Below are 55,974 nucleotides of genomic sequence, written 5' to 3' on the forward strand. Positions count from 1 at the left end.
TTGGGCGGGGCGGGATTCAGAACAGCGAGAGCTGCGCCCCGGCGTCTCTCGCGCGCGGCTTCGCGAACTGGCCGCAATCGAGCGGCGGCGGCGTCTCGCTCAGCCCGAACTGGCGCGCCGCCCGCTCGAAGCGCGCGCGCAGCAGCCCGGCATAGGCTCCGGTGCCGCGAAACCGGCTGCCAAAGGCGGCGTCGTTCAGCGCGCCGCCCCGGGTCTGGCGGATCAGGCCGAGCACATGTGCCGCGCGATCCGGCATGGTGCGGTTCAACCAGTCCTCGAACAGCGCGCCCAGCTCGTGCGGCAGGCGCAGCAGGATCGCGTTGGCGGATGACGCGCCCGCTCGCGCTGCTGCTTCGAGAATCCGCTCCAGCTCGGGATCGTTGAGCCCCGGAATCATCGGCGCTGCCAGCACGCCGACCGGGATCCCCGCCTTCTTGAGACCGGCCATCGCATCGAGCCGCCGTGAAGGTGTCGCCGCGCGTGGTTCCATCGCCCGTGCGAGCCTCGCATCCAGCGTTGTCACCGAGAGATGCACGCGGGCGAGGTTGCGCGCCGCCATCCGCGCCAGAATGTCGGCATCCCGCAATACCCCGGCCGATTTGGTGACGATCGCAACCGGGTGGCCGAACCGCTCCAGCACTTCCAGCACCGCGCGCGTCAGCCGCAGCTGCCGCTCGACTGGCTGATACGGGTCGGTATTCGAGCCAAGCACGATCGTCGCCGGCTGATAGCCCTTGCGCGACACCTCGCGCTCGAGCAGCGACGCCGCCTCGGACTTGAACACCAGCTTCGTCTCGAAATCGAGACCCGGCGACAGGCCGATCCACGCATGGGTCGGCCGCGCATAGCAGTAGATGCAGCCATGTTCGCAACCCCGATAGGGATTGAGCCCGCGATCGAAGCCAAGATCCGGGCTCTCGTTGCGGCTGATTATCGATTTCGTCGCATCGCGGATCAGTACCGTCTCGGGAGCTGTCTCCTCCTCGTCCAGCGTGCCCCACCCGTCATCGAACGCGTCATAGCGCGCGGTTTCGAACCGGTTGGGTGGGGCAAGCCTGGTGCCACGGCCGTCAGGCCGGAGGCCACGCGGTATGAAAATGTCCATGTTCGTGCTCCGTTCGTGAGCAGCACACCGGAAATCACCCGCGCCGTCAAGAACAAAACAAGAACACGAACGAAATTCAGCTCCGCCCGTACGTGTCCTCGTAGCGGACGATGTCATCCTCCCCGAGATACGAGCCGGACTGCACCTCGATCAGCGTCAGCGGGATCTTGCCGGGATTCTCCATCCGGTGAATGCAGCCGAGCGGCAGATAGATGCTCTCGTTCTCGCGCACGAGATGCGTTTCCGCATCCCGCGTCACCAGTGCCGATCCGGCCACCACCACCCAGTGCTCGGCACGGTGGAAATGCTTTTGCAGGCTGAGCTTCGCACCCGGCATCACCACGATCCGCTTGACCTGAAAGCGGTCGCCCTGGATCAGGCTCTCATAGAACCCCCAGGGCCGATAGACGCGGTTGTGCTCTTCCGCCTCGGGCCGCTTCAGCCGCTTCAGCGCATCGACCACGCGCTTGACGTTCTGCGCCTTGTCCCGATGGGCGACCAGCACGGCGTCCGGCGTCGTCACCACAACGGTATTCTCGAGCCCGAGAACGGCGGTCATCGCGCCGTCGCTGCGGACATAGCAGCCGACGGAATCCTCGATCACGGCATCGCCCAGCGCCGCGTTGCCGGCTGCGTCCTTCTCGGCGATGTCCCAGATGGCCGACCATGAGCCGACATCCGACCAGCCGAGTGAGGCTGGCACCACGGCGGCGCGGTCGGTCTTTTCGGCAATCGCGTAGTCGATGCTGATCTCCGGCGCGCTCTGGAAGGCGGCGGCGTCGAGCCGGATGAAATCAAGATCGGGGATCCGTGCGTCGAACGCCGCCCGCACGCTGCGCGCGACTTCTGGCGCGAGCCGTTCCATCTCCGCCAGCATGGTCCGCGCGGTCGCGACGAACATGCCGGAATTCCAGTAATGCCGCCCGTCGGCGATCAGCTTCGCCGCCGTCGCCGAATCCGGCTTCTCGACGAAGCGGGCGATGCGGAACGCGCCCTCATGCCCGGCCAGGGCCTCGCCCTGCTCGATATAGCCATAGCCGGTCTCGGCCATGTCCGGCCGCATCCCGAACGTGACGATCTGCCCGTCCCGCGCGGCAGCGGCGGCGACTGTCAGGGCGCGGCCCAGCGAGTCCGCATCGGCGATCGAGGCGTCCGCCGCCATGATCCACATCACCTGATCGGGATTGGTCTCGGCGATGAGCAGTGCCGCGGCGGCGATGGCCGGCGCGCTGTTCCGTCCCATTGGCTCAAGCAGGATCCGCGTTCCCTCGTGGCCCTCGCCGCGCAGCTGTTCGGCGACGATGAAGCGATGCGACTCGTTCGCCACCACGATCGCCGGGGCAAAGCGCTCACCCTGGGCCCGCGCTGCCGTCTCCTGCAGCATGGTCCGCGACGACACCAGCGGCCAGAACTGCTTCGGGTACGATTTGCGTGAAACCGGCCAGAGCCGCGTCCCGGTTCCACCGGCGAGGATCACTGGCGCAATTCCAGCCATTGGCGAGTGCGCAGGCAAAGGGGTCAGTCCTGACATGCAAATTCCCTCAAATTGGATGCATTCCATTGCCAGCGCACAACGTTTGCGTCCAGCATGGTCCCCCGCAGGAGGATGAATAAATGTTTAAAGCAGCTATCGAGGATCTGACCAGTGCCGAACTGCGTGTCCTCCTGCCGCGCCGGCCGCTGGTGCTGTTGCCGCTGGGCAGTCAGGAAGACCAGGGCGCGCATGCCCCGATGGGCGATTTCCGCCTCGCTGCGGCGCTGGCCGGGCGAATTGCGCGCGCCGCGACCGAGTCCGGCACGCTGACCCTCGCGGCCCCGGCGCTGCCCTTCGGTGCGGCGGATCATTTCGGCGCCGTGCCCGGCGGCCTCGCGCTCGCCCCCGCCACGTTCCGCGCCGTGCTCGCCGACCTGATCGCTGATCTCCGCCGCAACGGGCTGGATCGCATCGTCATCCTCAACGGCCATGGCGGCAATGCGCCGCTGGTGCACGAGGTAACCCTCGCCATCCGTCGCGCCGGCGGTCCGGTGATCCCCTCGTTCTATCTCTGGAAGGTCGCAAGCCGCCTGATGCAGGCCCGCATCGGCCCCGCGTCAGGGCGGTTCGGTCATGGTGCCGAGCCGCTCGCCTCGATCGCGCTCTGCCTCCGCCCCGACGCCTGCCGGCCTGATCTCGCCCGCAAGCCTGCCGCGGGGGCCAGCCTGCTCGGCTGCCCCGTCATCGGCTTCGGCACGATCGGCTTCGAGGGAGTCGATATCGATGCCCCGGCCGAATATCCCGAGATCGCGCCGGCCTCCGCCACCGCCGATGCCACCGGCGCCGATGCCGCGCTCGGCGAGGCGGTCGTCGCCGATCTCGTGGCGCTCGCCGCGCGCTTCTGCGCCCATGTCGCGGCCCTGGCATGAGCATCGTTCCCGCCTGGATACCGGTGACCATCGCCGCCGCGCTGTTCCAGGTCTGGCGAACGGCGCTGCAGGCGCGGCTGCGCGGCGCGCTCAGCGCCCCGGCGGCCGGCTTCGTCCGGTTCGTTTACGCGCTGCCAGCGGATCTCCTGCTGCTGGGTGCTGCACTTGTCCTGCTGCACCGCGCGCTGCCGGCGATTCCGCCCGTTTTCCTGCTCGATTGCCTGGCCGGCGGCATTGCCCAGATCTTCGGCACCATGCTGCTGATCATGGCCTTCGCCCATCGCAATTTCGTGGTCGGCACCGCCTATGCCAAGACCGAGGCGGCGCAGCTCGTGATCTTCTCGGTTCTTGTGCTCGGGGTGCGGATTCCGCCGCTCGCCATTATCGGGATCATGCTCGCGGTGATCGGCGTGCTGGCGCTGTCCTTTGCCGGTCAGAAACTCTCCCCGGCCGATCTGCTGCGCGCCTCGGTGCAGCCCGCGGCTCTGTGCGGCCTCGGGTCCGGCTTCGGCTTTGCCGTCACCGCCATATTGCTGCGGCGGGCGACGCTCGCGCTCGGCCCCGCGACGCCGGTCATCCTCAAGGCCGTGCTCACCCTCACCGTCACCAACCTGCTGCAAACCCTGGTCCAGGGCGGCGTCATGGCGCTGCGAAACCGCGACGAACTGGCCCGATGCTTCACCCTGTGGCGGCGGGCGGCACCCGTCGGCCTGCTCTCCGCCTGCGGGTCGGGCTGCTGGTTCGCCGGCTTCGCACTGACCAGCGCGGCCCTGGTGCGCGGTTTCGGGCAGATCGAGATCCTGTTCACCCTCGCGGTCGGCCATTTTTTCCTCGGCGAGCGCACACGGCGCGGCGAGCTGGCTGGTCTCGCCCTGGTCAGCCTCGGCGTGGTGCTGATCGCCGCCGCGGGCATCGGCTGAGCCGGAAGCGCTGCAGGGCAGGGGAGGCGTGGCGGCGGTATTGGGGCATCTTTAACCGATCAGATGACTCCACCCGACCGGATGATGCTCTAACTGGCAACGGCCAGAAAACGACCTCGTTCGCGCAGCATGGCCTCGGCGCGCAGCAGGTCGGCCTCGGTGGTGATCTTGAAATTCTCCTCGCTGCCCGGAACCATCTCAACCGTGAGCCCTGCGAGTTCCGCGACCGCGCAATCGTCGGTGAAGTCCCGGCCCGGATGTGCCGCATGCGCTCGCCGGTGCGCGCCGAGGATCGCCTCGTAGCGGAAACCCTGCGGTGTCTGCGCCCGCCACAGATCCGCCCGGTCCACCGTTCCGGTCACCACGGCACCTCGGCATCGCTTCAGCGTATCGGTCACCGGTACGCCGACCACCGCCCCGGGCACGCGGGCCAGCGCGTCGAGTACCGCGCCGATCGTCGAGGTATCGACGAAGGGCCGCACCCCGTCATGGATCAGCACGGTCTCCGGGGCGAGGGCGGCGATCGATTCAAGCCCGTTGCGCACCGATTCCTGCCGCGAGGCGCCACCCGTCACCGGCTCCGCAAGCCCGAGCCCCCCCATGGCCTCGTCATACAGGCCGCGATCGGCGGGGTTGATCACCACCCGCACCGCCCGCACCGCCGCATGCCGGCGCAATGCCTCCGCCGTGCGGCGAAGGATCGGCACGCCGTCGAGCAGGCGATACTGTTTCGGAATGGGGCCGCCGAGGCGATGGCCACGGCCGGCGGCGACGATCAGTGCGACAGTCATGGGTTCCCCGGTCTCGCGCGGCGGCGCCGCGCTGCGGCCTTCCTGAAAGCAGAACCGGCCGGCAAAGGCAAACCGTGCCGCGCGAGGTTGTGAGCCGATTGTGTCAGCCACGCCATGAAAATAACAAAATCATAGGTTTATATCGAAATAATCAGAAATATTCATTGATTTCCCACCGCAGCCTCCCCGGGCTAGTTTGCACCGCAATAAGGTGCCTGTCGCAGGTGCCCGGGTTCAACACAAGGCTTTCTCCGCATGATGTCCACCGCCATTCCGTTCAGCCGACCCCTCATCGCCGGGCAGGACAGCCTCGTGAAGCGGCGCGGCCTCGGCGCGGCCATCGCCTGCCGTGGCGTCGGCCTGCATGGCGGGCAGGAGACGAATCTGCGCCTTGTCCCTGCCGAACCCGGTACCGGCATCCGCTTCCGCCGCACCGATCTCGACATCATCATCCCCGCCCGTCACGACCTCGTGGCGGATACGAGGCTCTGCACCGTCCTCGCCGATCCGCGCCGGCCCGAGGCGCGGATCGGCACGGTCGAACACATCATGGCGGCGCTCGCCGGCCTCGGCATCGATGATGCGCTGATCGAGGTCGATGGCCCGGAAATCCCGATCCTCGACGGTTCCGCTGCCGAATTCGTGTTCCTCATCCGCTGCGCCGGCATCGTTGAAACCGCGGCCCCGCGCGATATCATCGAGATCCGCCGCCCCGTCCGGGTGAGCGATGGCGCCGCCTCCGCCGAGCTGCGCCCCGCAGCTTCGGGTGAATACGGCTTCACCGCGGCCTTGCAGATCGACTTTCCCGCCGGCGCGATCGGCCGCCAGGCGCTGTCGCTCGAAATCACCCCGGACAGCTTCGCGAGTGAACTGTCCCGTGCGCGTACCTTTACCATGAAACAGGATATCGACCGTCTGCGCGAGGCCGGCCTTGCCTTGGGCGGCACCCTTGGCAATGCCGTGGTGGTCGATGGTGACAGCATCCTCAATCCCGAGGGGCTGCGCAGCCCGGACGAGTTTGTCCGCCACAAGCTGCTCGACGTGGTGGGCGATCTGGCGCTGGCTGGCGCCGCGCTTCGCGGTCGCTTTGTCGGTGCGCGGACCGGCCACCGGCTCAACAACCTGCTGCTGCGCAGCCTGTTCGCCGACGCCGCAAATTACCGCCGTGTTAGCACCGCCGCGCCGGATCTCGCCGCCGTCGCCTGAGCTGCCCAGCAGCTCAGCGGCGAGCCTGTCTTGTCGCCGCAATGCGGCGCTTATCTCGTCGCCGCCGTAAGCTTTCCGTTCTGCAGCCGGTAGATCCTGTCGAGCCTCTCCACACCGGTCAGCCGGTGGGTGATCATCAGCACCGTCCGCCCCTCCAGCGTGTTGTTCAGCGTCGCGAGGAAGGCGCGCTCGGTCTCGAGGTCGAGACCCGAGCACGGTTCGTCGAGAATCAGGATCGGCGCTGTGCTCAGCAGCACCCGCGCCAGTGCAAGGCGTCGCCCCTGGCCGCCGGAAAACTGCGAACCCTGTTCGCCGACCCAGGTGTCCAGCCCGTCCGGCAGCGTACGCACGACATCGGCGATCCGCGCCGCCTCCAGCGCTGCCCAGAGTGCCTCGTCATCGGCATCGTCGCGCCCGATCAGCAGGTTGTTGCGGATCGTGTCGGCAAACAGATGCGTCGCCTGCGACAGCCAGGCAATCCGCGCGCGCACATCGTCGGCCCGCAGCGTGTCGATATCCGTCCCACCGAGCCGGATCCGGCCCCGCTCGGGTGCCGCGAGCTTCAGCGCCAGTGCGGCGAGCGTCGACTTTCCCGCCCCTGACGGCCCGAGCACCGCCACCCGCGCTCCGGCGGGCACGTCGAGCGACAGATCCTCGAACACCGCCTGGCCTTCCGGCGTCCAGCGGAACCCGACATGCTCGAAGGCGAGGGCGTGGCCGGTCGGCATCGGCGCCGGGCGCTCGGGGTCGCGCACCGGCGGCGCGGCCTCGGCCGCCTCGAGAACCCGCGTCGCCGCCGCCGAGGCCCGACCCGCGATCACGCCCGCACGCGGCATCCCGCCAACCGCCTCGAACGCGGCAACGACAACGAACACCGCCACCACCACGGCCAGCGGATGCGCGCCATGGATCAGCAAAACCGCGAGCAGCGCGCCCTGGGTGGCGAGGAAGGCGAGGCCCTGCAATGCCGCCCCTCGCGCGGCGAGGTCGCGCTCGGCGCGGAACAGCCGGGATTCCTGCCACTGCATTCCGGCGAGCATCCGCCCCTCGGCTTCGTAAACCTTGATTTCCCGCAGCCCCGTCAGCGTGTCGAGCACGGCGACGCGCAAGGCGCCGCCGGCCTCGGTCTCGTCCGCCGCGGCCGCGCGCGCCGCGATCATCGCCCGCCACGGCATCACAAACGCGACGATGGCGAACAGCGCCAGCACAAGCACAGCGGCCGCCGTATCGTCCTGGCCGACCACGACCAGCAGTGCCGGCACCAGCATCACGGCGCCGAGCAGCGGGATCAGCAGGCGCAGCAGCACCCCGTCCAGCGCCTCGATATCGTTGACCAGCCGGGCCAGCACATCGCCCGAGCGCCGGAACCCAAGCCCGCCGGCGGCACTTCGCGCGAGCCCGCGATAGAACCACAGACGCAACGCGCCGAGCGCACGGAACGTCGCGTCATGCGTCGTCAGCCGCTCCAAGTAGCGCAGCACCACGCGCGCGACGCCGGTCACCTCCAGCGCCACCGGCACGGCAATCGCAAGGCCGATCGCCGAGGCCGCGATATAGTGTCCGGCGCCGGCCATCAGGGCTATGCCCGAGGCCAGCGAGGCCAGCGCCACCAGCGCACCGAAGGCGATCGCCGGTGCCTGCCGCCGCCAGATCAGGATCACCCGCAGCAGCGGTACGAGGACAGCCTCCCTCATTATGCCACCCCTTCGAGCCGAGCCGCCAGCGCGGCGCCGAGATCGAGCTTGCGGCCGCTGAATTCATGGGCGAAGGCGGAGTGGCTCGCAAGCACCACGGTCCGCCCGATCGCCAGCCGCCTGAGGCTGTCCACCACCTCGCGCTCGGTCGCCGGGTCGAGCTGTGCGGTCGGCTCGTCGAGCAGCAGCAGGCTGGCATTCTTGAGAAAGGCGCGGGCAATCGCGATCCGCTGCGCCTGGCCGCCCGACAGCCCATAGCCGCCATCGCCGATGCGTGTCGCCAGCCCCTCGGGCAGAAGGTCGGCGAACTCGCTCACCCGCGCGAGTCGCGCCGCTTCGAGCAGATCGGCCTCGCTCGCTTCCGGCCGTCCCATGCGGATATTCTCCTCGATCGTCCCGGCGAACAGCACCGGCCGCTGGCTGATTAGCGCCGTCATGCGGGCGAGGGCGGCCGGCACGATCGTTTCGATCGGCGCGCCATTCAGTGTGATCCGCCCCGATTGCGGCCTGATATAGCCGAGCAGCAGCTCGATGATGGTGGATTTTCCGGCCCCCGACGGCCCGACCAGCATCATCATCTCGCCGGCCGGCAACTGGAAGCTGAGATCCTGCAACACCGGGCCGCGCGCCTCGCTCCAGGCGAAGCTGACCTGCTCGAAGCCGATCGTGATGCCCCGCGTCGTTACCGTGCGCACGGCATCCGGCGCTACCGCCACCGTCTCCGGCGTGGGCAGGTCGACCAGGTCTTCCGCCGCGGTCTGCGCGGTCATCCGGTCCTGATACACCGCCGAGAACGCACGCAGCGGCGCAAAGAATTCCGGCACCAGCAACACGCAGAACAGCGCGGTCGGCGCCAGCGCCGCCTGGCCGGCGAGCAGCGGTCCGGCGAAGCGGATGGCGATCCCCACCAGCGCCGCCGCAGCCAGCAGGTCCAGCGCCGTGGCGTTGAGGAAGGCGATGCGCAGGATGCGCATGGTGCGGTGGCGCAACTCGTCGGCGGCGCGGCCGAGCGAGGCCGCCTCGGCTTCCGCGCGCCCGGCCAGCACGATGGTGGCGATCCCGCGCACGCGATCGAGAAAGCGGGTCTGCAACCGTGCCATCGCGGTGAACTGGCGCCGCGCCGCAACACCTGTGCCGATCCCGGTCATCGCCATGAATACCGGCACCAGAATGCCGGTCGCGGCGAGGATGAGCCCGCTGCGCCAGTCCGCGGTCGCGGCGGCGAGCGCCACCAGCGCCGGCCCAATCGCGGCGAGCCGGGCCGCCGGAATCCAGCGCCCGTGCAGCCCGTTCATCGCCTCGACGCGGTCGACCACGATGATTGACAGCTCCGCCGAATGCCGCCCGCGCAGTAGCCCCGGCCCGGCACTCATGAGCCGGCCCAGCGTGTCGCTGCGCAGCCGCCGGCGGGCGGCGATGCCGAGCCGGCTCGCCTCGTGTTCCTGGCCGACGATCAGCCCCGCCCGCAGCAGGGCGGCGGTGATGAAGCCGAGCCCGAGCAGCGCGGTGGGCAGACGCCCCGGGGCGATCGCCGCAGCGAGCAACCCGGCCGCACAGGCGATCTGCCCGATCGCGATGATGGTGGAGGCGATGCCGAGCCCGATGGCGAGCCGGGCGCGCCGTCCTCCAAGCCTGATTTCCTGACCGATCCACTGTTTCGCGGGAGACGATTGGCGTACCATGACCGCTACATATAGTTACTCTACCGATTTCCAAAGTCCGCATCTGCTCTCGCAGCACGCCGCTCGCGCATAGTTTATGGTTTCACGAATGTGTAACCGTCCCCGACGCCGGCGGAGCTGCCTTCCGCCGCCGGGCATGGACGCAGCGGCCGGATTCCCCCAAAACCCTCGCCACAAGCCGGTTTTCACGGAGACACATCATGCAGATCGTCCGTCATCTCCACGACCTGCGCGCCGCCCGCGCGGCGCTGGCAGGAGGCGGCCGCGCCCGGCTCGCGCTGGTGCCGACGATGGGCGCGCTGCACGAGGGCCATCTCTCGCTCGTGCGCGCCGCGCGCGCGGCCGGCCACGTCGTTGCCGCCTCGATCTTCGTCAACCCAACCCAGTTCGGCCCGAACGAGGATTTCACCCGCTACCCGCGCGACCCCGCGCGCGACTGCGCGCTCCTCGCCGAAGCCGGCTGCGCGCTCGCCTGGCTGCCCGAGGTGGCGACAATGTATCCGCCCGGCGATGCCACCATGATCGACGTCGCCGGGCTGTCCACCGTGCTGGAGGGTGCGGTCCGGCCCGGCCATTACCGGGGTGTTGCGACGGTGGTGGCCAAGCTGCTCGGGCAGGTCGGGCCGGACGCCGCCTATTTCGGCGAGAAGGACTGGCAGCAGGTGCAGGTCATCCGCCGCGTCGTGAACGACCTGTTCCTGCCGGTGGAGATCGTCGTCGGACCGACCCTGCGCGAGGCGGACGGTCTCGCAATGTCCTCGCGCAACCGCTATCTCGACGCCGCTGAGCGTGCCCGCGCGCCGCTGCTCCATCGTGTCCTGCTGCGCGCGCGCGACGAACTGCGCGCAGGCGCCCCGGTCGGCGCGACCCTTGCCGCGAGCCGGCAGACGCTTGCCGCCGGCGGCTTCGTCCTCGACTATCTCGAACTCGTCGACGAGGCGAGCCTCGTACCGCTCGCAACACTCGACTCCGGCGCTCGCCTGCTTGCCGCCGCCCGTCTCGGCACGACCCGCCTGCTCGACACGATCGGTGTCTGAAATGCGCGGAAAACTGCGTAAGATCGCATTTATTGTGTCACGTTAAGGTATATTTTACTCATCCTGCCTCATCATCACGCTGAATGGGACGCGTCGATGGAGTAGGGTCTTTTGAGTGTATCGCAGTCACCGGACTTTCGGCCGACACTTGCCACTGCGCCGGTTCGGTCGGGCGTTTCGGAGTCCGGTTCGGCTGAAACGGAGCGCCGCGAGCGCGCTTCGCTCCGCCGTCTCGAAGCTGGCGAGCAGCGCAAGCGGGCGGCCCGCCTCGCCGATGCCCTGAGGCAGGATAGTTTCGTCCGCCGTTACGTGCCGCGACTTTGCCTCGCCCCCGCCGCCGAGCGGTTCGTTGGCGCCGATCTCTGGCTCGGGCTGCCGAACCGCCGCCGCGGCCTGATGCCGGTCGCTCCGCTGCTGCGCGGGATCGACCGATCGATGCTGCGTCACGATATCTTGTCCTATACGCTGCGTGCCGTCGCCACCGAACTCGCCGCTGGGCCGCCGCGCTGGCATGTCGGCGTCCCGCTTCCCGGTGCCACCCTCGGAGATGGATACACCGCCAGCCTCGTGCGCCAGGCCTTCGAGCCGCTCGGCGTCGACCTCCAGCGGCTCGATATCCTGATCGACGAAGCCGATCTCGTGATCGGCGGCGAGCATCTGCAGCAGCAGATCGCCAGCCTGCGCGATGCTGGAATCGGTGTCATCCTCGAAGGCTTCGGCCATGATTTCGGCGGCCTGGCTCTGTTGTCGCGCCTGCCGTTCAGCGGGCTCAAATTCGACCGGCGGCTGGTCCGCGCCCTCGTGGCGGATCCGGCCGGGCCGGACGTCGTGCTGATCCGTGCCGCGATCGACATCGCCCGCCGGTTCGACGTAACCGTCCTGCTCGACGGAGTGGAAACCGAGACCGAATTGCAGAAAGCTCGTGAGCTTGGAGTAGCCGAGGTACAGGGCCCCTGGATCGGGCCCGCCATGGCAGCCGAGATGCTGCGCGCGCGGTTGCCGGCCGACAGCTGATCTGCCCTGCGCGCTTCGGACCGCGCGAAGTCCGCGCCACCCGGACGCTTGCCGGAACGCCCGATCCGCGCCAGACATGGTCGCATGACTCGTGCTCCGCATCCCGCCAGTCCCGACGAAGCCGGCCGTGCGATCCGCGGCGCCCTGGCCGCCTGCCGGCCCGGCGCCACGATCTGCCCGACCGATGCCGCCCGCCAGCTTGCCACCGCCCGTGGCGAAACCGCGCCCGAGGCCTGGCGCCATCACCTCCCCGCCATCCGCCGCACCGCGGTCGATCTTGCCCGCGAGGGCAGCATCGTGATCCTGCGCAAGGGCAAGGCGATCGCCCCCGATGCCGTGCGGGGCGTCATTCGCCTCGGCCTGCCCGCCCTTCCTTCCGGAGAGTCCGCCTGATGGCCGTTGGATTGTTGCCCCTGCTGCTCAGCCTCGTGTTCCCCGCGTGCGGCGCCGCCGGAGCCGCAGGCATCACCCCGCCGGGGCCGATCGATTTCGCGCATTTTGTCCTCCCGGCCTCGCCCAACAAGGCGCTGGCGGCCCCCGCCGGCTTCACCCCGAAACCCACTTTCGACACGCCGCGCTACGCCCTGCCGCCCGCAGCACTCTATGCGCTCGTCGCCCGGGTTGCGGCGGCCGAGCCGCGAACCTATCCGCTCGCGGCCGATCCTGCCCGGATGCAGCAATCCTGGGTCGCGCGCACGCCGGTCGCGAACTTCCCCGATGTGGTGACCGCCGCGATCCGCCCCGATCCGGCCGGCGGCAGCGACCTGATCCTCTATTCTCACTCGGTCTATGGCTATTCGGATTTCGGCGCCAACGCCGCCCGGCTGCGCCGCTGGCTCGACGCGATCTCCCGCGCAGCGGAGCCGCGTTCATGAGGTTCCTGCGCACGGTGATCGCCGCCCTGGCCGATGCCTGGCGCCTCGCCCGGCCTTATTTCGCCTCTAAGGAGCGTTGGCCGGCGCTGGCCCTGCTCGCCACCATCATCGCCCTCAACCTTGTCTCGGTCTATCTCAACGTCCTCTATTCCTACTGGTACAAGATTTTTTACAACGCGCTCCAGGCAAAGGACGCGGCCGGTTTCTGGCAGTCGATCTTCACCTACCGGATGATCAAGGGCTATCCGTGGTTTGTTCCCGGCTTCACCGAGATCGCCACGCTGAACATCCTTGTCGGCGTGTACGCCTTCTATCTCCAGCAGATGCTGGAAATCCGCTGGCGCCGCTGGATCACCGAGAATTTCGTGGCCGACTGGCTGACCAACCGCGCGCATTATCAGCTCAGCCTGAAGGCCGAGGCCGGCAGCCCGCTCGACAACCCGGACCAGCGCATCGCCGACGACCTGCGCAGCTTCGTCTCCAACAATCTCTCCCTCGGCATCAGCTTCATCTCCAACATCGTGAACCTGTTCAGCTTCATCTTCGTGCTGTGGTTCCTGGTGCCGCCGCTGCACCTGCTCGGCCTCGTCATCCCCGGCTACCTGGTCTGGATCGCGATCGTCTATTCGCTGATCGGTACCTACCTGACCCATGTGATCGGTTGGAAACTGATCCCGCTGAGCTTCCAGCAGCAGCAGGTCGATGCCGATTTCCGCTTCAACCTCATCCGTGTGCGCGAGAACACCGAGCAGATCGCGCTCTATGGTGGCGAGGCCGAGGAGGGGGTCGGCCTGAAGCAGCGCTTCCATGCGATCTACCTGAACTGGTGGAAGATCATGAAGCGCACCAAGGCGCTGAACTTCTTCACCATCGGCTTCAGCCAGGTCGCGATCATCTTCCCGATCCTGATCGCCGCTCCCGGCTATTTCTCCGGCCTTTTCACCCTTGGCCTGCTGCTGCAGATCAATAACATCTTCGGTAACGTGCAGGGCTCGTTCTCCTGGTTCGTCTCTGCCTATCCGCAGTTGGTCGGCTGGCGCGCCACCGTGCAGCGTCTCGACGGGTTCGAGCGCGCGGTGAAACAGGCGCACGCGCACCGGCCCGACCATGTCGCCATGGCTGCGGATTCGGCACTGCATGCCGAGGATCTCACCGTCTCGCTGCCCGACGGGCGGCATCTTTTCGACGGCGCCAGCCTCGCCATCGAGCGCGGCGAGCCGGTGGTGATCACCGGCCCCTCCGGCACCGGAAAATCCACGCTCTTTCGCGCCCTCGCCGGGATCTGGCCGTTCGGCCGCGGCCGCGTCGCCCGGCCGTCCGGCACGGCGATGTTCCTGCCCCAGAAACCCTATTTCCCACTCGGCTCGCTCAAGCGCGCGGTTGCCTATCCGCAGCAGGAATACGAGGTGGACGACGAAACCGTGCGCGCCGCACTCGCCGAGGTCGGGCTCGGCGGCCTTGGCCTGCGCCTCGAGCATGTCGACAACTGGGCGCTGCGCCTGTCGGGCGGCGAGCAACAGCGCCTCGCCCTCGCGCGCGTACTGGTCGCGCGGCCGGACTGGCTGTTCCTCGACGAGGCGCTCTCAGCGCTCGACGAGGAATCGGCCGCCAGCCTCTTTGCCCTGCTGCGTGCCCGCCTGCCGGCGATGCAGATCGTCTCGATCGCCCATCACGAAAGCCTGATCCGCCTGCATCCGCGGCGCTTGCGCGTCAGCCGGGGCGAAGGCGGCCATGCCCGCGTCGACGCTGCCGAGACCGCCTAGAGCATCATGCGATCAGATGACGCCATCTGATCGGATGATGCTCTAACCTGAAAGACCCGCCATGATCAGCACCGCCGGATCGCCACGTTCCATCGCCCTGTTCGGCCATCGCGGCGCCCGCGGCCTCCGGCCCGAGAACACGATCGAGGGGTTCGCCGCGATCGCCGCGCTCGGCCTGACCGGAGCCGAATTCGATGTCGGCCTGACCGCCGACGATGTCGCAGTGGTCCACCACGATGCGCGTCTCAACCCCGATATCGCGCGCGATCCGTCCGGCGCCTGGCTCGCACTCGAAGTCGCCCCGCTGCTCCGCGAACGCCGCTTCGCCGAGCTTGCCACCTTCGATGTCGGCCGGCTGCGCCCGGGAACGGCGTATGAAGCGCGTTATCCCGTGCAGGCGCCGGCGGATGGCGCGCGGATCCCCACGCTCGATGCCGTGATCGAGGCGCTGCCGGGACGCGACCTTCTGGTCGAGATCAAGACCTTCCCCGACCATCCCGACCTCACTGCCCCTCCCGCCCGCATGGCCGCCGCGATGATCGACGCGCTTCGCCGCCACGGCGCAATCGACCGCGCGCTGCTTTTCGCCTTCGACTGGCGTGTGCTGCGGGAAGCGGCCGCCATCGAGCCGGGCCTGCGCCGCTGCTGCCTCACCGCTCCGGATACGCTGGAGGCGGCATCCCTCTGGCTTGACGGCACCGACCTAGAAGCATTCGGCGGCCATCTCCCGCGCGCGGTTGCCGCCACGGGTGCTGTGTGCTGGGCGCCGTTTCATGGAACGCTCCAGCAGGACGAGGTCCGCGAGGCCCACGCGCTCGGCCTTCTCGTGTTGCCCTGGACCGTCAACACCGCCGATGCGTTTGACCGGATGATTGGCCTTGGCGTCGATGGCATGATCTCCGATCGCCCCGATCTTGCCCGCAATGCCATTCTGCGCGCCGGGTCGCAGGTCGCCGCACCCGGTTTCGTTGCCGCCGCACGAAGCTGAATCCCAGTAATTTGCCCGCCGCGCGGCGTGGAAGAGAAACCGCCGCAGCCCTGGCGCCTGCCAGCCCGCCTCATCAAGCAATATGTCCACGGGAGCGAACAATTCGTGCGGATGCGCGATGCTGCCGGCGGTGAACTCACGGAAATGCTTGGGTTTCAGCGCGTAAAGAACCCGGATGTCGCGCACTGGCAGGGCAATCGGCGTTTCTGGCGCTGCGTCGAACAGGCCGATCCGTTGCCATCGCTGTGTCGGATCCTGCGCGCAGACCGGCCGGCGCATCCACCCGGCGGGGCAGGAGACCAGCAGCGAATGCAGGCTTGGCGCATAGCGCGACCGCTTGTCGAGCAGGTTCTGCAAGCTGCCGCAAATCTCGATTGCGAACAGATCGACGAACCGGTCGGCGTTGCTGCCGCCAAACCACAGCCAGAGACCGTCCGGAAAGGTTCGCATCCGCGATGCGCCGGGAATTTTCAGGGCAGGGGCCTCGCTTTCCTGCACCGGCCCGGGCCGCGCCCGCAGCCAAACGCCGCGCTCGTCCGTATCTGCAGGTTCGAGCCCCGGCGGGGTCTGTGGCCATGCCCTGATCCGGTCGCGCAGGTAACTGTCCATGCTCTGAAACTGCGTCATTTTTCATCCAAATCATCATGTTAAGATACAAAATACTACCTAAGATAGTAATACTCATCATGTCTTAGGATTCAAGCCGAATCGTCATCGCCGCTGAAACTTTGTTGATGGCAATTTGATCGCCGCCGCGTTGTTGCGGCTTCGTTATGTGTGTAACTGCGGTCTTGATGCTGACTGCGGCGCTGAGTGTGGCGCCGGCTGTGGCGATGATCCTGCCGATAGGTTAATATGATCGTATGAATGACCTGACCGAGACCGACTTGCGCCGCAGCGCGGCCTCGTCGTCAGCGCCTGCTGTCGCCTCGCGCCGCAGCCGGCGTCCTTTCATTATATTGGCGCTTCTGCTCATCGGTCTCGCTGCGGCGGGCTTTGCCTATTGGCGGAGCACCCGCGATTTCGCATCCACCTCGGATGCGGAGATCGATAGCGCGATCCACACGATTTCTGCCCGCATCCAGGGCAAGGTCGTGGCGGTTCCGGTCAGGACCAACCAGCACGTCGTCCGCGGGCAGGTGCTTGTCCGTCTCGACCCGCGGGCGCAGCGCGTGGCGCTCGATCATGCCGAGGCCGGAGAGGCGGAGGCAAAGGCGAATCTTGCCGCACGGCAGGCCGATCTGGCGGTTGCCCGCGCCAATGTCGAGGTTGCCGACGCGACACTGTTTCGCGCTCGCCGGGACGAGGCGCGCTACGCCAGGATCGACCCTCGTGCGATCACGCCGACGACGCGCGATTCCGTTGCCGCCACGCTGCGTGGTGCCGTCGCCCGCGCCGATGCGGCCCGCCAGCAGGTTGGTGCCGCCGCCGCCGCGGTCGCTGCCGCGCAAGCCGCGCTCAAGGCTGCCGCAGTGGATGTCGCCGATGCCCGGCTCAAACTTGGCTATACCGAAATCCGGGCCCCGGTTTCCGGTTGGGTTGCGCAGAAAAGCGTGCGCGCCGGCAACGTGGTGGCGCCCGGCGCCGGGCTGATGGCGATCGTTGGCGACCGTCTGTGGGTGACCGCCAATTTCAAGGAGACTGCGCTCGGGCGGATCCATCCTGGCCAGACGGTGCGGGTCTATGTGGATGCCGTTCCCGGAATCGCGTTTCAGGGCAAGGTCGCCAGTATCCAGCACGGCACTGGCAGCGTTTTCTCGCTGCTCCCGGCGGAGAACGCCACCGGCAACTACGTGAAGGTAGTCCAGCGCGTTCCCGTGCGCATCAATTTCGACGACAAACGTATCCGAAACCACCTGCTCGCGCCTGGCATGTCCGTCGAGCCGTATATCCGCATCCGGGGCCAATGAGCCTGCTTTACGCCACGCGGCCCAACACGCCGCGTTCGGCCGCCGGCATCTACAATCCCTGGCTGATCGTCGCGATGGTGGCGCTCGCGCCGTTCATGGAGGTGCTCGACACCACCATTGCCAATGTCGCACTCACCCATATCGCCGGCTCACTGGCCGTCAGCCCTGACGAAAGCACCTGGGTACTGACCTCATATCTCGTTTCGAACAGCATCATCCTGCCGATCACCGGCTGGCTGCAGGAGGTGGTCGGTCGCAAGCGGCTGTTCCTGATCTGTGTCGCCCTCTTCACCGCAAGCTCGGTGCTGTGCGCGCTCTCCACCTCGCTGTCCATGCTGATCATCTCCCGGGTGTTGCAGGGCATCGGCGGCGGCGGCCTGCAACCCGTCACCCAGTCGATGTATGCCGACAGTTTTCCTGCTTCGCAGCGGGCCCAGGTCTTCGCGGTATTCGGCGTCGTGATCATCGTCGCTCCGGCCACCGGGCCGATCCTCGGCGGCTGGCTGACCGACCATCTGTCCTGGCACTGGGTGTTCCTGATCAACCTGCCGATCGGCCTCATTGCCTTTGCCCTGATCGCGATCTTCGTCGACGAGCCCGAGCTTCTGGTCCGCGAGCGCGCCGCCCGCCTCGCCGGCGGCCTGCGGTTCGACTGGTTCGGCCTCCTGCTCGTCGCCGTCGGGTTCGGCGCGCTGCAGATCTTCCTCGACAAGTTCTCGATCGATGACGGGTTCGGTAGCGTTTTCATCCGCTTCCTCTTCGTTCTCTGGTCGGTCTCGCTCGTCACTCTCGTCGTATGGGAATGGAACCATCCGGCGCCGGTAGTGAATGTCCGCCTCTTTGCCTACCGCAACTTCGCGATCTGCTGCCTCGTGATGTTCGTCATCGGTTTCATCCTGCTCAGCACGACGCAGTTGCTGCCCCAGCTCACCCAGACGCTGATGGGATACTCCTCGGAAACCGCCGGCTTCGCGCTCGCCCTCGGCGGGCTCGCCACGATCGGGCTGATGCCCGTCGCTGGCATCGTCACCGGCCGGATCATCCCCGCGCGCGTGCTGCTGGTCGGCGGCCTGCTCGAAACCGGTATTGCGCTGGTCTTCCAGTCCCACCTCGCGCCCACCGCCTCGTTCTTCACCATCTCGATCGACCGGGTGCTGCAGGTAATCGCGCTGCCCTTCCTGTTCATCCCGATCTCGGCGCTCTCCTATGTCGGCCTGCCGCCCGCCCGCAACGGCGATGCCTCGGCGATCATCAACCAGGTGCGCAATATCGGCGGCAGCATCGGCATCTCCTTTGTCACCTCGATGCTCGCGTGGCGCACCCAGTTCCATCATTCAAGGCTTGCCGAGTCCGTTACTCCGTATGTCAGCCTGCACGGAAGGACCCTTTCGCAGGTCGCCGCGGCGGTGCAACATCAGGCAGCGTTCATGAGCTATCTTGATTTGTTCCATATTCTGGGTCTGATGGCCCTGCTGGTCTGGCCGGTCGTGCTGCTGCTCGGTACCCCGTCAGCCCGTGCCGCCGAAGGAGTGGTTTATGAAATCTGACGTTTTTGCCGCCCGCCTGCGCCGGGGCGCCCTCATGGGCCCGGCGCTGCTTGCTGCCCTCGCACTTGGCGGCTGCGAACTCGGGCCCAATTTCCACCCGCCGCGGACCAGCGCGGCTTCATCCTTCTTCTCTCATCGCCCGGCACTGACCTCTCCCGAGACGGTCAGCCAGGGCAAGGTCGATCTCGCCTGGTGGCAGAGCTTCGACGATCCGGCCCTCACCAGCCTCGAGCAGCAGGCCATCGCCCGCAATCTCGACGTCAAGGCCGCCACCCAGCGCCTCGCCGAAGCCGAGGCCCAGGCGCAGATCGAGGGTGCCGCGCTCTATCCCAACCTCAATTTCGCCGGCTCCTACACGCGCGAGAAGCCGAGCAACAAGGGCGTGTTCACCGCACTCAGCGGCGGCGGATCGACCTCGACCAGCACCAATGCCGGCTCCACCGCCAGCGGCGCCTCGACATCGATCGGCGGCGGCGGCCTTCCCGGCGCGCAGCTCAAACCGTTCGATCTCTTCCAGTACGGGTTTTCCTCGGTCTTCGATTTCGATCTCTGGGGCAAGAACCGCCGTGCGGTCGAGGCCTCGCTCGCCGCTGTGCAGGCCTCGCGCGATGCCCGCCGCGCCGTCCTGCTCAACACCGAGGCGGAGGTGGCGCATGACTATGTCAACCTGCGCGCCGAGCAGGCGGTCCTTGCCATCACCCGGCGCAATCTCGCCAGCGCCGGCAACATCGCCGGGCTGATCCGCCAGCGCCAGCAGGCCGGCCTCGCCAACGCGCTCGATGTCGCCGATGCCGAGGCGCAGACCGCGTCGATCCGCGCTCAGATCCCCGCCCTGCAAACCTCGATCGCGGCGGACATCAACCAGCTCAGCCTCCTGCTTGGCGAGGGGCCGGAAGCCCTCCGCGCCCGGCTGATCACCGCGAAGCCGATCCCGCCGGTCCCCCCGGTGGTGCCGATCGGCCTGCCCTCGCAACTGCTCAAGCGCCGCCCCGACATTCGCGAGGCCACCGCCCGCCTGCATGAAGCCACCGCCGAGATCGGTGTCGCGAAGGCGAGCTTCTTCCCCGACATCTCGCTGGCGGGCTCGGTATCGCTCCAGGCGCTGCAATTTTCCAACCTGAACCAGCTTTCCGCCGTCACCTACGCGATCGGGCCGCAGATCACCATGCCGCTGTTCGAGGGTGGGCGCCTGCGCGGCGAGTTGCACCTGCGCAAGGCGCAGCAGCGCGAGGCCGCGGTGAACTACGCAAAAACCGTCCTCACCGCCTTCCACCAGGTCGACAACGCGCTGACCGCCTATGACGGCGAACAGAAAACCCAGGCAGCGCTGCAGACCGACGTCACCCAGACCCGCCGGGCGTTGTCACTCGCCCAGGAACGCTATCGCGAAGGCCTGGTCGACTATCTCCAGGTTCTCACCGCGCAGCAATCTGTGCTGGCCGCCGAACAGGCGCAGGCGCAAAGCCAGGCCAAGATTTCGGCCGATCTCGTCACGCTCTACCAGGCGCTTGGCGGCGGTTGGGAACATAACGAGCCGCCCGCCGCCGGCTGAGACGACTCAGGCGGCCTTGCTCAGGCCGCCGCGCAGCTCGCGCACGATCTCGTAGCTGCGCCGCCGCAACGCGTGGTCGTGGATCTGGCAGGCGATCATCAGCTCGTCGGGGCGGAATTCCGCCATGAAGCCGGCGAGCCCTGCTGCGACCCGCGCAGGGCCTCCGACCATCGCATAGGCCAGCGCATGCTCCACCCCGGCGCGCTCGCGCTCGCTCCAGACCCCGTCGAGCGGGGCGGGGCGCGGCAGCAGCCCGGGCTGGCTGCGCCGCAGATTGACGAAGGCGCGCTGCTGCGAGGTGAACAGGAACGCTGCCTCCGCGTCATCCGGTGCGGCGCACACGGTTAAGCAGACCATCGCATGCGGCTTGGGCAGTTGTGCCGAAGGCTGGAATCGGCTGCGATAGCGCATCAGCGCCGTCCCCAGCAGGTCGGGCGCGAAATGCGCGGCAAAGGCGAAAGGCAGGCCGAGAGCTGCGGCGAGATCGGCCGAGAACGTGCTCGATCCGAGTAGCCAGACCGGCACGCCGAGCCCCGCGCCGGGCACCGCGCGCACCGCCTGCGCCGGCTCCGCCGGCTGGAAATAGGATTGCAGCTCGATCACATCCTCGATGAAGCGCGCCTCGGTCCCCTCCATGTTCCGCCGCAGCGCGTGGGCGGTGCGCGGATCGGTGCCGGGCGCGCGGCCGAGTCCGAGATCGATCCGCCCCGGATGCAGCGCGGCCAGCGTGCCGAATTGCTCGGCGATGACCAACGGCGCGTGGTTGGGCAGCATCACCCCGCCTGAACCGACGCGAATCCGCGTCGTCGCCTGCGCCACATGCGCGATCACCACCGATGTGGCGGCACTCGCGATTCCGGGCATGTTGTGGTGTTCGGCCAGCCAGTAGCGGTTGAAGCCGAGGGCTTCGGCGTGGCGGGCGAGGTCGATGCTGTTGCGGAGTGCGTCGCCCGGTGTCGCGCCATCCGGCACGGGGGCGAGATCGAGAACCGAGAACGGGATGCTTTCCATCATTCCCATATAGGGAAGGCAGCCCGTCCTTCAGTCAATAATGCTGCCTGGTGTTCGGCCCTGCAATCCGGGGATGGATCGCAGGGCCCCACCATCATGCGGCCTGGCGCTTCGCCATCGCCGCCTGCAGGTTCTCGTCGAGCTTGGCGAGGAAGTCCTGCGTGGTCATCCAGGGCTGCTCCTTCGAGATCAGCAGCGCGAGGTCCTTGGTCATGCACCCGCTTTCCACCGTCTCGACGCAGACGCGCTCCAGCGTCTCGGCGAATTCGGTTACCTCGGGGGTCTCGTCGAACTTGCCGCGATAGGCGAGGCCGCGGGTCCAGGCGAAGATCGAGGCGATCGGGTTGGTCGAGGTCGGGCGGCCCTTCTGGTGCTCGCGATAGTGGCGGGTCACGGTGCCGTGCGCTGCCTCGCTCTCCACCGTCTTGCCATCCGGGCTCATCAGCACCGAGGTCATCAGCCCGAGGCTGCCGAAGCCCTGCGCGACGATGTCGCTCTCCACATCGCCGTCATAATTCTTGCAGGCCCAGATATAGCCGCCGTTCCACTTCAGCGCCGAGGCGACCATGTCGTCGATCAGCCGGTGCTCGTAGGTCAGGCCGCGCTTGTCGAACTCAGCCTTGAACTCGGCATCGAAGATATCCTGGAACACGTCCTTGAACATGCCGTCATAGGCCTTGAGGATGGTGTTCTTGGTCGAGAGATAGACCGGATAGTTCCGCGCCAGCCCGTAATTGAAGCTCGCCCGGGCGAAGCCCTCGATCGAGGCCTTGGTGTTATGGATGCCGAGCGCGACGCCGGGGCCCTTGAAGTCGTGCACGTCAAGGATCAGCGGCTTGCTGCCATCGGCCGGGATATAGGAGAGCTGCACCTTGCCCGGGCCGGGGATCTTGGTTTCGGCGGCGCGGTAGATGTCGCCATAGGCATGGCGGCCGATCACGATCGGCTGCGACCAGTGCGGCACCAGGCGCGGCACGTTGGCGCAGATGATCGGCTCGCGGAAGATCGTGCCGTCGAGGATGTTGCGGATCGTCCCGTTCGGGCTGCGCCACATCTGCTTGAGGTTGAATTCCTTGACCCGCGCCTCGTCCGGCGTGATCGTGGCGCACTTGACCGCGACGCCGTATTCCCGTGTCGCCAGCGCCGAATCGACGGTCACCTTGTCGTCGGTGGCATCGCGGTTCTCGATCCCGAGATCGAAATATTTCAGGTCGATGTCGAGATAGGGCAGGATCAGCTTGTCCTTGATGAACCCCCAGATGATCCGGGTCATCTCGTCGCCGTCCATCTCCACGATCGGGTTCTTAACCTTGATCTTGGCCATTCCGAAGCTCCTTGCGGCAGTTTGCGACGGTCTAGCCATGCGCCCCGCCCGCCGCAAGACGGTGGACGGCAGGGCAGGGGTGTTCTAGGACGGCGGCCAGACTTGGAGGATCGACATGACGTCTGGCCTGGGCCACGCGACCGACTGGGACCGTGACGCCGCGCTCACCGCGGCCCGTATCCTGCTCGAAATCAAGGCGGTGAATTTCCGCCCCGAGGAACCCTATACCTTCACCTCGGGCTGGAAGGCGCCGGTCTATATCGACTGCCGCAAGATCATCTACTTCCCCCGCGCCCGCGCCAAGATCTGCGAGCTCGGCGTCGAGAAGCTCTATCGTCATGTCGGCTTCGAGACGATCGAGGCCGTCGCCGGCGGCGAGACCGCGGGCATCCCCTACGCCGCCTGGATGGCCGACCGCATGGGCCTGCCGATGGCCTATGTCCGCAAGAAACCCAAGGGCTTCGGCCGCAACGCCCAGATCGAGGGCGACGTGCCGGAGGGCAAGAATACCCTCCTCGTCGAAGACCTCACCACCGATGGCGGATCAAAAATCCACTTCGCCAACGCGCTGCGCGAGGCCGGGGCGATCTGCAACCATGTCTTCGTGGTATTCTATTACGGCGTCTTCCCCGGCAGCCTCAACACGCTGGCCGAGATGGGCATGTCGCTGCACCATCTCTGCACCTGGTGGGACGTGCTGGAAGCCTGCCGCGGCGGCGACTATTTCCCCGAGGCGACGCTCGCCGGCGTGCGCCGCTTTCTGGAAGACCCGGTGGCCTGGTCGGCGAAGCATGGCGGTGTCGCCAGCGCCGAGGAGGCCGCCGCCTACAAGGCCGCGAAATAGCCCGGATCAGAACAGCCCGGCCGCGATGTTGATGGCGAGCGCCAGCACCACGGTGTTGAACAGATAGCCGATCACGCCCTGCAACGTCGCGAGCCGGCGCATCTTGCGGCTGAGGATGTTCACGTCCGACACCTGGAACGTCATCCCCAGCACGAACGAGAAATAGACGAAGTCGAGATAGTCGGGCGCCTCGCTGCCCGGAAAGGCGAGTCCGCCCGCAGGACCGCTCGCCGTCGCCGCGTAATATTCATGCGCGTAGCGATAGGTGAAGGTGATCTGCGTCATCAGCCACGAGGCCACCAGCGTCGCCGCCACCAGCGCGACATAGGGCGTGTGCGCCGCCGCGCCCGCTCCCTTGCCGCGCGCGGCGAAGATCACGATCGCGGTGAAGCTCATCAGCGCGCCGGCGATGCTCAGGCCAAAGATCGTCCATTCGCCTTCTTCCTGCCGCACCGCGTCGTCCCCGATCCGGCGGTGATCGGCGCGGCTGAAATGCGCCATCGCCAGCACGACATAGGCGGCAACCGCGATATCCCAGCACAGCACCGCGCGCAGCGTCGGTGCGATCGTGGCCGGCAGCACCACCGCGGCCAGAAGGCCGCAAAGCAGTCCGGTAAAGAGGCGGGGATGGCCGCGTGCGACTCGCACGGCGAGGAGTGAGTTCGGCATGGCAACAACAATACACCAATAAGGCTGATCCGGCAGGTCCCGGCCGGCTCAGCCCCGCATCAGCGCCCGATACGCCATCTGGTCGTCATGCATCCGCCGGAACACGGCATATTTGCGGGCATGGAACGCAGCACTCGCCGCCTCCGGCGCGATCACCGCCCCGGCCCGGCTCATCGCCGCCATCGCCGCCGGCAGGTCGGCATAGGCGCCGCCGGCCACGGCGCCAATCATGGCGCTGCCGAGCAGCACCGCCTCCGGCTCCGCCGGCAGCACGATCCGGCATCCCGTCGCATCCGCGTGCTCGCGCAGGAATAGCGGGTTCTTCGTCCCGCCGCCGGTCGCCATGATCGTGTCGATCGCGTAGCCGTTTTCGTTCATCGTCTCGATGATGTGCCGCGTGCCATAGGCCACGGCCTGGATCGTCGCGAGATAGAGGCGCGCGCAATCCGCCTCGTCCGCCGCGAGCTTCAGGCCCGAGATCATGCCGAGCAGGCTCGCATCGGCCCGCGGCGAGCGGTTGCCGTGAAAATCGGGAAACACGTGCAAATCCCCGGTCAGCGCCGCGGTCGAGCCCGCCGCAGCCGCCATTTGCCCGACCAGCGCGTTCAGCCGCTCGTATATGCTCGCCCCCTCCGCCTTCGCCGCGGCAGCAAGTGCGGGATAGGCGGCATGGGTCGTCACCACATGGTCGATCAGCGCCCCGGTCGCCGACTGCCCGCCCTCGTTCAGCCACAGCCCCGGAAGCATCGCCGCGTGATATGGCCCCCACACGCCGGGCACGAAGCGCGGCTCCGGCGCCACGGCCATGTGGCAGGACGACGTCCCGCCGATCAGCGCCACCCGCCGCCCGAGCGCGGCCGCATCCGGCGCCACCCCGTCGAGCGCCGCGCCGATCACCCCGATCCCGCCCGCATGCGCGTCGATCGCCGAGGTACCCACCGGAATCCCCGGCGTCAGCCCGAACGCCGCTGCCGCTTCGGCCGAGAGCCCGCCGCCCACCGGTGTCGCGATCGGCAGGATCGTGGTGCCGATCCGCGCGAACCCCTCATCGGCCAGTTCGCCAAGCCCGATCGCCCGGAAATACGCCTCGTCCCAGCGCCCCTCATGGCCGAGATAGGTCCATTTGCAGACGGTCGAGCAGAGCGAGCGGCTCGTCGCACCGGTCGCCCTGTAGGTGAGGAAATCCGGCAGGTCGAAAACATGCCGCGCCGCCGCCCAGCTTCGCGGGGCGTGCCGCTTCAGCCACAGCAGCTTGGGCGTCTCCATCTCCAGCGAGATCCGCCCGCCGACATAGCGCAGCACCTCGTGCCCGCCCGCATTGATCTCCTCCGCTTCCGCCCGCGCACGATGATCCGCCCACAGGATCACGTCCTGCGCCGGGTCGCCGTCCGGCTCCACCGGCAGCGGCGCGCCGGCCGCATCCAGCACCACGAGCGAGCAGGTCGCATCGAACCCGATGCCCCGCACCACCAGCCCGCCGCCGGCCTCGGCCATTGCGCGGCGCACGCACTCGCTCACCGCCGCCCAGATATCCGCGCTCGATTGTTGGATGAACTCCGCCCGCGGCCGCCAGGCGCCGATCGCCCGCGTCGCACTCCCATGCATCGCCCCATCGAGGCCGAACACGCCCGCGCGTGCGCTTCCGGTGCCGACATCGACGCCGATGACGACAGGGATTTCAGCATGGCTCATGGCGGTTCTCCTCGTCCCGGTTACGGCTCAGCCGGCATCGGCGATGAAGGCGTCGAGTGTCGCGAGATCGGCGATCCCCTCCATCCCGCCCTTGCGGCTGACGGCCAGCGCGCCCGCCGCGCGGGCATAGTCGAGCGCGCGCCGCGTCCCCATTCCCTGCAACAGGCAGGTGACGAAGGCGGCGCCGAAACAATCGCCCGCCCCGGTCGGGTCGACCTCCTCCACCGGAAAGGCCGGAAGGTCGAACTGCTCCTCGCGCGAGCGGAAGCTGACCCCCTTGCGGCTGCGCTTGATCACCACCATCCGCACGCCGAGATCGAGCAATTCCTCGACCGCCGCGCGCTCCGATTTCGCCTCGGTCGGCAGCAGGATCTCCGGCCCCGAGGGCAGGAATATGTCGGTATAGCCGAGCATGAATTCGAGCCCGGCGCGCATTTCCGGGATCGTCAGCATTTCCTTGCGGATGTTCGGATCGAACGAAATCACCGCGCCGTTGGCCTTGGCCAGCTCGATCGCCTTTTTCATTTCGTCGATGATATGAAACGAGAACAGCGACGAGCCCATGATGTGGAAATGCGCGCATTGGGCGAGCATCGCCCGCGCCGCCGCGTCGATCGTGATCCGCCCGGCGGCGCTGCGCTTGAGGTTGAACAGGAAGTCGCGGTCGCCATCCTCGCGGTAGCGCACGAAGGCGCTCGCCGTCACCTGGTCCGGCTCGATCCGCACGGCACTCACATCCGCCCCCTCGCGCCGCAGCCGATCGACGCAGAGCCAGCCGAAATCGTCATCGCCGATGCAGGAGATGATGCCCGCGCCGGCGCCGAGCCGTGCCGCCTGGGCGATGAAGGTCGCCGGCGCGCCGCCGGGGAAGGGGCCGAGCAGCCGGCCGGGCTCGTGGAAGCCCTGGCCGCGTTCCTCGGCGAGAATATCGACGAGGATTTCACCCATGGTCACGATCATGCCGGTCATGACGCCTCGCCGAAAGCCCGCACGCCGCCGCGCTGGCGCGCCGGGTGGCTGGAGAAATGCGCTTCGCTGCCGCCCTCTGCCTCCACCGGCCTGAACCCGGCGCCGAGCAGGATGTCGCGCAGCCGGTTGCTCGGCAGCCCGGGCAGGATCAGGTCGGAAATCCCGGCAAGCCCAAGCTGGGCGGTCCGCCGTTCGAGCGAGAGCGCAGGGTTGCCGATCAGCACGATGCTGCGCGTGCTGCGCCGGATCGCCGCCTCGGCCAGCCGTTCGGCGGGCTTGGCGGCGAGTAGCAGGGCGGCATCGGCCGAGAGCGCATCCGCCTCGAAGATTGACCAGCCGAGCGCGAAATGGTCGAGCATCCTGAGCGCGCCAGCGCCCTCGATCATGCCGCTGTCGGGGGCGATTTCGCCGCCAAGCAGATGGATCCGCGCATCGAGGCAGATACGCGCGAGCGGGATCGCCTCGGCGCTGGTCAGCACCACCGAAAGTCCCGGAATTTCGGCAAGCCACGGGATCACCTGCGTCGCCAGCGGTCCTGGCCCGACCAGTACCGTCTGGTCCGGCCCGATCAGCGCCTGCGCCCGGCGCAGCATCGGCACCAGTTGCGCCTTGGTCAGCGGCGCGCCGGCCGGCCGGTCGCGCGGCGCTGCCGATTTCGCCGCGATCGCCTTGCCGAAACTGCGGACGATGAGCCCTTGCTCCTCGAGATAGGTCAGGTCGCCGCGAATTGTGACCTCGGAAACCTTCAGCGCCGTGCTGAGTTCATCGACGCGCATCTGCCCGTATTGACGGATCCAGTCGGCGATCTGCAACCGTCGCTGCAACACCGCGCTCTTTGCGCCGACCGTCAAACCGATGCCCCGGAGCGTTCCATACGGCATCGATGCCAGCAACCCGGGCGGAAGTCTATAGGTTTCGAAACGAAAGACGGGTTTTCTCCGGCAAGCCAGATTTTTCGCTATTTTTAGCGAATTTCTATTTCAAATTCCTATTTTTTGATGTTGCGGCGCGACATGATTTTGTCGTTGACTTTCCAATCGAAAGTTAGCTACCTGCGAATCACAAGTTGCGCCGGCCTGTTGGACGCAACGCAAGGGGGGATACCCGACCTCCGGCTGCCCCTGCGAGGGACGGCGGGCGGCAACTCCCCTGGTTGAACCAGCCCGAAACGGGCTCACCTCGCGCAGCCTTGTCTGCGCACGTTCCGGCGCGCGGTTTGGAGGCGCCGTGCTTCAGTCGATGAACCGGATTGTTCGAGAGGGAAACGTTCATGAAACGACAGATCAGGACTGCGATGGGCGGACTCGCCCTCGGCTGCCTCGGCATCGCCGCCGCGCACGCGACGACGCTGACGATCGCGACGGTCAACAACCCCGACATGCTGCAAATGCAGAAACTGTCGCCCCAGTTCACCAAGGAAACCGGCATCAAGCTGAACTGGGTGGTGCTGCCGGAAAACACCCTGCGCCAGCGCGTCACCACCGATATCGCGACCAATTCCGGCAATTTCGACATCGTTACCGTAGGCTCCTACGAAGTGCCGATCTGGGGCAAGGCCGGCTGGCTCGCCCCGGTGAAGAACCTGCCCGCAAACTACGACGCGAAGGACCTGTTCCCCACCGTCCGCAAGGGCCTGTCCTACAAGGGCACGCTCTATGCCCTGCCGTTCTATGCCGAAAGCTCGGCCACCTATTACCGCAAGGATCTCTTCAAGGCCGCCGGCATCGCCATGCCGGCACACCCGACCTATACCGAGATCGCGAAATTCGCCGCCAAGATCAACGACCCCTCGAAAGGCATCTACGGCATGTGCCTGCGCGGCCTTCCGGGCTGGGGCGAGAACATGGCCTTTTTCACCACGCTGGTGAACACGTTCGGCGGCCGCTGGTTCAACATGAAGTGGCAGCCGCGGATCGACAGCCCGGCCTGGAAGAAGGCCGCCAATTTCTATGTGAACCTCGAGAAGAAATACGGTCCGCCGAACGTCACCTCGAACGGCTTCACCGAGAATCTCGCGCTGTTCAGCCAGGGCAAATGCGGTATGTGGATCGACAGCACGGTTGCCGCCGGCACGCTGTGGGATCCGAAGACCTCGAAGGTCGCAAATGAAGTCGGCATGGTGTCCGCTCCGGTCGCGGTCACGCCGCACGGCGCGCACTGGCTCTGGGCCTGGGCGCTCGCCATGCCGAAGACCTCGCGTCACAAGGCAGCCGACATGAAGTTCCTCGAATGGGCCACGTCGAAGGCCTATCTGAAGCTCGTCGGCAATACATTCGGCTGGGTGCAGGTTCCGCCCGGTACCCGTATTTCGACCTACAGCAACCCGGACTACATCAAGGCCGCACCCTTCGCCTCGAAGGTGAAGGAAGCGATCCTGAGCGCCGATCCGAATAATCCGACGCTCAAGAAAGTCCCCTATACCGGCGTGCAGTTCGTCGCGATCCCGCAATTCGAGGGGATCGGCACCGAGGTTGGCCAGCAGCTCGCAGCCGCCCTCGCCGGGCAGAAATCGGTCGACGCCGCCCTCGCCCAGGCCCAGAACGCCACGGCGCGGACGATGAAGGAAGCCGGGTACCACTGATTGCGGCAACAGGGTGGCGTCGCTCCGGGTCGACTGGAGCGACGCCACCCCCTCGGAAAGCGGGAGCGTGCGATGAGCCAGTCGACGTCAGCCACGATAACGCCGAGCGGATCGGACGCCACGCAGCGCCGCCAGGTGAGAACCCTGCCGCTGCTGTTGCCCGCGGTCATCCTTCTGCTGCTCTGGTCGATCCTGCCGCTGCTGCAGACGATCCTCTACTCGTTTCAGCACTACAATCTGATGGAGCCGCCCGCTGCCTATAATGGCGGCCTCAATTACACTTATCTCTTCACCGATTCCTCGACCTGGACGGCGATCTGGAACAGCGTTGTGCTGGTCGCCGGCGTGCTCGCCGCCTCGATCGTCTTCGGCACGCTCATCGCCCTGCTGCTGAACAACGACTTCCCCGGCCGCAACATCGCCCGGCTAATGGCGATCGCGCCCTTTTTCGTGATGTCGCCGGTTGCCGCCCTGATCTGGAAGAACCTGCTGCTCGATCCGGTCAGCGGCCTCGCCGGCTGGCTGATGACGCTGATCGGCCTCAAACCCATAGCCTGGTTCAGCGTCTATCCGATGCTCTCGATCGTGATCATCTATTCATGGCGCTGGATTCCCTTTGCCACCCTCATCCTGCTCACCGCCCTGCAATCGCTCGATACCGACCAGCTCGAAGCCGCGCGGATGGATGGTGCGAAGGGCCTCGCCCGCCTGCGCTACATTGTGCTGCCGCATCTCGGAAGGCCGATCTCGATCGTGGTGATGCTGGAATCGATCTTCATGCTCTCGGCCTTCGCCGTCATCTACACCACCACGAATGGCGGCCCTGGCGATGCGACGACGACCCTGACCTACATGATCTTCATCCGCGCGCTCAACGATTTTTCGATCGGCAGCGCCTCTGCGGCAGGTGTGTTCGCGATCGTGCTTGCCAACATCCTCGCCTTCTTCCTCATCCGCGCGGTCTCGCGCACGTTGCAGGCGTGAGGTCCCGCCGATGAAATCCTCCCTCGCCAGCCGCGTCGTCCTCGGCCTCCTCGCCTGGGCGGCCGCGTTCATCATGTTCTTTCCCATCCTCTGGATGCTCGTCACCGCCTTCAAGACCGAAGGCCAGGCCATCGCGATTCCCCCGCTGCTGATCTTTGCGCCGACGCTCAGGAGCTTTTTCGACGCGACGCAGAATGCCGGCTACCTGCTCTTCGCGCTGAACAGCGTGATCGTCAGCGTCGGTGCGACCGTGCTCGCCATCGCCATCGCCTTTCCCGCCGCTTACGCGCTCGCCTTCTTCCCCGGCAAGCGCACGGAATTTACCCTGATGTGGATGCTCTCGACCAAGATGCTCCCGGCGGTCGGCGTGCTCATGCCCATCTATCTCTTCCTCAAGAACGTCCACCTGCTCGACACGCGGCTTGGTCTCGTGGCCATCGACACGCTGATGAACCTGCCCATCGTGGTCTGGATGCTCTACTCCTTCTTCAAGGACATACCTCACGAAATTCTCGAAGCCGCGCGTGTCGACGGTGTTGGCCCCCGCCAGCAGATGATCCATCTGCTGCTCCCGCTCGCGGGTCCGGGTGTGGCCTCCACGGCACTGCTCTCGGTCATCCTCGCCTGGAACGAGGCATTCTGGAGCATCAACGTCACCGCCTCCCATGCCGGGACGCTCGCCGCCTACATCGCGCGGTTCTCGGCGCCGGAGGGATTGTTCTGGGCGAAACTCTCGGCGGCCTCGGTTCTCGCGGTCGCCCCCATTCTGGTCTTTGGCAGCCTGACCCAGCGCCGCCTCGTGCGCGGGCTCACATTCGGCGCGGTGAAATAGGAGCGGATCATGGCGAAACTTCTGCTTGAAAAGGTCGAGAAGCGATATGAAGGCTTCCACGCCATCAAGGGCGTGGACCTGTCGATCGACGATCGCGAGTTCGTCGTCTTCGTCGGTCCCTCGGGCTGCGGCAAGACGACGCTGCTGCGCATGATCGCGGGGCTCGAGGAAATCTCCGGCGGCGATTTCAGCATCGATGGCGTCCGCGCCAACGAGATCCCCCCGGACAAGCGCGGCCTTGCCATGGTGTTCCAGACCTATGCGCTCTACCCGCACATGACGGTCGCGGAAAACATGGGCTTCGCGCTCAAGATGGCAAAGGTGCCCAAGGCCGAGATCGAGCGGAAGGTCGCCCACGCCGCCGAGATGCTGCAACTCGACAAGGTGCTGGCCCGCCGCCCCAAGGCACTCTCCGGCGGCCAGCGCCAGCGCGTGGCCATCGGCCGCGCCATCGTTCGCAATCCGAAAGGATTCCTGTTCGACGAACCGCTGTCGAATCTCGACGCGGCGCTGCGCGTGCAGATGCGCACCGAGCTGGTGAAGCTGAACAAGCAGCTGGAGACCACGATGATCTACGTCACCCACGATCAGGTCGAGGCGATGACGATGGCAGACCGCATCGTGGTGCTGAACGGCGGCATCGTCGAGCAGGTGGGCTCGCCGCTCGAACTCTACCACAACCCCGCCAATCTCTTCGTCGCTGGCTTCATCGGCTCGCCCAAGATGAACCTGCTGGAAGGCGAGATCGCTGCGCGAGACGATGCCGGTGCGGATGTGAAACTCGATGATGGCGGCACAATCCGCGTCGAGGCGGCGAACATCGCCGCCGCCCCCGGCCTGCGCGTCACCCTCGGCACCAGGCCCGAGCACACCGCGCTCGCCGCCGATGGCGAGATCGGCGGCACCGCCGATTTCGTCGAGCATCTCGGCAACGAAACCCTGGTCTACGTCAAGCGCCCCGGCGAGAAGCAGATGATCGTCAAGGCCGACGATCTCGCCGGCGTGCGCATGGGCGATCCCGTGCGCATGAAGCCGCAATCCACCCGCGCTGTCCTGTTCGGACCGGACGGCAAGGCGCTGCTGCGGCGCGAATTCCACCTGCACTGAGCACGTAGCCAGTGCCGGACAACACAAGGAGCGGACATGTATCTCGAGAAATATGACCTCAAGGGGCGCAACGCGGTCGTCACCGGCGGCGGCCGCGCGATCGGCCTCGCCTGTTCGACCGCTCTGGCCGAAGCCGGCGCGCATGTGATCATCGCCGATCGCGATGCCAATGTCTGCGAGGAGGGCAAGGCCGAACTCGCGAAGCTCGGCCATACCGCCGAATCCGTTGTGCTCGACGTCACCGATCCCGAAGCGGTGAACGCGGCGGCCGACGCGCTTAACGCGAGGCTCGGCGCGATCGACATCCTGGTGAACAATGCCGGCATCGCCCGCTCGGGCGTCGCCGCCGAGGACGTGACCGACGAGCACTGGCTCGACGTCATCAACGTCAATCTCAACGGCGTGTTCTGGTGCGCCCGCGCCTTCGGCCGCGCGATGCTCGCCCGCCAGCGCGGCGTCATCGTCAACACCGGCTCGATGTCCGGCTTCATCTCGAACAAGCCGCAGAAGCAGTCCTTCTACAACGCCTCGAAAGCCGCGGTGCATCACCTCACTCGCTCGCTCGCCGGCGAATGGGCCGATCGCGGTGTGCGTGTCAACGCCGTCGCCCCCACCTATATCGACACGCCGCTGACCCGCTTCGGCATGGAAGATCCCGAGCTCAACCGCATCTGGCTCGACATGACGCCGATGCACCGCGTTGGCCAGCCGCACGAAATCGCCTCGGTGGTGCTCTTCCTCGCCTCCGATGCGTCGAGCCTGATGACCGGCTCGATCGTCCTCGCCGATGGCGGCTACACGGTCTGGTGAGGCGGCGATGAGCGGGCGCCTGCAGGGCAAATACGCCGCCATCACCGGCGGGGCAGGGGGGATCGGCCGGGCGATGGCCGCCGGCTACATCGCCGAGGGGGCGAGGGTTTGCATCGCCGACCGCTCGCGCGAGGCGGCGGAAGCCATAGCGCGCGAACTCGGGCCGCAGGCGCATGCCTGCGCGCTCGATGTGGCGGAGATGGACTCGATCGCCGCCTTCGCCGATTTCACCGCCGCGCGCGGCGGGCTCGACATCCTGGTGAACAACGCCGCCGTGTTCGACCTCGCGCCGATCGCCGACATCACCGAGGCGAGCTACGACCTCCTCTTCGCCGTCAACGTCAAGGGCCTGCTCTTCACCCTGCAAGCGGTGGCGCGGCAGATGATTGCCAATGGCCGGCGCGGGCGGATCATCAACATGGCCTCGCAGGCCGGCCGCCGCGGCGAGGCGCTGGTCGGCGTCTACTGCGCCACCAAGGCTTCGGTGATCAGCCTCACCCAGTCCGCCGGGCTCGACCTGATCCGCCACGGCATCCGCGTCAACGCCATCTCCCCCGGCGTGGTCGATACGCCGATGTGGCAGCAGGTCGATGCGCTGTTCGCTCACTACGAAAACCTTTCGATCGGCGAGAAGAAGCGCCAGGTCGGCCTCGCCGTGCCCTATGGCAGGATGGGCCGGCCGGACGATCTCGTCGGCGCCGCCATCTTCCTCGCTTCCGACGAGGCGGAATACATCATCGCCCAGACGCTGAACGTCGATGGCGGCAACTGCATGAACTGAACGCGCGCGGGTCGCCGGTGTTGAAGTGCCCGGCGGCCCGGCCTATACCGGATGGCGGCAACAAGGAATTATTTTGACCCATGAATTTTTCCCAGCCCATCATTGACCCGTTCGACTACGTTGTGTTCGGCGGCACTGGCGACCTCGCTCGCCGCAAGCTGTTGCCCGCGCTCTACCTCCGGGATCTCGACGGCCAGCTGCCGGATTCCTCGCGCATCGTCGGCTCCGCCCGCACCGAACTGTCCGCCGCGGGATTCCGCGACCTGGTCGAGGCGAGCCTGCGCGAATTCATCGCCGACAAGCTCGACCAGGCGGTCCTCGCCCGCTTTCTCGCCCGGCTGCATTATGTCTCGGTCGATGCCAAGGCCGCGCGCGGCTGGCCCGAACTCGCCGCCCTGCTCGGGGATGCGCCGCGCCAGATCCGCGTCTTCTACCTTGCCACCGCCCCCGAGCTCTACGGCCCGATCGCCGACAACATCCATGCCCACGGGCTGCAAACGCCCGAAACCCGCATCGTGCTGGAAAAGCCGATCGGCCACGACCTCGCCTCCGCCCGCGCCATCAACGACCGTGTCGGCGCGGTGTTCGAGGAACGCAACATCTTCCGCATCGATCACTATCTCGGCAAGGAAACGGTGCAGAACCTGCTGGTGCTGCGCTTCGCCAACTCGCTGTTCGAGCCGGTCTGGAACCATGACGGGATCGACCATGTGCAGATCACCGTCGCCGAGACCGTCGGCGTCGAGGATCGCGGCGGCTATTACGATCATACCGGCGCGTTGCGCGACATGATCCAGAACCACCTGATGCAGCTGCTCTGCCTCGTGGCGATGGAACCGCCCGCCACGCTCGACCGCGAGGAAGTGCGCGACGAAAAGATCAAGGTGCTGAAATCCCTCGCCCCGATTTCCCGTGACGATATCGCAACGAAAACCGTCCGCGGCCAGTATCGCGCCGGCGCGATCAAGGGCGGCCCGGTGAAATCCTATGCCGAGGAAAACGACATCGCCCGCGGCTCCACCACCGAAACCTTCGCCGCCCTCAAGGTCGAGGTCCGCAACTGGCGCTGGGCTGGCGTGCCGTTCTACCTTCGCACCGGCAAGCGGATGCCCGAGAAGGTTTCCGAAATCGTCATCCAGTTCAAGCCGGTGCCCTACTGGATCTTCCCCACTGGCTCGGACCGCGCGATGCCGAACCGCCTCGTCATCCGCGTGCAGCCCGACGAGCATATCCGCCTGCATCTTTGGACGAAGGAACCCGGCCCCGGCGGGCTGCGCCTGCGCAATGCCCCGCTCAATCTGAGCTTCGCCGAAACCTTCAAGAACAATCACATGCCCGATGCCTATGAGCGCCTGCTGATGGATGTGGTGCGCGGCAACGCCACATTGTTCATGCGGCGCGACGAGGTCGAGGCCGCCTGGGAATGGACCGAATCCATCCTGGATGCCTGGAATTTCGCCGGCGATCGTCCCAAGCTCTACACCGCCGGCACCTGGGGCCCGTCCGAGGCGGTGGCGATGATCGTCCGCGACGGCCGCACCTGGTTCGACGAACAGGCCGGCTACGGCGCCGGCGACTGATACGCCTCCGCAAGGAGCGCGCGTATTGCGAGGAGCAAAGACATGGTTCAGGATGCGATCGCACGGGTCACCGACCGGATCAGGGCGCGCAGCGAGGCCGGGCGTGCGACCTATCTCGCCCGCACCGAAGCGATGATTTCGCGCGGCGTGCACCGCAGCGCGGTCGGCTGCGCCAATCTCGCCCACGCCCTGGCCGGCTGCGCCAAGGCCGAGCAGGACGACCTCAAGCGCGACGACAAGCCGAATATCGGCATCGTCACCTCCTATAACGACATGCTCTCGGCGCATCAGCCCTTCGGCCGGTTCCCCGACCTCATCAAGCACGCGGTGCGCGAGGCCGGCGGCATCGCCCAGGTCGCCGGCGGTGTGCCGGCGATGTGCGACGGCGTCACCCAGGGGCGGGAAGGGATGGAGCTCTCGCTCTTCTCGCGCGACGTCATCGCCATGGCCACCGCCATCGCCCTCTCGCACGACGTGTTCGATGGCGCGCTGCTGCTCGGCGTCTGCGACAAGATCGTCCCCGGCCTCGTGATCGCTGCCCTGTCCTTCGGCCACCTGCCGTCGATCTTCGTCCCCGCCGGGCCGATGCCATCGGGCATTTCCAACACCGAGAAATCCCACGTCCGCCAGCTCTACGCCGAGGGCAAGGTCGGCCGCGAGGAACTGCTCGAATCCGAAATCGGCGCCTATCACAGCCCCGGCACCTGCACTTTCTACGGCACCGCGAACTCCAACCAGATGCTGATGGAGATCATGGGCCTGCATCTGCCCGGCGCCTCCTTCGTCAACCCCGGCACCGACCTGCGCGACGCGCTGACCGGTGCGGCTGCGAAGCGCATCCTCGAAATCACCGCCCGCGGCAACGAATTCACCCCGGTCGGCCAGATGGTCGACGAGCGGACGGTGGTGAACGGCATGATTGGCCTGCTCGCCACCGGCGGCTCGACCAACCACACCATCCACCTTGTCGCCATGGCCCGCGCCGCCGGCATCGCCATCACCTGGCAGGATTTTTCCGATCTTTCCGAACACATCCCGCTGCTCACCCGCATCTATCCCAATGGCAGTGCCGACGTGAACCATTTCCAGGAAGCCGGCGGCATGCCGGTGCTGATCGGCGCCCTGCTCGATGCCGGCCTGCTGCACGGCGATGCCCGCACCGTCTGGAGCCCGGACGGATTGCAGGCCTATCGCGACCAGCCGGTGCTGGAGGAAAAAATCCTGCGCTGGAAACCCGCCCCGGCCGCAAGCCTCAACCGCGACATCCTGCGCGACGCGGCCGAGCCCTTCAGCAAGGATGGCGGCCTGCGCATCATGCACGGCAATCTCGGCCAGGCGGTCACCAAAATCTCCGCCGTCAAGCCCGAGCACCGCGTCGTCATCGCCCCGGCCCGCGTCTTCCGCAGCCAGGAAGCGATGCAGGAGGCGTTCAAGGCCGGCGAGCTGCACCGCGATTTCGTCGCCATCGTCACCCATCAGGGCCCGCAGGCGAACGGGATGCCCGAATTGCACAAGCTCACACCCCCCCTCGGCGTGTTGCAGGATCTCGGCTTCAAGGTCGGCCTCGTCACCGACGGGCGGATGTCCGGCGCCTCCGGCAAGGTGCCCTCGGCGATCCATGTGACGCCGGAATGCGCCTGCGGCGGCGCGCTGGCGAAGGTGAGGGATGGCGACATGATCAGGCTCGACTGCGAGGCCGGCATATTGGAGGTTCAGGTGGATCAGGCGGAATTCGCGGCGCGGCCGCTCCCGGAGGTCGATCTCTCGGCGCATCACCACGGCATCGGCCGCGACCTGTTCGGCGCCTTCCGCGCCGCCGTCGCCGGGGCCGATCTCGGCGCGAGCGTCTTCGCATGAACCGCCAGGACGGGCTCGACGCCCTGCTCGCTGTCTCGCCGGTCATCCCGGTCCTGACCATCGACAGCGCTTCCGACGCCGTCCCGCTCGCCCGCGCCCTGATCGAGGGCGGCGTCGGCGTCGTCGAGGTCACGCTGCGCACGAAGGCAGCGATGGAGGCGATCGCGGCGATGGCCGCAGCGGTCCCCGAAATGGTCGTCGGCGCCGGTACCGTGCTCACCCCGTCGCAATATCGCGAGGTCGTGGAAGCCGGTGCCAAATTCGTCGTCTCGCCCGGCTCCAGCCCAGCCGTTCACGCCGCGGCGGCGGCGAGCCGCGTGCCCTTCCTCCCCGGTGCTGCAACCCCGACCGAAGTGCTGCATCTGCTCGAGGCCGGCTTCCGCTACCAGAAATTCTTTCCCGCCGAGCAGGCTGGCGGCATCCCGATGCTCAAGGCGATCGGCGCGCCGATCCACGAGGTCACCTTCTGCCCGACCGGCGGCATCACCCCGGCCTCAGCGCCCGACTATCTCGCACTGGCCAACGTGATCTGCGTCGGCGGCTCATGGCTCACCCCGGCCGATCTGCTCCGCGCCGGGGACTGGCGGGCCATCTCCGCACGCGCTGCCGCCGCTGCCGCCCTGCGGCGCTGAGTCCCCCGCCCGGCGTTAGCCGGCGGAAAACATCAGCGCCCGGCGTCAGCCGGCGAAGAATACAAGCGTCGCCAGAGCGAACAGCGGCAGCAGCACGGCGGAGGCCGCCAGCATGTAGCCGATGAAGCCCGGCATCCGCACACCCCGCCGCGCCGCGATCGCACGAATCATCAAATTCGGCGCGTTGCCGAGATAGGTCAGCGCGCCGAACAACACCGAGCCGGCGGCGAAGCTCGTCAGCAGCGTCGCCGGCGGGGCGACCAGCCGCGCCGCATTCCCCCCCGCCGCCTCGAAGAACATCAGATAGGTTGGCGCGCTGTCGAGAAACGCCGAGGACAGGCCAGAGGCCCAGAACCACAAACCCGCCGATTGCGGCAGCCCCGCCGCCGCGACCGTGCGCAGCACTGGCGGAATCGTCGCGAAGATCGCGAAGAACAGGATGGCGATCTCGCGCATCGGCTCCCAGGCGAACTGGTTGCGCGCGCGGATCGCCCGCGGTGTCACCCGTTCGGAAATCGCGACGAAAATGATTGCCGTCAGCGTGATCGCGATCTGCCCCGCCGGCAGCGATGCCGGCCCGATCGCGACCTCCGGCCCGGGTTTGATCCCGGCCAGCGTCAGCACCGCGATGAAGGCGGCGAGCATCGCGAGATTGCCGCCGCCCCGCACCCTGAGCCGCTCGGCCTGCCGCACCGGCTCGCGCCGCGCCAGCCACCAATCGGCCGCGAATGCGAGGGCCAGCACCGGCACCACCACCACCAGCATCGGCCCGGCAAGGTTGAACAGCGGCCAGAAGAACGGCACCCCGCGCAGGAAGCCGATCAGCAGTGGCGGATCGCCGAGCGGTGTCAGCGCCCCCCCGGCATTGGCGACGACGATGATGAACGCCAGCACCAGATGCCTCACCTCGCGCCGCGCCGCGTTCGCCGCCAGCAACGGATGGATCAGCAGCAGCGAGGCCGCGATCGTCCCCATTGCTGAGGCGAGCAGCGTGCCCACCGCCAGCAGCAGCAGGTTGCCGCCCGGCCGCCCCCACGGCCCGCCGGCGATCAGCACCCCGCCGCCCAGCGTGTAGAGCGCCATCAGCACTGCGATGAAGGGCAGGAAATCCACCAGCCCCGAATGCCACAGCTGCGAAGCCGCCGCCGCCGGCCCGGCCGAAGCCGCCCCGATCACAAAACCGAGCGCCACCCAGAACAGGCTGATCCGCACCATGTGCCGGTGCCACAGACGCGGTGCGAGCCCCGGCAGCAGGGCAAAACTCGCCAGCGTGCCGAAGAACGGCGCGAGCGCCGCAAGCCCGCTTACCTGCGGGGGCATCGCCTGCTGCCTTTCAAGACGAAGCGGTGCAGGGCAGGGCGGATTTGCGCGCGCGGCGCCCTCAAACTAAAGATGCTGAAACGGAACACGGTCACGAAGGAGAGCAGGCCCCATGGAAATGTCGGGAGAACGGCTGATCGCCGCGCCGCGCGAAGCGGTATGGGAAGCGCTGAACGACCCCGATGTCCTCAAGGCGTGCATACAGGGCTGCGAATCCATTGATAAGCTCTCCGATACCGAGATGACCGCGACGGTTGCTGCCAAGATTGGCCCGATTTCCGCCCGGTTCAATGGCAAGGTGACACTGGCCGATCTCGATCCGCCGAACGCCTACACGATTTCCGGCGAAGGGCAGGGTGGTGTTGCCGGCTTCGCCAAGGGCGGGGCGAAGGTCCAGCTTGCCGATGCCGAGGGCGGCACGAAGCTGACCTACCAGGTCTCCGCCCAGATCGGTGGCAAGATGGCGCAGCTCGGCGCCCGCCTCATCGATTCGGTGGCGAAATCCTACGCTGAATCCTTCTTCACCAAATTTTCCGAAAAAGTCGCCCCCGCGCCGGAAGCCGTCCCGGCCCCCGCACCGACCCCGACCAAGGAGATCGCCAGCATGGCCGACCACGCCCACGATCACGCCCACCCCGCCCATGGCGAGGATCGCAGCAACCCGGTCATCGCCGGCCTGCCGCTTGGGATCTGGGTGCCGATCATCATTTCGGCGGTTGTCGTGGCGCTGGTCCTCTCCAAGTACATCGGATGACCGGATCAAACCTCCCGCGCAACGTCGCCGAAACCGCCGAACTGCTCGCCCGCGGTAATTATGTGGCCGACCGGGCGCTGGCTACCAGCGTCCATCTCGCCTTGGCCATGGGCCGCCCGCTCTTCCTCGAGGGCGAGCCCGGCACCGGCAAGACCGAGATCGCCAAGGTGCTGGCCGAGCAGCTCGGCCGGCGCCTCGTCCGCCTGCAATGCTATGACGGGCTTGATCTCGCCGCTGCCGCCTATGAGTGGGATCACGCCCGCCAGTTGATGGAAATCCGCCTCGCCGAATCTGGCGGCGCCAGCCGCGCAGCCCTGCGCGAGACGCTCTATTCCGCAGAATTCCTGCTCCGCCGGCCGCTGCTCTCGGCAATCGATCCAGGCCTGCCGCCCGCCGTCCTGCTGATCGACGAGCTTGACCGCGCGGATGAGCCCTTCGAGGCCTTCCTCCTCGAATTGCTGGGTGATTTCCAGATCACCATCCCCGAGCTTGGCACCATCGCCGCCTCCACCCGGCCCGTCGTCGTCATCACCTCCAACCGCACCCGCGAGGTGCACGACGCGATCCGTCGTCGCTGCCTCTACCAGTGGGTGGACTACCCCGATGCCGCCCGCGAGCGCGCCATCCTCGCGGCTCGCGCCCCGGGCGTGCCGGCGAAGCTCTCCGCGCAGGTGGTCGAGTTCGTCCAGCGTATCCGTTCGACCGACATCTTCAAGCTCCCCGGCGTCGCCGAAACCATCGACTGGGCCTCCGCCCTTGCCGCGCTGGACGAGGTCGAACTTGCCCCCGCCGCAGTCGAGGACACGCTCGGCGCCCTGCTGAAATACCAGGACGACATCGCCAAAATCCGTGGCGAGACCGCCGCCCGCCTTACCGGGGAGGCGATCCAGGCGGCATGAGTGCCTCCGATACGGGCCGGCTCGCGCCGAACGTGATGCACTTTGCCCGCCTGCTCCGGCGCGCCGGCCTGCCCGTCGGCCCCGGCGAGGTCATCGCCGCCGCCGAGGCGCTTACCCATGTCGACATCACCGACCGGCGGGTGATGCGCGCGGCGCTGCAGGCGGTGATGCTGCGCCGGCACGAGCACGCGCTGCTGTTCGATCAGGCCTTCTCGGTCTTCTGGCGCAACCCCGACGCCGCCAAATTCGCCCAGATGCTGGCAGCGATGGATGGCCGCGCCCCGCGTGAGGAAAAGGCCGCCGCCGGCGCCCGCCGTCTGGCCGAGGCGATGCAGGCGGCCAGGTCGCGCGAGCAGGAACCCCGCCCCGACGAACGCCGCGAGGTCGACGCGCTGCTTTCCGCCTCAAGCCAGGAACGCCTCGAATCCCTCGATTTCGAAGCGATGAGTGCCGAGGAAATCGCCGCCGCCAAGGCCGAGATCGCCCGCCTCACCCTCCCGCTCGACGAACGGCGCACCCGCCGCTTCCGCCTCGCCGCCCGCGGCAGCCGGGTCGATCTCAAGCGCACCCTGCGCGATTCGATGCGCCATTCCGGCGAGGTGTTCGACATCGCTCGCCGCGTGCCGCTCACCCGTCCGCCGCCGCTCGTCGTCCTGTGCGACATTTCCGGCTCGATGGCCCGCTACGCGCAGATCCTGCTGCATTTCCTCCACGCCATCGCCAACGAGCGCGACCGCGTGACCACCTTCCTCTTCGGCACAAGACTGACCAACATCTCTCGCCAGCTCGCCCGGCGTGACCCGGAAGAGGCGTTCGAGCAGGTCGCCGGCGCGGTGCCGGACTGGTCGGGCGGCACCCGCATCGGCGAGGCGCTCGGCCAGTTCAACCGGCTCTGGGCCCGCCGCGTGCTGGCGCAAGGCGCCGTCGTCCTTCTCGTCACCGACGGGCTGGACCGCGAGGGTGCGGTCGGCCTCGCCGACAACATGGCGCGGCTGCACCGCTCCTCGCGCCGGCTGATCTGGCTCAATCCGCTCTTGCGCTACGATGGCTTCGCGCCGAAATCGCAAGGAGCCCGGGCGATGCTGCCCTATGTCGACGAGTTCCGCCCGGTGCATAACCTGGCCAGCCTGCGCAGTCTGGTCCAAGCCCTGTCGGGCGAGGCGCCGCCGCGACTGCAGGCCGCCGCCCTGTGGGAGACCCGCCAATGAGCGACACCGCATCCGACGCCGAGGACATTCTCGGAATCGCCGCTGCCTGGCACGCGGAAGGCGAACAGGTGGCCATCGCCACCGTCACCAGCACCTGGGGCAGTTCGCCGCGCCGCGTCGGCAGCCGCATGGCGGTCACCGCCTCCGGCCGCATCGCGGGCTCGGTCTCCGGCGGCTGCATCGAGGGCGCGGTGGCCGAGGCTGCCCAGCGCAGCATCGAAACCGGCACGCCGCAGCGCCTCGATTACGGCGTTACTGACGAACGCGCCTGGGAAGTCGGCCTCGCCTGCGGCGGCAAGGTCTCGGTTTTCGTGGAAAAGCTCTCGTGAAGGCCGCCCATCTCGCCGCCCTGCGCGAAGCCACCGCCACCCGTCGCCCGGTCGCCTTCGCGACCAACCTCGCCACTGGCGCGGCCTTCATCCTGCCGGACGAGGCCGCGCCAGCCGCACTCGCCGCCGAGGCCGCCGCCATGCTTGCCGCCGACCGGAGCGGCACCGTCACGTTCGGCGACGACGCCTGGTTCATCGAGTCGCGCAACCCGTCCCCCCGGCTGCTCGTCGTCGGCGCGGTGCATATCGCCCAGGCGCTGGTGCCCTTCGCGCTGGCGTCCGGCTTCGCCGTCACCGTGGTCGATCCCCGCCGCGCCTTCGCCACCGCGGATCGCTTCCCCGGCGTCGCCATCGCGACCGACTGGCCTGACGAGGCGCTGGACAGCCTCGGCCTCGATTCCCGCACCGCCGTCGTCACCCTCACGCACGACCCCAAGCTCGACGATCCGGCGCTGCGCCGGGCGCTGGCCGCCGATCCGTTCTATGTCGGCGCGCTCGGCTCGCGGAAAACCCACGCCGCAAGGCTCGATCGCCTGCGCGCCGCCGGGGTGGATGATGCCGCGCTCGCCCGCATCCGCGCCCCGGTCGGCCTCGATATCGGCGCCGTCACCGCGCCCGAAATTGCCCTGTCGATCATCGCCGAAATCGTCGCCGCCCGCCGCGGTCGCCTCGCCGCGCCATGATCTTCGGCGCCGCCCCGCTTGCGGCCGATCTTGCCGGCGCCATCCTCGCCCATAGCCTCAAGACGCGCGACCGCGTGATCCACAAGGGGGCGGTGCTGGATGACGCTCTGATCGCCGCCCTGCGCGCCGCCGGCCATGCCGAGGTCACCGTCGCCCGGCTCGAACCGGGCGACGTGCCGGAGGAGGACGCCGCCCGCCGCCTCGGCGCCCATTTCGCCGGTCCCGGTCTGCGCGTCGCCGCCCCGGTGCATGGCCGCGTCAACGTCTTCGCCGAAGCCCACGGCCTGTTCCGCCTCGATGCCGCCGCCATCGCCGCCCTCAACGGGCTCGACGAGGCGATCGCCCTCGGCACCCTGCCAGATGCCACCCCCGTTGCCCCCGGCGACATGCTGGCAACCCTCAAGATCGTCCCCTTCGCCGTCCCCGGCGCGGTGATGGCGCACGCCGCCTCCCTGCTCGGCGCGGGCGCGCCGCTGCGGATCGAGGCGTTCCGGCCGTTGCGCACCGGCCTCGTCCTCTCCCGCCTGCCGCAGCTGAAGGACGCGGCGATCCGCAACACGATCGAGGCCACCCGCCAGCGCGTCGCCGCCCGCGGCGGTGCCCTGCTCGATCCGATCGAGACCCCGCACGAAACCGCGCCGATCCGCGCCGCGATCGACGCGCTTCTCGCCCAGGGGGCCGATCTCGTGCTGATCGCCGGCGCCTCCGCCGTGACCGACCGCGCCGATGTCGCCCCCGCCGCCATTACCGAGGCCGGTGGCCGGATCGACCGCTTCGGCATGCCGGTCGATCCCGGCAACCTGCTCTGCTTCGGCCGCATTGGTGCGGTGCCCGCCATCGTCCTGCCCGGCTGCGCCCGCAGCCCCCGGCTCAACGGCATCGATTTCGTGCTCGACCGCGTTTTCGCCGGCGAACCGCTCGACGATGCGCTGATCGCCTCGATGGGTATCGGCGGCCTGCTCAAGGATTTCGCCCCCCGCCCCGAACCCCGCGTGCCGCGTGCCGCCCGCCGCACCGCGCCGAAAATCGCCGTCATTGTGCTGGCCGCCGGACGCTCCTCCCGCGCCGCCCCGCAGAACAAGCTCCTCGCCTGCCTGCAGGATGGCCGCGCCCTCGTCGCCGCGACGGTCGATCACGCGCTGGCCGCCCGCGCCGCGCTCGTCCTCGTCGTCACCGGCCATCAGGACGATGCGGTGCGCGAGGCGCTGTCCGGCCGCCCGGTCCGCTTCGTCCACGCCGCCGCCTTCGGCTCCGGCATGGCCGCGAGCCTCGCCGCCGGCATCAACGCTCTGCCGGCGGACACGGCGGCGGCACTGATCTGTCTGGGCGACATGCCGTTGGTCGATGCAGCCGCGATCGACCGGCTGATCGCCGCCTACGACCCCGATGAGGGCCGTGCCATCGTTGTCCCCACCCATCGCGGCCGCCGTGGCAACCCGATCCTCTGGGACCGGAGCTTCTTCCCCGAAATCGCCGCCCTCACCGGCGATGCCGGCGCGCGCCACATCCTCGCCCGCCATGTCGACCGGATCGCCGAGGTCGAAATGCCCGACGATGCAGTCCTGCGCGATTTCGACACGCGGGACGCGCTGGCCGAACTCAAGGACCGCTCATGAAACCAGGACTGACCATCTCCCGCGTGCTGCCCGAACCGGTCGAGGCCCGCGCCGCCGAGGGCTTCGAAGCCCGGTTCCTCGCGCAGGACGGCGCTTTCGACGCCGCTGGCTTCCTCGCCGCGCTTGATGGCGCCGCCGCCGCCCTGATCACCCCGGCCGACCGGCTCGATGCAGCTTCGATCGCCCGCATCCCCGCCAGCCTACGCGTCCTCGCCACCTTCTCCGTCGGCACCGACCATATCGATCTCGACGCCGCGAAGGCGAGGGGCCTCGCCGTCGTCAACACGCCGGATGTGCTCTCCTTCGCCACCGCCGAGCTGGCCCTCACGCTGATGCTCGCCGCCGCCCGCCGCGCCGCCGAGGGCGAGCGCATCGTCCGCGCCCGCGCCTGGCCGGGCTGGACCCCGACTTACCTCCTGGGCACCAGCCTCCAGGGCAAGACGCTCGGCATCCTCGGCATGGGCCGCATCGGCCAGGCGCTGGCGCGGATGGCGCAGGGTCTGTCGATGCGCGTGGTCTATCACAACCGCCGCCGCCTGAAGCCGGAGCAGGAGGGTGGCGCCGCCTTCATCGCCGACGAGGCCGACTTCCTCGCCGCGGCGGACGTGCTGTCGATCCACCTGCCCGGCGGTGCCGCGACGCTGCACTGGCTGAACGCCGCGCGCATCGCCCGCCTCAAGCCCGGCGCCATCGTGATCAATACCGGCCGCGGCACCACGATCGACGATGAAGCCCTCGCGGCTTCACTTGCCAGCGGCCATCTCGGCGCTGCCGGGCTCGACGTCTTTCCTGCCGAACCCGCCGTGCCCGAAATCTATCTCGGCCTCGAGAATGTCGTCTTGCTGCCCCATCTTGGAAGTGCCACGCGCGAGACCCGCCTTGCGATGGGCATGCTGGCGCTGGACGGGATCGAGGCGATCCTCGCCGGCCAGTCTCCCGTCAACCGCGTGGTCTGAGCCGGGGGCGTCGGGCCGCCTGCCGCCCGTGTCAGAGCGCCAGCGTGATGACCAGTGACGTTGCGGCAAATAGCATGAAGGCAATCAGCCCGGCCCTGTCCTGAACATGCTGCCAGTGGCGGATCTGTCGTCGCAGCGCGGTGATGGCAGGATCGACGATGATCCGGTCGGGCAGTTCGATCGTGGTCGGCATGGCTGCACTCCTTCACGCAGTCGCGGCGATGGGGAAGCTCTACCCCGCCGCCGCGTGCTGGTGTGAAGTTTTTATACAGGAACCTCCCCCCGCGCCGTCACCGCGAAATCAGCGTGTCTGTGCTGCACGAGGGGGGCAACCGGCGCGTGAGTGTTGCACGCCGGGATCAACCGGCGTGTGAGTGTTGCGCGCCGGGGTCAGCCGGCGCGGCCCCAGATCCGCAGAAACACCTTCTTGTAGCCGTTCGGCGGGTTGAACACATCCTTGTCGCCACCGTCCTCATTGACGTTCTCGGGGGTGAAGATATGCACGGGATCAGGCTCGGCGACCGCTTTCTGCCCGGCGAAGGCGCGGTTCAACTCGTCCACGCATTGCCAGCCCTCAAGCTCCAGCGGGGCGGCGACGGTCGCGGTCTGGAACTGTTTCGAGCGGATGCGCTGAAAGGCGGATTGCGAGCCGTCGCCGGCCGAGACGTTATAGGGCGGGCCATCGCCGCGATGCCCGGCGGCGGACAGGCCGGGCGCCATGTAGTCGTAATAGAGGTCGTTGATGGCGAGTGAGTAGGTCCAGCTCTTGCCATATTTGGCGAGCAGGGCGGCGGTCACCTGCGGCATCCGCGTCGCAGTCGAGGACAGCGGCACGTTCTCAATGCCGAGCAGGTGGCAGCCCTTGCACGCGCGGATGATCGCCGCCATGCGGTTCGACTTGGCGAGCGCGATCGAGAACTCGCTGGTGGTGAAGATGACGACGCCGGCATGCCCGTCCGAGCGGGCGATGGCGTAGAGGGCAGCGGCGTGGGCGACCTCCAGCGGGTCCTGGGCAACGTTGTAGAGGACGGCAGGTTTCGCGATCGGTCCCGGCTTCGGGCTGACATTCCAGCCGACTACCTTGATCCCGGCCTTGTCGGCCTGTTCGATGAACGGGGCGGATTGCGTCGCATCCAGCCCGCCGAGAACGATGCCGGCCGGCTTCAGCGCGATCGCCTCGGACAGGGCGGCATTCTGCCCGGCCGCCGTGCCCTTGCCGTCGAGCAGGCGGAAGCGCCAGCCGATCGCCTTCGCCGCCGCGCGCACCGCCTTGCCTACGCCGCGCGCCCCGCCATTGGACTGGTTCGACGAGACATAGACGATGAACTTGCCTTCCACCGCCTTCGGCCCGGTGGTCGGCCCGGTATAGGGCAGGGCGGGATTGGTCGCCGCCGCGACATATTGCCGTGCTGTCGCGAGCATCGACGGCGCTGCCAGCGCCTGTGTCGCGAAGCCGGCGACGGACAGTGCCGCCAGCAATATTGTTGTCTTTTTCATGAATCCTCCCCGGTTGCGGCGGGCGTCGGTGGCACCGCCTTGATGAGAACGCCGCGCCGCCGCTGGGCGAGACCGGCCAGGCCGATCGAGACCACGAGGGTGACGCCGTTGAACAGGCTGGAGACAAAGAACGCGCCGCCGAGCTGCTCGATCCCCGAAATGCCGACCGCGAGCAGCAGCTCGGCCACCACCGTGCCCCACACATTCACCCGGCCGGGGCGGATCGTGGTCGACCCGAGAAAGGCGCCGACCAGGGCAGGCAGCAGGTAGCTGAGCCCGAGGCTGGTCGCGCCGATCCGCAGCTGTGCGGCCAGCACCACCGAGGCGAACGCGGTCAGCACGCCGGAGGCGACGAAGACGAGGATGACATGCCGGCGCACCGCGATGCCGTTCAGCTCGGCGGCGCGGCGATTGGCGCCGATCGCGTAGAGCACGCGGCCGAGCGGCATCCGCTCGGTCACCAGCCAGAGCAGCAGCGCCACCACCAGCACGTAGACCGCGGGAAAGGGCACGACGCCGAACAGGCGTCCGTCATTGATGGCGGTGAAGGCGGCGGGCAGCGTGCCCACTACCTGCTCGCCGCCGGTATACCATTCGGCGAGGGCGTAGATGATGGTGCCGGTGCCGAGTGTGGCGATGAAACTGTCGATCTGCGCGATCTCGACCAGCATGCCGTTCATCAGCCCGAACAGCCCGCCAAGGCCGAGCACTGCCAGCACCGCCAGCGGCCAGGGCCAGTGATACTGCACCTGCAGGCTGATCGCGATGATCGACCACAGCACGATGCCGTAGCCCACGGTCAGGTCGATCCGCCCGGCGATCATCGGCGGCAGGGCGGCGAGTGCCAGCAGGGCGACGACCGATTTCACCACGAAGATCGCCCTCATGTTGCCCGCCGTGGGGAAAGTGTCCGGCAGCAGCACGGAGAACAGGACGATCAGCGCGACCGTGAGGATCGGCAGGCCATAGACGGTGAGCTGGCGGCGGCGGAGTTCGGCGCGCGGCAGGGCGGCGCGCTCTGCCCCGCTCGGCTCCAGCGCGTCGGACTTAAGCGATTCCATCGCGGATCTCCCCGGCTTCAGGTGGTGCTGCCGCCGCGATGCCGGCGGAGGCGGCGGCGAGCAGGCGTTCCATGGTCAGCGCCGCCCCGGCGATTTCGGCGACCACCGCACCGCGGTCGAAGACCAGCGCGCGGTCGCACAGTTCGGCGATCTCCTCGAAATCCGACGAGACGACGACGATTGCCGCACCGGACGCGGCGGCGGCGGCGAAGAGGCGGTAGATGTCGGCCCTGGCACCGACATCGACGCCGGCGGTCGGGTCTTCGAACACCAGCAGGCGGGCGGCCTGGTCGAGCCAGCGGCCGACCACGACCTTCTGTTGGTTGCCGCCGGAGAGCTGCTCGATCGGCAGCGCGGGATCGTTCGGCCGCAGGCCGACGGTGCGGCCAAGGGCGGCGGCGCGGCGAGCAAGGCGGCCGGGCGGGACGATGGCGAGCGGCTTCATGCCGTGGGCATAGGCGTTGAGGAAGGCGTTCTCGGCGACGGTCAGGCGCGGCGCGGTGGACTCACCCACCCGGTCCCCGGCGACGAAGCCGATGCCGAGCGCCATCGCCGCCTGCGGCGAATCCGGCGCGGATGCGACACCGTCGAGCAGGAGGCTGCCGGCGCTGCGCGGGGCGAGGCCGAACAGGGCGCGGCCGAGGCGCTCCTGCCCGGCGCCGACGAGCCCGGCGAGGCCGAGGATTTCGCCGGCGTGGACCGAAAGGTTGACCGGCGGGCCGCCGGCGACCGAGAGATCCCGGCATTCCAGCCGGACCGCGCCGGGTGCGGTCTCGGCGCGGCGGTGGCGAGCGACGGCGCGGCCCACGATCATGCCGATCAGCGCCCCGGCATCGAGTGTGCCGACCGCGCCGGCACCCGCCAGCCGCCCGTCGCGCAGCACCACCGCCTGATCTGCGAGCGCAAACACCTCGTCCAGCCGGTGCGAGACATAGAGCATCCCCACGCCCTTCGCGCGCAGCCGGCGCAGCGCGGTGAACAACCGCTCGACCTCGGCGGCGGGCAGGCTCGCGGTGGGTTCGTCGAGCACCAGCATCTCGCCCTCGCCAGCCAGCGCCCTTGCGATGGCGACGAGGGCGCGCTCGGCGCGAGCGAGGTCGCGAATGCGGGTTTCGGGGTGAAGATCGACGCCAAGCTCCGCCAGCGCGGCGGCCGCACGGCGGGCGGCGGCACGCCAGTCGATCAGGCCGAGGCGAGGTGGAAAGCCCAGCGCGAGGCCGAAATTCTCGGCGATCGTCATCCAGTCGACGAGGCCGAGATCCTGATGGATGAACCGCACCGGCAGGGCGCCGGGGGTGGCCGGCGCGCCGCGAAAGCTGATCTCGCCGCGATCCATCGGGTAGACGCCGGCAAGGATCTTGATGAGCGTGGATTTGCCGGCCCCGTTCTCGCCGAGCAAGGCGACGATTTCGCCAGCGTTGACGGTGAGATCGACCGTATCCAGCGCCCGCGTGCCGCCGAAATTCTTGCAGATGCCGCGCATGGCGAGGAGCGGCGCGGTCATGGCGGGCTGCCTGCATTGCGAGGGAAGGCGCGCATCAGGGCGGCGGTATCCGCCCCGCCGAGTCCCTCGGCGATGCGGGCGCGGTGGGTGGCGAGTGCTGCGTCGAGCAGCGGCAGGGCGAGGCCTGCCTCGGTGGCGAGGCCGGCGGCGCCGGCAAGATCCTTCACCATGTTGTCGAGCCGGCCGGTCGGGGTTTCGTCGCGGGATGCAAACTTGGCGCCGAACTCGCGCAGGATGGCGGAGTCGGCACGGCCGCCCGCAAGCGCCTCGGGCAGGCGTGCGGCATCGACCCCGGCGGCCTCGGCGAGGGCTATTGCCTCGGCAAGAGCGGTAAAGCCGACACCGCAGAGCAGCTGGTTGGCCAGCTTGGCCGCCTGCCCGGCGCCGGTGCCGCCCATCAGGGTGAAGCGGGCGGCGAGATGATCGATCACCGCGCGGGCGGCCTCGAAATCCGCGCTGGTGCCGCCGGCCATCACGGTAAGCCGCCCACCCAGCGCGCCCGGCGCGCCGCCGGAGAGCGGGGCGTCGAGCCACCGCCCGCCGCAGGCGGCGGTGAATCCGGTGGCCAGCGCGCGGGTGGCCGCCGGGTCGATCGAGGACATGTCGATCACCAGCGTATCAGGCCCGGCGACGGCGGCGATGCCGCTATCGCCAAACGTGACGGCGCGGATGCCGGCGGCGTCGTTGAGGCTGAGAATGACGAAGCCGCAGCCGCGCGCGGCCTCGGCCGGGGTGGCGGCGGGCAGGGCGCCCTGAGCGGCGAGGGCGGCGAGCTTGGGGGGATTGCGGTCATGCACGCGCAGGCTGAAGCCGGCGGCGAGCAGGCGGCGGGCGATCGCGCTGCCCATCACCCCCGCGCCGATCAGCCCGATCGTGGTCATACGACGCTCGTCAGCCCGCCATCGACGAAGATCATCTGGCCGTTGACGAAATCCGACGCGGCGCTGGCGAGGAAGATCGCGGCGCCCTTCAGCTCGTCCGGCTCGCCCCAGCGGCCGGCCGGCGTGCGCGCGGCGAGCCATGCGGAGAAATCGGCATCTTCGGTGAGGGCTGCGGTCAGCTCGGTGCGGAAATAGCCGGGCGCGATGGCGTTGACCTGGATGTCCCGCCCGCCCCATTCGGCGCAGAGCCCGCGGGTCAGCTGGCGGACGGCCCCCTTGCTCATCGTGTAGGGGGTGATCGAGGCGCGGCCGAGCTCGCTCTGCACCGAGGCGATGTTGATGATCTTGCCGCGATTGCGGGCGAGCATCCGCCGGCCGACCGCCTGCGCCGTGACGAAGGCGGCACGGACGTTGAGCGCCATGATCCGGTCGAAGGCGTCGAGCGGGAAATCCGCCGCCAAGGCGCGATGCTGCAGCCCGGCATTGTTGACCAGAATGTCGATCGGCCCCTCCGCCTCGATCCGCGCGATGGCCTCGGCGGTGGCGTCGGCGTCGGTGACGTCGAAACAGGCGGCATGGGCGTCGAGCCCAAGGGTGCGCAGCTCGGCGGTGGCGGCCTCCAGCCGGCCGGCATCACGCGCGTTCAGGATCACCGTCGCCCCGGCCTCGGCGAGACCGGTGGCGATGGCGCGGCCGATGCCGCTGCGCCCGCCGGTGATCAGGGCCCTGCGGCCCGAAAGGTCGAACAGCTTCAGTCCCACGTATCCATCCCTCGACCGGTCTGCGCCGGTCATTTTTCTGATCCGCCGGCCCGCGCCGGTCTCGAATTTCGTGCCAGCTCACGCCGGATGCTTGCCGAAGCGCCCAAACCGGCGCATGTTAGCGGTAACAATTTCATGGCGTAACACGAACCCGGCCCACCGCTCAAGGAGCAAATCACCATGACCGCGATCGTGATCCACGGTGCCGGCGATCTCCGGATCGAGGACCGCCCGGCGCCGCCGCCAGGGCCGGACGAAGTGCGCGTGCGAATAAGCCGCGGCGGGATCTGCGGCTCGGACCTGCATTACATGCGCCGCGGCGGCTTCGGCCCGGTGCGGCTGGCCGAGCCGATGGTGCTCGGCCACGAGGTCGCCGGCGAGGTGCAGGATGCCGGCGCAGCATCGGGCTTTGTGCCCGGCGAGGCGGTGGCGATCGACCCGTCGCTGCCCTGCGGCACCTGCCGGTTCTGCACTGCCGGGGTGACACAGCATTGCACCGACATGCGGTTCTTCGGCAGCGCGATGCGCCGGCCGCACATCCACGGCGCGTTCCGCGCCGCGATCACGGTGCCGGCGCGCCAACTCGTGCGGCTGCCGGCGGGGCTGACGGTCGAGCGCGCCGCCTTCGCCGAGCCGCTTGCCGTCGGCCTGCACGCCGCAACACGGGCGGCGATCGGGCCGGGGATGCGGGTGATCATCGCGGGGATGGGGCCAATCGGCCTGCTCGCCCTGCTCGCAGCAAGGCATCGCGGTGCCGCCGAAATCGTCGCCTGCGATGTGCTTGGCGGCCCGCTCGCCCTCGCGGCAAGGCTGGGCGCCACCGAAACGGTCGATCTCGCCCGCGAGAAGGACGGGTTGGCCCGCTTCGCCGAAGGCAAGGGCTGGTTCGACGTCGCGATCGAGGCATCGGGCGCGGCATCCTCGCTCGCCGGGCTTATCGGGGTGGTGCGCCCGCAGGGGCGGATCGTCCAACTCGGCCTCGGCGGTGACATGACCCTGCCGCTGATGGCACTGGTAAGCAAGGAAATCGAGCTGGCCGGCGCCTTCCGCTTCGGCCCCGAATTCGCCGAGGCGGTGGCGCTGCTCGCCTCTGGCGCGATCGACCCCGACCCGCTGCTCAGCGCGGTGCTGCCGGCCGAGCGGGCGGTGGAAGCCTTCGCGCTCGCGGCGGACAAGGCGCGAGCGGTGAAGGTCCAGCTCGCCTTCTAGGCGCCGGCGCGATGGCTCCGCCGCTCCGCCGCGCGCCGACGATGGACGATGTCGCCGCCGCTGCAGGCGTGTCGAAAATGACCGTCTCGCGGGCGCTGCGCGGTGCTGTGGTGGCGGCGCCGACGCGGGCGCGGATCATGGAGGCGGTATCCCGGCTCGGCTATGTCCCGCATGCGGCGGCGGGCGCGCTGGCCAGCCGGCGGTCGGGTTTCGTCGCCGCCATCGTGCCCTCGATGGACAATTCGAACTTCGCCGAAACCGTCGCCGGGCTGGAGGCGGCGTTGCGCCAGGCCGGACTGGACCTGCTGCTGGGCACCACGCTCTACAGCAGCGCGCGCGAGGAAGAGCTGCTGCAGACGCTGATGCGGCACCGGCCGGAGGGAATCGTGCTGACCGGCGGAGCGCATAGCCGGCGCGTTGCCGCCTTGCTCAGTCGCTCGGCGTTGCCGGTGGTCGAGACATGGGATCTGCCCGCATCCCCCATCGGCGGGGTGGTCGGCTTCTCCAACCGCGCGGCGGGCGCTGTGATGACGGCGCATCTCGCCGCGATCGGGCGGCGGCGCATCGCCTTTCTCGGCGGCGCCTCGCGGCGTGATCCACGCGGCGAGGAGCGCGGCCGCGGCTATGAGGAGACGCTGGCGGCGTCCGGGCTCGGCCCGCCGCTGGTCTTCCGCCACGGCCAGCCGCCGCTGTCGATGCGGCACGGTGCTGAGGGAATGGCGCGGCTGCTGGAACGCTGGCCGGAGACCGATGCGGTGGTCTGCGCGAGCGACCTGATCGCCTTCGGCGCGATCGGCGAATGCCAGCGACGGGGCATCGCCGTGCCGGAGCGGATCGCGATCGGCGGCTTCGGCGATTTCGAGGTGTCGCGCTGCGCTGTGCCGGCGATCAGTACCGTGGCGGTCGATGCGCGGGGAATCGGTGAGCGCGCCGGGGCGATGCTGGCCCGCGCGGTCGCCGCAAGCCGCCGCGGCGAAATCCTTTCACCCGAGCGCATCGAGGTCGGGCTGCGCCTCGTCGCCCGGGGCAGCTCGCTGCACCCGGCGCACCTAGAGCATCATCCGATCAGATGGAATCATCTGATCGGATAAAGATGCTCGAATTATCAACAAGATAGAGCACGGCATCCGATCCGGATGGATCGGAACGAGCGCGGGCTCACGACGCCCGGGCCCGAACCACGCGCAGCTGCACGGGCGCAACCTGCCGCGCCGTGCTGGAGTCGAAGCTGAACCGCCCGACGATCCGCGAAAGCGCCTCCGCCTGACCGGCAAGCGTCGCGGTGGCGGCATTCGCCTCTTCGGCCATCGCCGCGTTCTGCTGGACCGCCTGGTCGAGATAGCCGATTGCGGAATTGATTGCGCCGATGTCGTCCGATTGTGCGGTAATCGCCGTTGCCATCTCCGCAATCCGCCTGTTCATCGCCTCGACGTCGCGGAAAATCCCCTGCAACGCCTCGCCGGTTCGTCCAACCAGATCGACGCCGGCCGCCACCTGGCGGCGCGAGCCGAGAATGAGAGGGGTGATCCGCTTCGCCGCGTCTGACGAGCGCTGGGCGAGGGCCCGCACTTCCGATGCGACCACAGCGAAGCCGCGCCCGGCCTCGCCGGCCCGCGCCGCCTCCACCCCGGCATTCAACGCCAGAAGGTTGGTCTGGAACCCGACTTCCTCGATCAGGTCGATGATCTGTGCGATTTCTGCCGACGAGGACTCGATCGCTCGCATCGCATCGACCGCTTCACTCACCAGCCGGTTCGATTCATCTGCCTTGCCGGCAGTCGCCGCCGCGGTTTCCCCGGCCTGCTTCGCTTCATTGGCGGTGGCACGCAGGTGCTTGTCGAGCTGGGCCAGGGCCGCGGACGACTGTTCGAGGCTTGCAGCCTCTCCCTCCGTGCGCCGTGCCAGGTCGTCGGCCGCCGCGCGGATTTCACGCAGGCTTCCATCGATCACGGACGAGGAATCCCGCACTTGCCGCAATGTGGTCCTGAGCGCGGCGGCCGCGCCGTTAAGGTCTGCGGCGATCACATCGAACGGCGCTGGCAGCCCCTCCGGCAGCGATACATCGAGCACGCCGGTCGCGAGCCCATCCAGCGCTTGCTTGATCGTCTCGACGGCCTGCACCCGGTCGGTCACGTCCGAGGCGAATATCATTACGCTGGTCACCGCACCTGCGGCATCGCGCATCCCATTGTACGATTCGGCCAGCCAGACCGTATGGCCGTCACGGTGGCGCCGGGCGATTTCGGTGACGAAATGCTCGCCGGCGCGCAGCCGTTCCCAGAACTGGCGATAGGCCTCGCTCGTCGCCTCGTCCGCCACGGTCAGCACCCGGTGATGCCGGCCGATCAGCTCGTCCCGCCGGTAGCCGACCGCGCGGAGAAAATTGTTGTTGACGTCGAGAATGGTGCCATCCGGCGCGCACTCGATCATGCCGCGTCCGCTGGCGATGGTCCGCAGGCCGCGCGCCTCGTGCATCTCCCGCAACTCCGCTTCCGAAACCGCCAGCACCAGCTCTGCCGTTTCGCCCGCCCCGCCATCCACCCGCTGCGCCACCAGCCGGACCGGCACCCTGCGTCCTCCGGGGCCGAGAAGCGTCTGCGTGCCTTCCCATCCCGTTCCCTCCGCGAGATGGCGGAGATAGTCCGGATCGACGACGTCGCCGATCAGCCCAGCCCGATCCCGGCCGACGAAATCCGCCCGCGCGCCGCCAAGCAGCGCACAAAATGTCGGGTTTGCATCGATGATCGCGCCATTTGCACCCACCCGCACGAGACCGGCCATCGCGTCCACGGCCGCGTGAAGATGTCGGTATCCGCCGAGAAAACGCAATTCCATCGGCAAACTCCTGATAATAAAACAAAAATATTCGGTTACAAATCGTTCTAAAAATTGGATACAATATAATAGTTAATGGCGGCTGAATCGCTCCTCCGCGTCCCGCTGCGCCCTATTGATTTTTCCGCCGCCGGCTCGGACTCTCCGTGTTGCGGCAGGCGAATGGCATGGCAGGGAGGCGGGACATGACAGTGACGCGCGGCAATGAAACGGGCGGCGATGAAACGGGCGTCGTGCGGATCGGCATCGCGGCGTCGGCGGCCTTGCGCGGTGGCACGGCTTCGCCGCTGTTCGCCCTCCT

At 68.1% G+C, this 55,974-nt stretch carries 52 protein-coding genes (1 of these 52 cut by a window edge); 33 read left to right on the top strand and 19 right to left on the bottom strand.

The features are described 5' to 3' along the window. Nucleotides 1–16 precede the first annotated feature (16 nt). Both B7Z76_RS04510 and B7Z76_RS04515 read right to left on the bottom strand, forming a co-directional pair. Entirely contained in the window at nucleotides 17–1,105 is a 1,089-nt protein-coding gene (locus B7Z76_RS04510) for a PA0069 family radical SAM protein (RefSeq protein WP_291342417.1), read from the bottom strand. Nucleotides 1,106–1,181: 76 nt separating this feature from the next. Next, a complete protein-coding gene (locus B7Z76_RS04515) occupies nucleotides 1,182–2,600 on the bottom strand; it encodes a mannose-1-phosphate guanylyltransferase/mannose-6-phosphate isomerase (protein ID WP_174502526.1) in 1,419 nt (472 codons plus the stop codon). 119 nt (nucleotides 2,601–2,719) lie between these two features. Between B7Z76_RS04515 and B7Z76_RS04520 the strand changes: the two genes are divergently transcribed. Together B7Z76_RS04520 and B7Z76_RS04525 are read left to right on the top strand one after the other, a co-directional pair. After that, nucleotides 2,720–3,508 carry a creatininase family protein gene (locus tag B7Z76_RS04520; protein ID WP_291342419.1) on the top strand — a complete coding sequence of 263 codons (789 nt, stop codon included), beginning with the start codon at nucleotides 2,720–2,722 and terminating at the stop codon, nucleotides 3,506–3,508. Then, nucleotides 3,505–4,428: a DMT family transporter gene (locus B7Z76_RS04525; protein WP_174502524.1), complete on the top strand. Its 924-nt coding sequence runs from the start codon at nucleotides 3,505–3,507 to the stop codon at nucleotides 4,426–4,428. The genes B7Z76_RS04520 and B7Z76_RS04525 overlap by 4 nt, the downstream gene beginning before the upstream one ends. An 89-nt stretch (nucleotides 4,429–4,517) precedes the next feature. On the opposite strand, the gene ispD is transcribed toward B7Z76_RS04525, so the two are convergent. Then, complete coding sequence (gene ispD, locus B7Z76_RS04530; protein WP_291342420.1) at nucleotides 4,518–5,330, bottom strand: 2-C-methyl-D-erythritol 4-phosphate cytidylyltransferase; 813 nt, start codon at nucleotides 5,328–5,330, stop codon at nucleotides 4,518–4,520. A gap of 147 nt (nucleotides 5,331–5,477) precedes the next feature. Here ispD and lpxC point away from each other — a divergent pair, with 147 nt between their 5' ends. Next, nucleotides 5,478–6,425, top strand: coding sequence for a UDP-3-O-acyl-N-acetylglucosamine deacetylase (lpxC, locus tag B7Z76_RS04535; protein ID WP_291342471.1), 948 nt, complete (start codon nucleotides 5,478–5,480; stop codon nucleotides 6,423–6,425). Nucleotides 6,426–6,475: 50 nt separating this feature from the next. Here lpxC and cydC read toward each other — a convergent pair whose 3' ends face one another. Beyond that, nucleotides 6,476–8,119 (bottom strand): thiol reductant ABC exporter subunit CydC, encoded by a 1,644-nt coding sequence (cydC, locus tag B7Z76_RS04540; protein WP_291342421.1) that lies wholly within the window; start codon nucleotides 8,117–8,119, stop codon nucleotides 6,476–6,478. Then, complete coding sequence (gene cydD, locus B7Z76_RS04545; RefSeq protein ID WP_174502521.1) at nucleotides 8,119–9,801, bottom strand: thiol reductant ABC exporter subunit CydD; 1,683 nt, start codon at nucleotides 9,799–9,801, stop codon at nucleotides 8,119–8,121. Before cydD ends, cydC begins: the two co-directional genes overlap by 1 nt. Nucleotides 9,802–10,001: 200 nt before the next feature. Between cydD and panC the strand changes: the two genes are divergently transcribed. The 10 genes from panC to B7Z76_RS04595 all read left to right on the top strand — a co-directional run bounded on the left by panC (nucleotide 10,002) and on the right by B7Z76_RS04595 (nucleotide 20,487). Beyond that, nucleotides 10,002–10,838: a pantoate--beta-alanine ligase gene (gene panC, locus B7Z76_RS04550; RefSeq protein ID WP_174502520.1), complete on the top strand. Its 837-nt coding sequence runs from the start codon at nucleotides 10,002–10,004 to the stop codon at nucleotides 10,836–10,838. Between the two features lie 111 nt (nucleotides 10,839–10,949). After that, nucleotides 10,950–11,852 (top strand): EAL domain-containing protein, encoded by a 903-nt coding sequence (locus B7Z76_RS04555; RefSeq protein WP_174502519.1) that lies wholly within the window; start codon nucleotides 10,950–10,952, stop codon nucleotides 11,850–11,852. A gap of 84 nt (nucleotides 11,853–11,936) precedes the next feature. Then, a complete protein-coding gene (locus B7Z76_RS04560; protein WP_174502518.1) occupies nucleotides 11,937–12,245 on the top strand; it encodes a DUF3253 domain-containing protein in 309 nt (102 codons plus the stop codon). Further along, on the top strand, nucleotides 12,245–12,727 hold the full coding sequence (locus B7Z76_RS04565) for a DUF1499 domain-containing protein (protein WP_291342424.1): 483 nt from the start codon (nucleotides 12,245–12,247) through the stop codon (nucleotides 12,725–12,727). Before B7Z76_RS04560 ends, B7Z76_RS04565 begins: the two co-directional genes overlap by 1 nt. Further along, on the top strand, nucleotides 12,724–14,490 hold the full coding sequence (locus B7Z76_RS04570) for an ABC transporter ATP-binding protein/permease (protein ID WP_174502517.1): 1,767 nt from the start codon (nucleotides 12,724–12,726) through the stop codon (nucleotides 14,488–14,490). Before B7Z76_RS04565 ends, B7Z76_RS04570 begins: the two co-directional genes overlap by 4 nt. Nucleotides 14,491–14,551: 61 nt before the next feature. Further along, entirely contained in the window at nucleotides 14,552–15,478 is a 927-nt protein-coding gene (locus B7Z76_RS04575; protein WP_174502516.1) for a glycerophosphodiester phosphodiesterase, read from the top strand. Nucleotides 15,479–15,505: 27 nt separating this feature from the next. Next, nucleotides 15,506–16,129, top strand: a complete 624-nt coding sequence (locus B7Z76_RS04580; RefSeq protein ID WP_291342426.1) for a hypothetical protein — start codon at nucleotides 15,506–15,508, stop codon at nucleotides 16,127–16,129. A gap of 308 nt (nucleotides 16,130–16,437) precedes the next feature. Then, nucleotides 16,438–17,388: an HlyD family secretion protein gene (locus B7Z76_RS04585; protein WP_236656219.1), complete on the top strand. Its 951-nt coding sequence runs from the start codon at nucleotides 16,438–16,440 to the stop codon at nucleotides 17,386–17,388. After that, the gene (locus B7Z76_RS04590) at nucleotides 17,385–18,935 is read left to right on the top strand and encodes a DHA2 family efflux MFS transporter permease subunit (RefSeq protein WP_174502513.1); all 1,551 of its coding nucleotides are present in this window, start codon (nucleotides 17,385–17,387) and stop codon (nucleotides 18,933–18,935) included. Before B7Z76_RS04585 ends, B7Z76_RS04590 begins: the two co-directional genes overlap by 4 nt. Further along, on the top strand, nucleotides 18,925–20,487 hold the full coding sequence (locus B7Z76_RS04595; RefSeq protein ID WP_291342429.1) for an efflux transporter outer membrane subunit: 1,563 nt from the start codon (nucleotides 18,925–18,927) through the stop codon (nucleotides 20,485–20,487). The genes B7Z76_RS04590 and B7Z76_RS04595 overlap by 11 nt, the downstream gene beginning before the upstream one ends. A 6-nt stretch (nucleotides 20,488–20,493) precedes the next feature. Here B7Z76_RS04595 and B7Z76_RS04600 read toward each other — a convergent pair whose 3' ends face one another. Next, entirely contained in the window at nucleotides 20,494–21,507 is a 1,014-nt protein-coding gene (locus tag B7Z76_RS04600) for an LLM class flavin-dependent oxidoreductase (protein WP_174502511.1), read from the bottom strand. An 85-nt stretch (nucleotides 21,508–21,592) separates the two neighbouring features. Continuing rightward, a complete protein-coding gene (locus B7Z76_RS04605) occupies nucleotides 21,593–22,822 on the bottom strand; it encodes an NADP-dependent isocitrate dehydrogenase (protein ID WP_174502510.1) in 1,230 nt (409 codons plus the stop codon). 115 nt (nucleotides 22,823–22,937) lie between these two features. On the opposite strand from B7Z76_RS04605, the gene B7Z76_RS04610 reads away from it, so the two are divergent. Next, a complete protein-coding gene (locus B7Z76_RS04610) occupies nucleotides 22,938–23,666 on the top strand; it encodes an orotate phosphoribosyltransferase (protein ID WP_174502509.1) in 729 nt (242 codons plus the stop codon). 6 nt (nucleotides 23,667–23,672) lie between these two features. On the opposite strand, the gene B7Z76_RS04615 is transcribed toward B7Z76_RS04610, so the two are convergent. The 4 genes from B7Z76_RS04615 to B7Z76_RS04630 are packed head-to-tail and all read right to left on the bottom strand — an operon-like array spanning nucleotide 23,673 to nucleotide 27,847. Further along, nucleotides 23,673–24,335 carry a DUF1345 domain-containing protein gene (locus B7Z76_RS04615; RefSeq protein WP_174502508.1) on the bottom strand — a complete coding sequence of 221 codons (663 nt, stop codon included), beginning with the start codon at nucleotides 24,333–24,335 and terminating at the stop codon, nucleotides 23,673–23,675. A 48-nt stretch (nucleotides 24,336–24,383) separates the two neighbouring features. Next, entirely contained in the window at nucleotides 24,384–26,027 is a 1,644-nt protein-coding gene (locus B7Z76_RS04620; RefSeq protein ID WP_174502507.1) for an FGGY-family carbohydrate kinase, read from the bottom strand. A 27-nt stretch (nucleotides 26,028–26,054) separates the two neighbouring features. Next, nucleotides 26,055–26,996, bottom strand: coding sequence for a sugar kinase (locus tag B7Z76_RS04625; RefSeq protein WP_174502506.1), 942 nt, complete (start codon nucleotides 26,994–26,996; stop codon nucleotides 26,055–26,057). Continuing rightward, nucleotides 26,993–27,847 (bottom strand): DeoR family transcriptional regulator, encoded by an 855-nt coding sequence (locus B7Z76_RS04630; protein WP_236656217.1) that lies wholly within the window; start codon nucleotides 27,845–27,847, stop codon nucleotides 26,993–26,995. Before B7Z76_RS04630 ends, B7Z76_RS04625 begins: the two co-directional genes overlap by 4 nt. A 419-nt stretch (nucleotides 27,848–28,266) precedes the next feature. Here B7Z76_RS04630 and B7Z76_RS04635 point away from each other — a divergent pair, with 419 nt between their 5' ends. From B7Z76_RS04635 to eda, 9 genes are all read left to right on the top strand, one after another. Next, the gene (locus B7Z76_RS04635) at nucleotides 28,267–29,577 is read left to right on the top strand and encodes a sugar ABC transporter substrate-binding protein (RefSeq protein ID WP_291342434.1); all 1,311 of its coding nucleotides are present in this window, start codon (nucleotides 28,267–28,269) and stop codon (nucleotides 29,575–29,577) included. 72 nt (nucleotides 29,578–29,649) lie between these two features. Continuing rightward, on the top strand, nucleotides 29,650–30,561 hold the full coding sequence (locus tag B7Z76_RS04640) for a carbohydrate ABC transporter permease (protein WP_174502503.1): 912 nt from the start codon (nucleotides 29,650–29,652) through the stop codon (nucleotides 30,559–30,561). 10 nt (nucleotides 30,562–30,571) lie between these two features. Beyond that, nucleotides 30,572–31,393, top strand: coding sequence for a carbohydrate ABC transporter permease (locus tag B7Z76_RS04645; RefSeq protein WP_174502502.1), 822 nt, complete (start codon nucleotides 30,572–30,574; stop codon nucleotides 31,391–31,393). Nucleotides 31,394–31,402: 9 nt separating this feature from the next. Beyond that, the gene (locus tag B7Z76_RS04650; protein ID WP_174502501.1) at nucleotides 31,403–32,500 is read left to right on the top strand and encodes an ABC transporter ATP-binding protein; all 1,098 of its coding nucleotides are present in this window, start codon (nucleotides 31,403–31,405) and stop codon (nucleotides 32,498–32,500) included. 36 nt (nucleotides 32,501–32,536) lie between these two features. Further along, a complete protein-coding gene (locus B7Z76_RS04655) occupies nucleotides 32,537–33,310 on the top strand; it encodes an SDR family NAD(P)-dependent oxidoreductase (protein WP_174502500.1) in 774 nt (257 codons plus the stop codon). A gap of 7 nt (nucleotides 33,311–33,317) precedes the next feature. Next, a complete protein-coding gene (locus B7Z76_RS04660; RefSeq protein ID WP_174502499.1) occupies nucleotides 33,318–34,091 on the top strand; it encodes an L-iditol 2-dehydrogenase in 774 nt (257 codons plus the stop codon). 80 nt (nucleotides 34,092–34,171) lie between these two features. Then, nucleotides 34,172–35,671, top strand: coding sequence for a glucose-6-phosphate dehydrogenase (zwf, locus tag B7Z76_RS04665; protein WP_291342440.1), 1,500 nt, complete (start codon nucleotides 34,172–34,174; stop codon nucleotides 35,669–35,671). Between the two features lie 42 nt (nucleotides 35,672–35,713). Next, the gene (gene edd, locus B7Z76_RS04670; protein ID WP_174502497.1) at nucleotides 35,714–37,528 is read left to right on the top strand and encodes a phosphogluconate dehydratase; all 1,815 of its coding nucleotides are present in this window, start codon (nucleotides 35,714–35,716) and stop codon (nucleotides 37,526–37,528) included. After that, complete coding sequence (gene eda, locus B7Z76_RS04675) at nucleotides 37,525–38,160, top strand: bifunctional 4-hydroxy-2-oxoglutarate aldolase/2-dehydro-3-deoxy-phosphogluconate aldolase (protein WP_291342442.1); 636 nt, start codon at nucleotides 37,525–37,527, stop codon at nucleotides 38,158–38,160. Before edd ends, eda begins: the two co-directional genes overlap by 4 nt. Nucleotides 38,161–38,205: 45 nt before the next feature. Here the strand turns inward: eda and B7Z76_RS04680 are convergent, their stop codons facing one another. Beyond that, complete coding sequence (locus B7Z76_RS04680; protein ID WP_174502495.1) at nucleotides 38,206–39,480, bottom strand: sodium:proton antiporter; 1,275 nt, start codon at nucleotides 39,478–39,480, stop codon at nucleotides 38,206–38,208. Between the two features lie 112 nt (nucleotides 39,481–39,592). Between B7Z76_RS04680 and B7Z76_RS04685 the strand changes: the two genes are divergently transcribed. From B7Z76_RS04685 to B7Z76_RS04715, 7 genes are read left to right on the top strand one after another with little or no spacing between them, the layout of a single operon-like run. Next, nucleotides 39,593–40,234: a carbon monoxide dehydrogenase subunit G gene (locus tag B7Z76_RS04685; RefSeq protein ID WP_174502494.1), complete on the top strand. Its 642-nt coding sequence runs from the start codon at nucleotides 39,593–39,595 to the stop codon at nucleotides 40,232–40,234. After that, entirely contained in the window at nucleotides 40,231–41,133 is a 903-nt protein-coding gene (locus B7Z76_RS04690) for a MoxR family ATPase (protein WP_174502493.1), read from the top strand. The genes B7Z76_RS04685 and B7Z76_RS04690 overlap by 4 nt, the downstream gene beginning before the upstream one ends. Then, nucleotides 41,130–42,341, top strand: coding sequence for a VWA domain-containing protein (locus B7Z76_RS04695; RefSeq protein WP_174502492.1), 1,212 nt, complete (start codon nucleotides 41,130–41,132; stop codon nucleotides 42,339–42,341). Before B7Z76_RS04690 ends, B7Z76_RS04695 begins: the two co-directional genes overlap by 4 nt. After that, nucleotides 42,338–42,670: an XdhC family protein gene (locus B7Z76_RS04700; protein WP_174502491.1), complete on the top strand. Its 333-nt coding sequence runs from the start codon at nucleotides 42,338–42,340 to the stop codon at nucleotides 42,668–42,670. The genes B7Z76_RS04695 and B7Z76_RS04700 overlap by 4 nt, the downstream gene beginning before the upstream one ends. Continuing rightward, nucleotides 42,667–43,353 (top strand): XdhC family protein, encoded by a 687-nt coding sequence (locus tag B7Z76_RS04705; protein WP_291342445.1) that lies wholly within the window; start codon nucleotides 42,667–42,669, stop codon nucleotides 43,351–43,353. Before B7Z76_RS04700 ends, B7Z76_RS04705 begins: the two co-directional genes overlap by 4 nt. After that, nucleotides 43,350–44,969 (top strand): molybdopterin-binding/glycosyltransferase family 2 protein, encoded by a 1,620-nt coding sequence (locus B7Z76_RS04710; RefSeq protein WP_291342447.1) that lies wholly within the window; start codon nucleotides 43,350–43,352, stop codon nucleotides 44,967–44,969. Before B7Z76_RS04705 ends, B7Z76_RS04710 begins: the two co-directional genes overlap by 4 nt. Then, a complete protein-coding gene (locus tag B7Z76_RS04715; protein WP_174502488.1) occupies nucleotides 44,966–45,925 on the top strand; it encodes a D-glycerate dehydrogenase in 960 nt (319 codons plus the stop codon). Before B7Z76_RS04710 ends, B7Z76_RS04715 begins: the two co-directional genes overlap by 4 nt. A gap of 31 nt (nucleotides 45,926–45,956) precedes the next feature. Here B7Z76_RS04715 and B7Z76_RS04720 read toward each other — a convergent pair whose 3' ends face one another. The 6 genes from B7Z76_RS04720 to B7Z76_RS04745 all read right to left on the bottom strand — a co-directional run bounded on the left by B7Z76_RS04720 (nucleotide 45,957) and on the right by B7Z76_RS04745 (nucleotide 51,662). Beyond that, nucleotides 45,957–46,118, bottom strand: coding sequence for a hypothetical protein (locus B7Z76_RS04720; RefSeq protein ID WP_174502487.1), 162 nt, complete (start codon nucleotides 46,116–46,118; stop codon nucleotides 45,957–45,959). 197 nt (nucleotides 46,119–46,315) lie between these two features. Beyond that, complete coding sequence (locus B7Z76_RS04725) at nucleotides 46,316–47,422, bottom strand: substrate-binding domain-containing protein (protein WP_291342449.1); 1,107 nt, start codon at nucleotides 47,420–47,422, stop codon at nucleotides 46,316–46,318. Further along, nucleotides 47,419–48,483 carry an ABC transporter permease gene (locus tag B7Z76_RS04730; RefSeq protein WP_291342451.1) on the bottom strand — a complete coding sequence of 355 codons (1,065 nt, stop codon included), beginning with the start codon at nucleotides 48,481–48,483 and terminating at the stop codon, nucleotides 47,419–47,421. Before B7Z76_RS04730 ends, B7Z76_RS04725 begins: the two co-directional genes overlap by 4 nt. Continuing rightward, nucleotides 48,470–49,987 (bottom strand): sugar ABC transporter ATP-binding protein, encoded by a 1,518-nt coding sequence (locus B7Z76_RS04735; RefSeq protein ID WP_291342453.1) that lies wholly within the window; start codon nucleotides 49,985–49,987, stop codon nucleotides 48,470–48,472. Before B7Z76_RS04735 ends, B7Z76_RS04730 begins: the two co-directional genes overlap by 14 nt. Next, nucleotides 49,984–50,868: an NAD(P)-dependent oxidoreductase gene (locus B7Z76_RS04740; RefSeq protein ID WP_174502483.1), complete on the bottom strand. Its 885-nt coding sequence runs from the start codon at nucleotides 50,866–50,868 to the stop codon at nucleotides 49,984–49,986. Before B7Z76_RS04740 ends, B7Z76_RS04735 begins: the two co-directional genes overlap by 4 nt. Continuing rightward, a complete protein-coding gene (locus tag B7Z76_RS04745; RefSeq protein WP_174502482.1) occupies nucleotides 50,865–51,662 on the bottom strand; it encodes a glucose 1-dehydrogenase in 798 nt (265 codons plus the stop codon). Before B7Z76_RS04745 ends, B7Z76_RS04740 begins: the two co-directional genes overlap by 4 nt. A gap of 147 nt (nucleotides 51,663–51,809) precedes the next feature. Between B7Z76_RS04745 and B7Z76_RS04750 the strand changes: the two genes are divergently transcribed. Then, nucleotides 51,810–52,838 (top strand): L-idonate 5-dehydrogenase, encoded by a 1,029-nt coding sequence (locus B7Z76_RS04750; protein WP_291342457.1) that lies wholly within the window; start codon nucleotides 51,810–51,812, stop codon nucleotides 52,836–52,838. 11 nt (nucleotides 52,839–52,849) lie between these two features. Next, nucleotides 52,850–53,929: a LacI family DNA-binding transcriptional regulator gene (locus B7Z76_RS04755; RefSeq protein ID WP_174502480.1), complete on the top strand. Its 1,080-nt coding sequence runs from the start codon at nucleotides 52,850–52,852 to the stop codon at nucleotides 53,927–53,929. Between the two features lie 67 nt (nucleotides 53,930–53,996). On the opposite strand, the gene B7Z76_RS04760 is transcribed toward B7Z76_RS04755, so the two are convergent. Beyond that, a complete protein-coding gene (locus B7Z76_RS04760) occupies nucleotides 53,997–55,628 on the bottom strand; it encodes a methyl-accepting chemotaxis protein (RefSeq protein ID WP_408736365.1) in 1,632 nt (543 codons plus the stop codon). 230 nt (nucleotides 55,629–55,858) lie between these two features. On the opposite strand from B7Z76_RS04760, the gene B7Z76_RS04765 reads away from it, so the two are divergent. Next, nucleotides 55,859–55,974, top strand: the beginning of a protein-coding gene (locus B7Z76_RS04765; RefSeq protein ID WP_291342460.1) for a methylglyoxal synthase. The gene runs 856 nt beyond the window's last position; 116 of the gene's 972 nt are visible here — the first part of the coding sequence; the start codon lies at nucleotides 55,859–55,861; its stop codon lies beyond the right edge, outside the window.

The organism is Acidiphilium sp. 20-67-58, assembly GCF_002255515.1.
Lineage (GTDB): Bacteria > Pseudomonadota > Alphaproteobacteria > Acetobacterales > Acetobacteraceae > Acidiphilium.

Excerpts from the sequence above, each read along its gene's own strand:
- B7Z76_RS04510 (WP_291342417.1), bottom strand. The coding sequence starts at position 1,105 with ATGGACATTTTCATACCGCGTGGCCTCCGGCCTGACGGCCGTGGCACC.
- B7Z76_RS04515 (WP_174502526.1), bottom strand. The coding sequence starts at position 2,600 with ATGGCTGGAATTGCGCCAGTGATCCTCGCCGGTGGAACCGGGACGCGG.
- B7Z76_RS04520 (WP_291342419.1), top strand. The coding sequence starts at position 2,720 with ATGTTTAAAGCAGCTATCGAGGATCTGACCAGTGCCGAACTGCGTGTC.
- B7Z76_RS04525 (WP_174502524.1), top strand. The coding sequence starts at position 3,505 with ATGAGCATCGTTCCCGCCTGGATACCGGTGACCATCGCCGCCGCGCTG.
- lpxC (WP_291342471.1), top strand. The coding sequence starts at position 5,478 with ATGTCCACCGCCATTCCGTTCAGCCGACCCCTCATCGCCGGGCAGGAC.
- cydC (WP_291342421.1), bottom strand. The coding sequence starts at position 8,119 with ATGAGGGAGGCTGTCCTCGTACCGCTGCTGCGGGTGATCCTGATCTGG.
- cydD (WP_174502521.1), bottom strand. The coding sequence starts at position 9,801 with ATGGTACGCCAATCGTCTCCCGCGAAACAGTGGATCGGTCAGGAAATC.
- panC (WP_174502520.1), top strand. The coding sequence starts at position 10,002 with ATGCAGATCGTCCGTCATCTCCACGACCTGCGCGCCGCCCGCGCGGCG.
- B7Z76_RS04560 (WP_174502518.1), top strand. The coding sequence starts at position 11,937 with ATGACTCGTGCTCCGCATCCCGCCAGTCCCGACGAAGCCGGCCGTGCG.
- B7Z76_RS04565 (WP_291342424.1), top strand. The coding sequence starts at position 12,245 with ATGGCCGTTGGATTGTTGCCCCTGCTGCTCAGCCTCGTGTTCCCCGCG.
- B7Z76_RS04570 (WP_174502517.1), top strand. The coding sequence starts at position 12,724 with ATGAGGTTCCTGCGCACGGTGATCGCCGCCCTGGCCGATGCCTGGCGC.
- B7Z76_RS04575 (WP_174502516.1), top strand. The coding sequence starts at position 14,552 with ATGATCAGCACCGCCGGATCGCCACGTTCCATCGCCCTGTTCGGCCAT.
- B7Z76_RS04590 (WP_174502513.1), top strand. The coding sequence starts at position 17,385 with ATGAGCCTGCTTTACGCCACGCGGCCCAACACGCCGCGTTCGGCCGCC.
- B7Z76_RS04595 (WP_291342429.1), top strand. The coding sequence starts at position 18,925 with ATGAAATCTGACGTTTTTGCCGCCCGCCTGCGCCGGGGCGCCCTCATG.
- B7Z76_RS04600 (WP_174502511.1), bottom strand. The coding sequence starts at position 21,507 with ATGGGAATGATGGAAAGCATCCCGTTCTCGGTTCTCGATCTCGCCCCC.
- B7Z76_RS04605 (WP_174502510.1), bottom strand. The coding sequence starts at position 22,822 with ATGGCCAAGATCAAGGTTAAGAACCCGATCGTGGAGATGGACGGCGAC.
- B7Z76_RS04610 (WP_174502509.1), top strand. The coding sequence starts at position 22,938 with ATGACGTCTGGCCTGGGCCACGCGACCGACTGGGACCGTGACGCCGCG.
- B7Z76_RS04615 (WP_174502508.1), bottom strand. The coding sequence starts at position 24,335 with ATGCCGAACTCACTCCTCGCCGTGCGAGTCGCACGCGGCCATCCCCGC.
- B7Z76_RS04620 (WP_174502507.1), bottom strand. The coding sequence starts at position 26,027 with ATGAGCCATGCTGAAATCCCTGTCGTCATCGGCGTCGATGTCGGCACC.
- B7Z76_RS04625 (WP_174502506.1), bottom strand. The coding sequence starts at position 26,996 with ATGACCGGCATGATCGTGACCATGGGTGAAATCCTCGTCGATATTCTC.
- B7Z76_RS04635 (WP_291342434.1), top strand. The coding sequence starts at position 28,267 with ATGAAACGACAGATCAGGACTGCGATGGGCGGACTCGCCCTCGGCTGC.
- B7Z76_RS04640 (WP_174502503.1), top strand. The coding sequence starts at position 29,650 with ATGAGCCAGTCGACGTCAGCCACGATAACGCCGAGCGGATCGGACGCC.
- B7Z76_RS04645 (WP_174502502.1), top strand. The coding sequence starts at position 30,572 with ATGAAATCCTCCCTCGCCAGCCGCGTCGTCCTCGGCCTCCTCGCCTGG.
- B7Z76_RS04650 (WP_174502501.1), top strand. The coding sequence starts at position 31,403 with ATGGCGAAACTTCTGCTTGAAAAGGTCGAGAAGCGATATGAAGGCTTC.
- B7Z76_RS04655 (WP_174502500.1), top strand. The coding sequence starts at position 32,537 with ATGTATCTCGAGAAATATGACCTCAAGGGGCGCAACGCGGTCGTCACC.
- B7Z76_RS04660 (WP_174502499.1), top strand. The coding sequence starts at position 33,318 with ATGAGCGGGCGCCTGCAGGGCAAATACGCCGCCATCACCGGCGGGGCA.
- zwf (WP_291342440.1), top strand. The coding sequence starts at position 34,172 with ATGAATTTTTCCCAGCCCATCATTGACCCGTTCGACTACGTTGTGTTC.
- edd (WP_174502497.1), top strand. The coding sequence starts at position 35,714 with ATGGTTCAGGATGCGATCGCACGGGTCACCGACCGGATCAGGGCGCGC.
- eda (WP_291342442.1), top strand. The coding sequence starts at position 37,525 with ATGAACCGCCAGGACGGGCTCGACGCCCTGCTCGCTGTCTCGCCGGTC.
- B7Z76_RS04680 (WP_174502495.1), bottom strand. The coding sequence starts at position 39,480 with ATGCCCCCGCAGGTAAGCGGGCTTGCGGCGCTCGCGCCGTTCTTCGGC.
- B7Z76_RS04685 (WP_174502494.1), top strand. The coding sequence starts at position 39,593 with ATGGAAATGTCGGGAGAACGGCTGATCGCCGCGCCGCGCGAAGCGGTA.
- B7Z76_RS04690 (WP_174502493.1), top strand. The coding sequence starts at position 40,231 with ATGACCGGATCAAACCTCCCGCGCAACGTCGCCGAAACCGCCGAACTG.
- B7Z76_RS04695 (WP_174502492.1), top strand. The coding sequence starts at position 41,130 with ATGAGTGCCTCCGATACGGGCCGGCTCGCGCCGAACGTGATGCACTTT.
- B7Z76_RS04700 (WP_174502491.1), top strand. The coding sequence starts at position 42,338 with ATGAGCGACACCGCATCCGACGCCGAGGACATTCTCGGAATCGCCGCT.
- B7Z76_RS04710 (WP_291342447.1), top strand. The coding sequence starts at position 43,350 with ATGATCTTCGGCGCCGCCCCGCTTGCGGCCGATCTTGCCGGCGCCATC.
- B7Z76_RS04715 (WP_174502488.1), top strand. The coding sequence starts at position 44,966 with ATGAAACCAGGACTGACCATCTCCCGCGTGCTGCCCGAACCGGTCGAG.
- B7Z76_RS04720 (WP_174502487.1), bottom strand. The coding sequence starts at position 46,118 with ATGCCGACCACGATCGAACTGCCCGACCGGATCATCGTCGATCCTGCC.
- B7Z76_RS04725 (WP_291342449.1), bottom strand. The coding sequence starts at position 47,422 with ATGAAAAAGACAACAATATTGCTGGCGGCACTGTCCGTCGCCGGCTTC.
- B7Z76_RS04730 (WP_291342451.1), bottom strand. The coding sequence starts at position 48,483 with ATGGAATCGCTTAAGTCCGACGCGCTGGAGCCGAGCGGGGCAGAGCGC.
- B7Z76_RS04735 (WP_291342453.1), bottom strand. The coding sequence starts at position 49,987 with ATGACCGCGCCGCTCCTCGCCATGCGCGGCATCTGCAAGAATTTCGGC.
- B7Z76_RS04740 (WP_174502483.1), bottom strand. The coding sequence starts at position 50,868 with ATGACCACGATCGGGCTGATCGGCGCGGGGGTGATGGGCAGCGCGATC.
- B7Z76_RS04745 (WP_174502482.1), bottom strand. The coding sequence starts at position 51,662 with ATGACCGGCGCAGACCGGTCGAGGGATGGATACGTGGGACTGAAGCTG.
- B7Z76_RS04750 (WP_291342457.1), top strand. The coding sequence starts at position 51,810 with ATGACCGCGATCGTGATCCACGGTGCCGGCGATCTCCGGATCGAGGAC.
- B7Z76_RS04755 (WP_174502480.1), top strand. The coding sequence starts at position 52,850 with ATGGCTCCGCCGCTCCGCCGCGCGCCGACGATGGACGATGTCGCCGCC.